Consider the following 57,671-nt stretch of genomic DNA (forward strand, 5'->3'; position numbering starts at 1 on the left):
ACCTGCTGAATTAGCTGAAGGTGAATTTACGGTTAACGCCAGCGTGACCGACGAAGCGGGCAACACAGCAACCACAGATACTGCCGGCGAGATTGATACTACCGCACCGTCGATCACTATCGACCCCATAGCGGCTGGTAACGACACCACGCCTACCCTTTCAGGTACTACCGATGCCGCCCCTGGCAGCACAGTTACGTTAACCATTACCGATAGCGCAGGCGTTACTCAAACCGTGACCGCCATTGTGCAGGCTGACGGCACTTACAGCGCTGACGTACCGGCTGAACTAGCTGAAGGCGAATTTACCGTTAACGCCACCGTGACTGATGAAGCAGGCAATACGGCCAATGCTGACGCTCAGGGTGCTATCGACGTGACGGCGCCAACCATCTCATTAAACGACCCAGGAATAAATGGCGATGCTACACCCACACTTTCGGGGTTAACGGATGCCGTGCCCGGAAGCACGATAACCCTTACCGTTACCGATAGTGCTGGCGTTACTCAAACCTTTACCACCACTGTGCTTGCCGATGGTACCTTTACCGTTGAAGTCCCAAATGCGGTGGCTGAGGGTACATACAGCGTAACTGCCGAGGTGACGGATGGTGCGGGTAACACAGCACAAGCAACAGCAAGCGGCGATTACGATTCTACAAGTCCTTCGACGACCGTAAATCAACCTGCGCCAACGAACGATACTACGCCAAACGTGTCTGGTGAAACCGATGCCCCTCCTGGCAGTGAAGTCGTCATTGTTGTTACAGATAGCGAGGGTAACGAACAAACAATCGTTACTACAGTGGGCGCTGACGGCACATTCAACGAAGATGTGCCAGCGGAACTTAGCGAAGGCGAGTACACGGTAGATGTTACTGTAACAACACCAGCAGGCAACAGTTCTACCACCACAGTGACTGGCGAAATTGACACCACGGCGCCGATAATCAACCTTGATCCTATTGGCTCAACCAATGATGACACGCCAGTGATAAATGGCGACACCGACGCAGAACCGGGTGCGATAGTCACGCTAGAAATCGTACATTCAGATGGCACTACGCAAACCATTACTGCAACAGTGCAAGAAGACGGTAGCTTCAGTGCTGAAGTGCCACAAGCACTCGCAAATGGCGACTTCACGGTAACCGCTACTGTGTCTGATGTGGCGGGCAATACCGCTTCAACGTCTATCGATGCCGTTATTAATACTCAAGGCCCTAATGTTGTCATTGAAACCGGCTCTCCTACCAACGGTAGTGAAGGCATAGGGGGATCGTCAGACGCCCCTAATTCAGAGGTTGTGGTTGTTATCACCGATAGCGACGGCAACAGCCAGACAATAACGGGGACAACAGATGAGAATGGCAACTTCAATGTTGCATTCCCTCCTGGCTCTGAAGAGGGCGAATACGAGATTGAAGTGACGGTGACAGACGAAAATGGCAATAGCTCTACCGCCACGGCCACTACTGTACTTGATACCACCCCGCCGATTGTGAACATCGACCCGCAAACGGATACTAACGACACAACACCTACTATATCAGGTAATACAGATTTACCAGCGGGCAGCGAGGTCGCTATTACCGTCACCGATAGTCAGGGTAATACGCAAACTGTTACCGCCGTTGTTGATGAAAATGGTAATTTCAGCGCCGATGTCGAAGAAGTGCTAGTAGAAGGCAACTATGAGGTTTCTGTCGAAGCAACTGATGCAGCGGGTAATACAACTACCGCTGTCGACAACAGTGGCAACATAGACACTACCGCACCAGCGCTTTCTCTAGACCCACAAACTGACGGCAGCGACACCACGCCAACAATTTCTGGCTCTACCGATTTACCACCTGGTTCAACAGTAACCATTGTAGTGACCGACAGTGCGGGCAACACGCAGACTATCGATGCCATCGTTGATGAAAACGGTGACTTTAGCGTCGACGTGCAAACGCCGCTTACTGAGGGTGAATATACCGTAGAGGCCAGTGCAACAGACGAGGCAGGCAATACAACGACTGTCACTGAAAATGGCGGCAACATTGATACGCAAGCCCCCACCATTTCACTAGAGCCACTTGGCACAGGTAACGACACGACACCTTCAATTAGCGGTTCTACGAACTTGGAAGCAGGCAGCACGGTTACACTTACCGTTACCGATAGTGCTGGAAACAGTCAAACCTTTACTGCCACAGTAGACGCGAATGGCGAATTTAGCGCAGACGTGCCTGCTGAACTCGCTGACGGCGACTACACTGTTGAAGCAACAGCCACCGATGCTGCGGGAAATAGTGCTTCAACGTCACAAACTGGCACAGTGGACAGCAATGCGCCAAGCTTAACCCTTGACCCACTGGGTGATGACAACGACACCACGCCTACTATCTCAGGTACTACCGATTTACCCGCTGGCAGCACTGTTACACTGTCTGTTACCGATGCGCTTGGCAATACGCAAACATTTACGGCAACGGTAGATGGTTCTGGTAATTTCAGTGCTGATGTGCCCAATCCATTAGCTGAAGGTGAATATAGCGTAACGGCTACAGCGACCGACGCCAACGGCAATACTGCAACGGCAACGGAAACTGGCGGTAATATCGATATTACATCGCCGCTGGTTAATCTAGATGCTCAAGGCAGTACTAATGATACTACGCCAACCATCTCAGGTAACACAGACCAGGCACCGGGTAGCAGTGTATCAATCACTGTTACAGACAGTGCAGGCAATACGCAAACCTTTGACGCTCTTGTCCAAAATGACGGTACTTTCTCTGTTGACGTGCCGGCAGAGCTTGCCGACGGCAACTTTACCGTTACCGCCACTGTCACTGACGATGCGGGTAATCAAGACTCTGCATCGACACAGGGCAATATTGATACCGCAGCACCAACGCTATCGCTTGACCCACAAGACATTGGCAACGACACCACACCACTTATTAGTGGCACGACAGATTTGCCACAAGGTAGCACGGTAACACTGGTCGTCACCGATAGCTTAGGTAATCAGCAAACTATTGAAGCCGTTGTTGATGAAAACGGAAACTTTAGCGCTGAAGTACCTAGCGCATTAGCAGAAGGTAACTACTCCGTTACAGCAACCGCTGTCGATGAAAATGGTAATACCGCTAGCGTGACAGAAAACGGCGGCATTGTAGATACAACCGCACCATCGCTATCTTTAAATCCAGTGGGTTCTGGTAACGATTCCACACCAACTTTATCGGGCAGCACCGATCTGCCTGAAGGAAGTGTTGTCTCGCTAACCGTCGTTGATAGCGCAGGTAACACGCAAACCATCAACACCTTAGTCGATGCTAACGGTAATTTCTCTGTCGACGTACCGCAAGAACTGGCTGACGGAGACTATACGGTTACCGCCACGGCAGAAGACGAAGCAGGCAATGACGTTACAGACAACGCAACGGGTAACATTAATACCAATGCACCCACGTTAGTGCTAGATGGGCAAGGCGAGACAAATGACAGCACGCCCGTTATTTCAGGTACCACCAGCTTACCTGAAGGAAGTACGGTTACCTTAACCGTAACGGATAGCGCAGGTAACACGCAAACGATTACCGCGACTGTAGGCACAGGCGGAACATTTAGTGCAGATGTTACCACTCCGCTCGCTGATGGAGCTTACACCGTAACCGCCAGCGCAACTGACGGCGATGGCAATACGACAACAGTAACCGACAATGGCGGCGTTGTAGATACCACCGCGCCTACACTTACCCTAGAAAACCCTGGCAGCACGGGTGACACCACACCTACGCTTTCAGGCACCACTGACCTTCCTGAAGGAAGCACGGTAACGCTTGTCGTTACAGATAGCGCTGGAAACACGCAAACTATCAATGCCTTGGTCGATGCAAATGGTAGCTTCAGTGTAGATGTGCCAAACGCACTAGCTGACGGCGACTTTACTGTGACTGCCACTGCAACCGACAGTGCAGGCAATACCGCGAATGCCAATACAACAGGTAATGTAGATAGCGAAGCGCCGCTGTTAACCCTTGATACACAAGGCGCTACCAGCGATGTTACCCCAACTATCACAGGTACTACCGACGTGGCACCTGGCACATTGGTTACCATTACTGTGGTAGATGCCAATGGTAACTCGCAAAGTTTCCAAGCAGCCGTGCAAGCAGAAGGCACATTCAGTGCCGATGTGCCTAGCGCTCTGGCTGAAGGCGACTTTACCGTTACGGCAACAGTAAGCGATGCACAAGGCAACACCGCGACGGCAAACGAAACAAATGGAAGTATTGATACACAAGCGCCTATTGTTACCGTTAACCCGTTAGATTCAGGTAATGACACTACGCCGGTTATTTCAGGTAATACAGATTTACCTGAAGGCTCTGTCGTTGTGATCACCGTAACTGACAGCAATGGTGACACGCAAACCATTAACGCATTGGTTGATGCTGACGGCAACTTTGCAACAGAGGTATTGTCTCCACTGCCTGAAGGAGATTACAGCGTCGAAGTTACTGCAACAGATGATGCAGGTAATTCAACAACCGCAACTGAGGACGGTGGCAATATTGACACCACCGCCCCTGTACTTACGCTAAATCCGCAGGGCACAGGCAACGATGAAACGCCTAACATATCGGGCAGCACTGATTTAGCACCGGGAAGCACGGTAACGTTAACCATCACAGATAGCGCAGGCAATACACAAACTTTTGACGCCATTGTGGACGCGAATGGTGACTTCAGCGCAGATGTTCCAAACGCTATACCGGATGGTAGCTACACGGTAACAGCAAGTGCCTCAGACGATGCAGGAAATACAACCACCACCTCTGATACCGGTACGTTAGATACCAGTGCCCCTGCGCTGACACTAGATGCGCAAGTTACGGTTAGCGATACTACACCAACCATTTCGGGTACGACTGATCTACCCGCGGGTTCAACCGTGACGCTTTTTATCACTGACAGTGCAGGCAACACCCAAACCTTTACTGCACTTGTTGATGCGAGCGGTAACTTTAGTGCTGATGTCCCCGCGCCTCTTGCCGAAGGTGATTACTCAGTAACCACTACCGCTACAGACAGCAACGGAAATAGTGCCTCTGTCACCGACAATAACGGGATCGTCGATACTGTCGCCCCCGTTATTTCACTAGATGCGCTGGGTTCAAATAACGATACTACGCCGACCATTTCAGGCACTACGGACTTAGTAGCAGGTGAGAGCGTAACGCTGTCGATCACCGATAACGCTGGCAATACGCAAACTGTGACCGCAACGGTTGACGCAAACGGCAACTTTACTGTTGATGTACCAACTGCACTGGCCGAGGGTGACTATACGGTTACCGCAACGGCCTCCGACGATGCTGGCAACAGTGCGTCAGCCAATGCAACAGGCACCATAGACACCACAGCGCCTACCCTAACCTTAGACCCTCAAGGGTTAGGCAACGACACAACGCCAACCATTTCGGGAAGTACAGATCTAGCCGAAGGTAGCGTGGTCTCCTTGGTTATCACAGATAGTGCAGGTAACATTCAAACGGTTACAGCAACAGTTGATGCTGCAGGAAACTTTACGGTTGATGTGCCCGGGGCCCTTGCTGAAGGCTCGTATAGTGTTGAAGCTACTGCCACTGATGAAGCAGGCAACAGCACGTCGGTTCTCGATAATTCAGGTGTTATCGACATCACGCCACCTGAGCTAAACCTTGACGAATTAACGCCAGAGAATAACACTACGCCAACTATTTCTGGCACCACAAACCTTCCAGCTGGCGCCATTGTCACACTAACGGTGGTCGACAGTGCGGGTAACACGCAAACCTTTGCCGCTACTGTACAAACCAACGGCAGTTTTGCAGCCAACGTACCTTCACCACTAGCTGAAGGTGACTATACGGTTACCGCAACCGCTCAAGACGCGGCTGGCAACCAAGGTTCTGATTCTGAAACGGGTGGCAGCGTAGATACCACAGCACCTGTTATCACTTTGGATCCGCTTGGTACAGGTAACGATAACACGCCTACCATTAGCGGAAATACCGACCTAGCCGCGGGAAGCACAGTAACTATCACAGTAACTGACAGTGTTGGCACTGTGCAGACGTTTACTGCAACTGTTGATGGTAATGGCGACTTCAGTGCAGATGTGCCTGATCCTATGGCAGACGGAAACTTCGACGTTACTGCAACGGCCACTGATGCTGCAGGCAATACTGCTACAGATACAGTGAGCGGCGACATAAACTCTGCCGCGCCTACCCTATCCCTCGACCCTCTTGGTTCGGGCAACGACACGACGCCGACCATTTCAGGTAATACCGACTTAGCGCAAGGTAGCACTGTAACGCTAACTGTGACTGACAGTGCTGGAAACACACAAACATTCAGTGCCGTAGTGCAAGGTGATGGAAGCTTTACGGCTGATGTTCCTGCAAGCTTACCTGAAGGTGACTATTCTGTTACTGCGACCGCCACAGACGGCGCTGGCAACAGTGCATCGGTAACCGAAAATGGCGGTAACATCGATACAACGAATCCATCTATAACTATCGATACACAAGGGCTTGGCAATGATGCAACGCCGTCTATCTCTGGCACCACAGACCTCAATGCTGGCGACACAGTTAGCATAAGCGTGACAGACAACGCTGGAAATACCCAAACATTCACTGCAACCGTTCAAAACGATGGTACTTACAGTGCTGATGTTCCTGCCGATTTAGCTGAAGGCAGTTTCAGTGTGACTGTCACTGCGACTGACGATGCGGGTAATTCAGCAACGGCAATAGATAATAACGGTGTCATAGACACAGCAGCCCCCACCATAACGTTAGACGCACAAGGCCCAACCAACGACGCTACACCGACTATATCGGGAACCAGCGACTTAGCTGCGGGCAACACTGTAAGCATTAGCGTGACTGATAGCCTGGGCAATACGCAAACTTTCACTACCATAGTTCAAGCGAACGGTAGCTTTAGCGCTGATGTGCCCCTTGACCTTGCAGAAGGCGATTACACCGTAGAAGTGACGGCGACTGATGATGCAGGTAATCAAAACACAGCGGTTGATAACAACGGTACAGTTGACACCACCCCACCTGTTATCAACTTAGATCCAGTGGCCAGCGGCAATGACGCAACGCCAATTTTGAGCGGTACTACCGACTTGCCAGAGGGAGCAACAATTACACTGGTTGTCACCGATGCAGGCGGTAATGTACAGAACCTTACCGCTACGGTAAACGCGGATGGCACTTTCTCAGTTGAAGTACCCAGCGCGCTTGTTGATGGCGATTACGATGTAACAGCCAGTGCGAGCGATGCTGCGGGCAATAGCACGACAGTGTCGGATAGCGGCAATATTAATGCAAGCGCTCCGGAAATTACCCTAGATGCCCTTGGCCAGACAAACGACGCTACCCCTCTTATTTCAGGTACAACTAACGCGCCAGTTGGTGCCACCGTCACTTTAACAGTGACAGATAGTGCTGGAGCAGTTCAAACCTTTACTACAACCGTACAAGGAGATGGCACCTTCAGCGCAAGCGTACCGTCAGACCTGGCCGAAGGTAGCTACACAGTTGTCGCAGAGGTGACTGACGGAGCCGGAAATACAGGCTCTGACTCCGAAACTGGCGGTGTGGTAGATACCACATCACCGGCTATTGATGTGGCAGATCCGGGTGTAGGCAATGATGCAACACCGACCATTAGCGGAACAACAGACCAGCCAGCCGGAAGCACGGTTTCAATTACCGTCACCGATAACGCTGGCAATATACAAACCTTATCAGCAACCGTACAAAGCGACGGCTCTTTTAGCGTAGACGTACCCACCACTTTGGCTGAGGGTAGCTACACAGTTCAGGCTACCGTTGTTGATGAAGCTGGCAATACAGCGTCCGATGCTGAAACCGGCCTAATAGACACAATTTCACCTGTTATTACGCTGGACGAGCCAGGTACAGTTAGCGACTCAACCCCAACCATAAGCGGTACTGTAGATTTACCGCAAGGTTCTACAGTGCAAATAACGGTTGTTGATAGTGCGGGCAATACACAGGTGTTCTCTGCATTGGTTGGCGCGGGCGGCGTATTCTCTGCCGATGTACCAGCGGCGATGGCTGAAGGAAACTTCACTGTTTCAGCAACCGCCACCGATGAAGCAAACAACAGTACAACCGATAACGAAGCAGGCGTAGTTGATACTCTAGTACCTACACTTACTATAGATGTTGCCGATACCACTAACGACGCGACGCCACTCATTACCGGTACAACCGATGAACCTGCGGGCGCTGTGGTCACTATTTTGGTAACGGATAGCGCTGGTGCGACCCAGACCTTAAGCGCAGTGGTACAGGCCGATGGTTCTTTCTCTATCTCCCCAGGTACGGATTTAGCTGAAGGCGACTTCACGGTAAGCGCTACCATCAGTGATGAGGCAGGTAATACAGCAACAGCCAGTGATGCTGGAAACATAGACATTACAGCACCATCACTAACATTAACGCCACTTGAGGAAGGCAATGACACAACGCCTACCCTATCTGGTAGCACAAACCTTGCGCAGGGTAGTGAAGTTACGCTTGTGGTAACTGACAGCGCCGGAAATGTTCAAACCCTCACAGCTACGGTTGATGTAAATGGAAACTTTACAGTGGATGTGCCTGCGCCTTTGGCAGAAGGTGCATACAGTGTTGAAGCCACGGCAAGTGATGAAGCGGGTAATAGCACTACCGTCGTAGACAATACAGGCGTTATTGATACGACAGCCCCTACTCTATCGTTAGATACACTAGCCCCAGACAGTGACACAACGCCTACAATATCAGGGAATACTGACCTGCCTGCAGGTGCTACGGTAACGATTACTGTGACGGATAATGCAGGTGTAAGCCAAACCTTCGATGCAACCGTTCAGGGAGACGGCAGTTTCTCGGTCGATGTGCCAAGCCCTATGGCTGAAGGAGGGTATACCGTTACCGCCGTGGCCCAGGACCCTGCAGGTAATGAGACAACTGCCACTGAAACAAACGGTAGCGTAGACACTACCGCGCCGACGATCAATTTAGATGCACAAGGCACAGGTAACGATACCACGCCAACGATCACGGGTAGCACCGATTTAAGCCCAGGTAGTTCAGTGACCATAACCGTCACCGACAGCGCGGGAGCAGAACAGACATTTACGGCTATTGTCGATAGCGTTGGTAATTTCAGCGCCGATGTGCCCAATGCAATGGCAGACGGAAACTTCGATGTTACTGCTACCGCCACTGATGCCGCTGGAAACTCGGCGTCTGATACTACCAGCGGCAATATCAATACAGCCGTGCCAAACCTAACCTTGGACGCGCTTGGTACAGGAAACGACACCACACCGACCATTTCCGGTACTACAGATATTGCGCCAGGCAGCACCGTATCCATCAGCGTTACCGATAGTGCAGGAAACACCCAAACATTTGACGCCATTGTTCAAGCTAATGGCACCTTCTCTGTAGATGTGCCAGCAGCCTTATCTGAAGGTAATTATTCGGTCACCGCAAGTGCAACAGATGGCGCGGGTAATACGGCAACCGCAAACGAAAATGGCGGTGTTATCGATACTACTGCGCCAGCTGCGCCTACTGTTGATGCAGGCAACGGTATCGAAATTACCGGCACAGCCGAAGCAGGCGCTGTCGTAAACGTAGACGTTGACGGTGATGGCACACCTGATTTCACAGTGATTGCTGATGGCGATGGTAACTGGTCAGTAACACCCACAACACCGCTAGCGGATGGCGTGGTTGTCACGGCAACCGCAACCGATGAAGCTGGCAATACGAGTAGCCCGGCTTCTGATACGGTAGACGCTGTTGCGCCAATCGTTGCCTTTGACGACCTAACGACTAATGACACCACGCCTGCACTTACCGGTTCGGTAGACGATCCAACCGCCATCGTGGTCGTTACCATTAACGGTACAGACTATACCGCTATAAACAATGGTGATGGCAGTTGGACACTGGCTGACGATATCGTTGCCGCGCTGGCTGAAGGTAGCTATACCGCTACGGTTACTGCTACTGATGCCGACGGTAACACTGGAACTAACTCTGGTACTGTGGTGATTGATATCACTGCTCCAGCAGCGCCTACCGTCGATGCAGGCAACGGCACTGAAATTACGGGTACTGCCGAAGCAGGCGCAACCGTAAATGTGGACGTAGATGGCGACGGCACGCCAGACTTCACCGTCATCGCTGATGGCGATGGAAATTGGTCAGTAACACCCACTACACCACTAGCCGATGGCGTGGTCGTTACGGCAACAGCGGTTGATGAAGCTGGCAATGTCAGTGCACCAGCGTCAGATACAGTAGATGCTGTTGCGCCAGTCGTTGCAATCAATGACTTAACCACTAATGACGCTACGCCAGAGCTAACCGGAACGGTTGACGATCCAAGTGCTATCGTAGTAGTGACCATTGATGGCGTGGACTACACCGCAACTAACAATGGCGATGGAAGTTGGACCCTGGCTGACGATGCAGTGGCTACACTTACAGATGGTAGCTATACCGCTACCGTTACTGCCACGGATGCCGATGGCAATGTGGGTTCAAATTCAGGAACCGTAGTGATTGATACTACACCACCTGCGGTACCTACTGTGGATGCGGGCAACGGCACTGAAATTACCGGTACCGCTGAAGCAGGCGCAACCGTAAATGTAGACGTGGATGGCGACGGCACGCCCGATTTCACCGTCATCGCTGATGGCGACGGTAATTGGAGCATTACGCCTGATACACCGCTTGCCGATGGCGTAATTGTGACCGTAACGGCAACTGACGCAGCGGGTAACATTAGCAACCCAGCCTCAGACACGGTTGACGCGGCTGCACCAGTAGTTGCCTTCAACGATTTAACAACAAACGATACAACGCCGGCACTTACTGGTTCGGTTGACGACCCAACAGCCACGGTGGTTGTTACCATCAATGGAGCCGACTATACCGCCACCAATAACGGTGATGGCACGTGGACACTGGCTGACGATGCGGTGGCGGCACTTGCTGAAGGTAGCTATACCGCAACGGTTACTGCAACCGACCCAGAAGGTAATGTGGGTACGAATACTGGTACAGTGGTCATTGATACCACAGCACCAGCAGCGCCTACCGTTGAAGCGGGCAACGGCACTGAAATTACCGGCACAGCCGAAGCGGGCGCAACGGTAAATGTGGATGTAGACGGAGACGGAGACGGCACGCCAGATTTCACCGTGATCGCTGATGGCGACGGCAATTGGAGCGTAACGCCAGATACACCATTAGCAGATGGAATTGTAGTAACGGCAACGGCTACTGATGAAGCGGGCAACACCAGTGGGCCGGCATCTGACACGGTAGACGCCGTGGCACCTGTTGTAACCATCAATGACGTGACGACAAACGATACTACGCCTGCACTAACGGGTACGGTTGATGATCCAACGGCTACTGTAGTAGTCACCATTGACGGCAACGACTATACCGCTACCAATAACGGTGACGGTACGTGGACGCTGGCCGATGACGTAGTCGCTACACTCGCTGAAGGTAGTTACCCAACATCTGTTACTGCAACTGACAATGCGGGTAATACCGATACCGACACTGGTACTGTAGTAATTGATACCACCGCGCCTACCGTTGCAATAAACGATCTTACTACCAATGACACCACGCCTGAGCTTACCGGTACGGTGAACGATCCGAATGCAGTTGTGGTGGTAACCATTGACGGCAATGATTACACCGCTACCAACAATGGTGATGGCACCTGGACGTTAGCTGATAACGTAGTCGCTACGCTTGCTGAAGGTAGCTATCCAACATCGGTAAGCGCGACTGACGCCGCAGGCAACACGGTAACCAATACCGGCACGGTGGTTATTGATACTACCGCGCCTACGGTTGCAATAAACGATCTAACCACCAATGACACCACGCCTGAGCTTACCGGTACGGTGAACGATCCCAATGCGGTTGTGGTGGTGACCATTGACGGTAATGATTACACCGCTACCAACAATGGTGATGGCACCTGGACATTGGCTGACAATGCAGTTGCTGCGCTAGCAGAAGGCAGTTACCCAACATCTGTTACTGCAACGGACCCCGCGGGGAATACTGTCACCAACACGGGTACAGTGGTTATTGATACCACGGCGCCTACGGTTGCAATAAACAATCTTACCACCAACGACACCACGCCTGAACTTACCGGTACGGTGAACGACCCCAATGCGGTTGTGGTGGTGACCATTGACGGAAACGATTACACCGCTACCAACAATGGTGACGGCACGTGGACGTTGGCTGACAACGCAGTTGCTACGCTAGCAGAAGGCAGCTACCCAACATCGGTAAGCGCTACAGACGCCGCAGGCAACACGGTAACCAATACCGGCACGGTGGTTATTGATACTACCGCGCCTACGGTTGCAATAAACGATCTAACCACCAACGACACCACGCCAGAGCTCACCGGTACGGTAAACGACCCCAATGCGGTTGTGGTGGTGACCATTGACGGCAACGATTACACCGCTACCAACAATGGTGATGGCACGTGGACGTTGGCTGATAACGTAGTCGCTACACTCGCTGAAGGCAGCTATCCAACATCGGTAAGCGCGACAGACGCCGCGGGCAATACGGTGACCAACACAGGTACAGTGGTTATTGATACCACCGCGCCTACCGTTGCAATAAACGATCTGACCACCAACGACACCACGCCTGAGCTTACCGGTACGGTGAACGACCCCAATGCGGTTGTGGTGGTGACCATTGACGGCAATGATTACACCGCTACCAACAATGGTGACGGCACGTGGACACTGGCTGACAATATCGTCGCACTGCTTGCTGAAGGCAATTACACGGCTGTGGTTACCGCCACAGATGCGGTAGGCAATGTTGCAACTGACACAGGTACCGTTGTTATCGACACCAGTATTGATGAAAACAATAACGGTCAGACAGTAACGTTCGACAGTATCTCAAACGACTCTGGGGTGGCTGGAGACTTTATTACTAGCGATAGCACGCTTATTTTCAATGGAACGGTTGATCTTGGTGACAATACTACCCTAACCGTTACCGTTGATGGCACATCCTATACCTTTGGCACTGACCCTGAACTTACCATTGATGGCAGCGGTAATTGGAGCCTTGATTTAACAGGCACAGCGCTACCAGCAGGTACCTACGCGGTGGTGGCAACAGTCACCGACGAAGCAGGTAACTCGGCGAGCACAGCAAGTCAGAATGTTGTCGTACAGGCTCTCGATGCGATAAACGACGGTAACACCGTTGATATGGGCGAACCTGTGGTTACTGTAAATCCACCGGAAACCACCAGCGACGTGCAGGTGATAGGCTTAGCAGAGTCTACAGGTGGCGTGGATGCGAGCGCCTCATTTACGGTATCGCCTGATAATGTGGGTGAAGTGCTCATAGAAGTAGAACAAGTTGCACTTGTTGCTGTTGCCGATGCCTACATAGTCGAGGTATACGACGAAAGTGGCCAGCTGGTCTATCAAGGAGTCAGCGCTGCCTCGCAACTTACGGACGTTGGCGGACTTGAAATATTCAATGTCTCAGGGGATGAAACCATCTCCTTCTCGCTAGCAGGTCTAGCTGCAGGCACTTATAGCGTGGTTGTTCGCAACGATGAAAACTTACTCGAAGACTTGTTAGACAACGACAACAGCAACGATATTGACCTTGATGAACTAGGCACAGCGGGTGTGGTCCTCGGGCCTGAAAACCAGGATGTCGTGCTTAATACGGTCGAAACAACGTTGAACGGCGGTATTCTAGGCATTCCGCTAGGCACTGTAGGCACACAAGTAAGAGGCATTTTAGAAACAGTTCTAGATACCACTACTGTAATCGGTGCAGGAGACCTCGTAGGAGCGCTCACGGGTCCACTCACAGATCTTGGATTGTTAGGTTTCTTAGACGATATCGCTGCTGTTCTTGCTGACGTGTTACTCAGTAATACGTTAACCGTTTTGCAAGACACTGATATCACCACCACATTGACGGAATACACCTACACAGGTGATTTAGTGGCGCAAGGTAACCTAATTGACGGTGATCTAAGTGGCGTGGGTGCGGATACCATTTTAGACGGCGCTCAAGTGACGCTAATTACTAACGCATCAGGCGACAGTGTTGTGGTTCCTGCCACAGGAACGGTTACTATCCAAGGTAACTATGGCGTGCTTGAAATTGCCGCAGATGGTACTTACACCTATACCGCCGATGGTGACCGCAGTGCTATTGGACAAGATGAAGTATTTAACTACACCTTGTCAGATGGTGAAACCTCTGATATTGCGGCGCTCACCATTACTATTTCGGGAAGTGACTTCCCGCCAGTTGTCGCACAAAACGACAGTAATGATATGGAGCTCGGTGCGCAAACTGCTATCGTTAATGCCCCTGTCACCGACAGTGATTTACAGGTCATTGGTTTAGCAGAAGGATCGCCTGCTGCGGGCTCTCCAACTGCAAGTACCACGCTTACGGTTGACCCTGGGTTCTTCGGTGAAATATTGGTTGAAGTTAGCCAAGAGGCTCTCGTTGCCGTTGCCGATGCCTACATTATTGAAATTGTGGATTCTAGTGGCAATGTAGTCGCTACAGCTATGACTCCTGATAACCCGTTAATTGGAGATGTCGCAGGCGTTAATCTTCTGGGGTTAACAGGTGACAATACGCTGGTTGCTAAATTCTCGGGACTACCCGCTGGAGACTATACGGTTGTTGTGCGCAATGACGAGAGCGCTTTAGAAACCTTGTTTGACCAAAACAGCGACGGCTCAATTACGTTGACGGAGTTAGGTAGCGGTGGCGTTGCTCTTGGTGAAGAGAATCAGGATGCAGTCTTAACTGCTGTAGAAGACGCATTGAACGGCACTAATGCCAGTGTTCTGAACAGTCTTGGACTAGGAACTATAGTACGGGCACTCATACTTGAACCTGCTCTTAGCACGGCTGATTCAATTGGCGCAGCGGATTTAGTTAGCAGAATCACTACGGGTCTTAACGAGTTAGGTCTAAGTTTGCTGGTCGACGTAGCGCTCGATGCAGTCGCCGAGGCACTACTTAGCAACACGCTCACCTTACTGCAACAAACTGATGTGACTTCAACGTTAACCGAGTATGCGTTTGCGGGCAGCATTACCACATCAGGTAATGTTATCGATGCCGCTAGCTCAGGCGACGTTAGTGACAGTATTGCCGAAGGAGGCGTTGTTACTCAAGTTACTCATACCAATGGAGAGTCAGTGACTGTATTGGGTACTGGTTTATCTGGCATAACCATTGAGGGTGACTATGGTAACTTAACTATTTTCGAAGACGGCAGCTACACCTATGTAGCCAACGGCGTTCGCGACGGCTTAGGCAATACAGATAGCTTTAGCTACACCATTTCAGATGGCGCCAATACGTCTACTGCAAACTTGAACTTCAATCTATCAGGGCAAGGCGTATCCGCAGACTCGGCACGTGCTGAATTGACCTACGACTTTGTTTCGGAAGCGGGCCCTAGTGACCTAGATGCACTTTCTCATGGCTATTTATTGGGGCTAGGGGGCAGCTTTAGCGATACCAGCAGTACATTTGCCGTTGCAACAAATACAACTCAAGATATTACGTTAAACGTTGATAACGGCAGCCTACTGTCACTGGTTTCAAGCCTTACTGTTACCGTAGAAAAGTTTGAAAACGGCGCGTGGGAAGCGTACAGGGTTTTCCCTAATGGCGAGTTGATTAGCTTATTAGGCATTGACGGCGATACCGTGCTTACCGTCAACGGATTAACTGAAGGTTTGTACCGTCTGTCGATGAGCGGTACAACTGGCGTTGGCGTAGCCGGAAGTATTAGTGTAGACCTGTCTTCTACCATCAACTATCTTGACCAGTTTGAAGTTAGCGGCGTACAAACCGCCACCGGCAATCTGTTCGAAAACGATATACTGTTTGGCCCAACATACGACGTAACCGTTTCTACTGATGGAACAACCTTCCAAGATGCGACTGGCGGCATTACGTTAGTGGGTGATTACGGTACGCTGCAAATTGATGAAACTGGCGCATACACTTATACCCCGGACAACACGCAAGCCGTGTTTGGTGGAACCTTAACGGATACTTTTACTTACCGTATCGAATATCCAGACGGCACTATCGAACAGGCAGAATTTAACGTGTTTGTAACGGCATCTGGTGAAGGTGTACCAGAAGTGGTAATGAGCAGTTCATCTGAGTCTGTAAGTGCATCAGATAGCAGCGGCACCGTGGTTACTGACGAGCCTACAGCACCTGACGTCATTGACCTAACAGGGCAAACGCTTCAAACAGTCGATCTAAACGCTGAAACTAGACTGATAACACCAGAGAACGAGCCTACTGCACCGCTTATGAGCGAGCCTTCAGCGATAACGGAGCCAGTAGAGAGTACACCAGATATCATTACGCTACCTGAAGACGAGGTGAGCACACTTGGTACCACTGTGGGCGATGGTTTTGGTGGAGGAGATACTATCGACCTGTCTGGCACTAAGCTTGATACGGTTGATATTGGCGGTCCTGTGCCCACCGCGCCGGACGAGGGTACAAGCCCGCTTTCGCCTGAGCTTTCTACACCAGAAAGTACAGCGCCAGAACCTATCACCTCCGGAACAGTACCAGAAGACACAATCACCCTCCCTGAAGAAGGCGATATTGTTACTACTGGGCCTGTTACTGAAGTGACTGTTGATGTTGTGGACATTGACCTTCCTCCGGAAGATTTGATTCTTCCCTCAACAGAGCCTACTTCGACTGACTCAGGTTCTGAGAGCATTTCAACGACGAGTTCAAGCGACTCAGCAGTTGACACAACTAAAGAAAGCGGAAGTGACGTGGGCGCGACATCTCCTACCGAATCAGAGGTACTGAAAACGGCGATTGATAAACTTCCACCTACGGATATTTAAAAATACGCTGACCATAGCCAAAGCCCTCGTATCTACGAGGGTTTTTTATATGCATTAGAAAACCAGGCCATGGACACATTACTTTCACGTCAATGACAGAGACATTCTTCTCATAGCGCTGCACCTTGTTGACAAAGGGTTTCGTATTTTCCCGAACTACGTATAATAAAACTCCCTACGCATTAGGTCCCCATAGTTTAATGGATAAAACAAGGCCCTCCTAAGGCTTAGATGTTGGTTCGATTCCAGCTGGGGACGCCATTAATTGCGCAACGTTTCTGCTTTTTAGTAAAGATGCTTATACACACCGTCGCCTGTAATATTGAAGAATTTATTATACTTTGGTTGTAATTTAGCCAATTTAAGTAATACTCTTCAAAACAGGAGAGCATTATGACTTTCGATTTCCCCCCACCTGATAACGCTGATAGTTGTGCCGAAACAGCTGAGCAGTGCCCATTTTCTGAAGAAGAGTGGGATGCTATTGAAGCTTTAGCGGAACCCGGTGCCATTTACTAAACGATGATTTTTAGAATTTAATCCCCACTTTATAATTACACTGCAATCGACGGTGCTGCTGTTCGTTGCGCCCGGTGATATATCGAGCGGTTATGCTCCATAGACCAACGGGGCAGAAATAGCGTATAAAAGATAGAGAAGTAGCTTATACGGGGATTAATATGAGCCAATTTGAAAACGACGATATCGATTCGTTTTTTGCAGAAATGCAAGATGTAAAACCAATCGCTTCAGATGATAAGGCTTTATTACACGATCCTGAAAAGGCGCTCGCTGAAAAACAAAAACGAGCGGCTAGGCAGTTAAGCGTCCGCGAAAAACTCGCTAATCCACTGAGCATGGAAGGTGTAAAGCCGGTACCCCCTGATGATTTCATACACTTCCAGCAGCCCGGTATTCAAGACGGCGTTTTTAAAAAACTTCGCCTTGGTAAATACCCTCTAGAGGCCAACGTAACACTTTCAGGGAAAACCTTAGAACAAAGCCGAGACCTGGTTTATAGCACCATTAAATCTAGTCACGAACGCGGGGTTCGTGCACTGCTCATAAAACATGGAACAGGTGAAAATAGCAAACCCTTTCCCGCTTTGAAAAAAAGTTATGTTAACCATTGGCTAAGAGAACTAGACGAAGTCATTGCTTACCATACGGCTCAACCGATGCACGGAGGCTTTGGTGCTACATATGTGCTTTTGAAAAAGCATCCGCAACAGAAACTAATTAACAGAGAAAAAAATAAGAAAGGATAAAATGAGAGGCAAGAACTCGTTGAGTCAGCTTTGCTTTTTTGGGCTTGTCTTTAGGTGTAGCTTTTAGGCTTTTCTCATGAAGCGCTATATGCTGAACGTTTTTATTGTCCCCTAATGATTAGCGCCCGTATCAAGCAACTTGATACGGGCGTTAGAATTTTTCTTTCAGACTACTTAACTGAAGACTGCACACTTAGCGTTGTTGGAGCTTCGGCAGACTTCGCAGATGTGCTAAAAACAGCAGTTACGAACATCAGCACTACAGCTACAGCCACTCCGGTTAAGCCAAACCCTTTAGAAGAACGATTCATCGGTCGTCTCTTATTATTTAAACCAGCTGGCGCATGCCTTTCACTGGTACAACCCTAACTCAACTCCTGTAACCTAATCGCATTCCTTGCTTGCACTACAATAGATCAGTGACAAACTGATGACAAGGGCAAAAATCAGATTTTTGACACTTTGCCAAAGCTTTGACACCTATTTATGGTATGAACGTTTATTAAACAGTATTTTTTCGAAAGATAAACAGGGGTTTCCCCCTGTTTTTATCGAACTAACAGTGCTTTGTTACCCAACAAATTTACGGGCATTTCTGAAGATACGCATCCACGCACCATCTTCTTGCCAATCGTCTGGACGCCACGAGTTTGCCACGGCTCTGAATACACGTTCAGGGTGCGGCATCATAATTGTGCTTCGCCCGTCCTGTGAAGTTAAGCCTGTGATCCCCTGCGGTGAACCATTCGGGTTTGCCGGATATTGCATGGTTGGCTTGCCGTAGTTGTCTACATAACGCATCGCCACCTGCGCGCCTACTTGTGACAGCGCGTTGTCATTGGCAAATTCAGCTTGACCTTCACCGTGCGACACTGCAATAGGCATACGCGAACCTGCCATGCCATCAAGCAGCACAGACTTAGACTCCATCACTTCGACCATTGCAACACGAGCTTCAAATCGCGCCGACTGATTGGTCACGAAATGTGGCCAATGCTCAGTACCTGGAATCAGTGATTTAAGGTTCGACAGCATCTGACAGCCGTTACACACACCTAAGCTGAACGTATCGTTACGGTTGAAGAAGCCTTCGAATTGATCGCGAGCCATGCTGTTAAACAATATAGATTTCGCCCAACCTTCACCTGCACCTAATACATCGCCGTAAGAGAAACCGCCACAAGCCGCAAGGCCCGCAAACTGTTCAAGAGTAATGCGACCCGCCAACACGTCACTCATGTGCATATCGATAGCATCAAAGCCTGCACGGGTAAATGCAGCCGCCATTTCTAGATGCGAGTTTACGCCCTGCTCTCTTAATATCGCCACTTTTGGCTTAACGCCTTTGGCAATATAGGGCGCTGCTACGTCTTCGTTTACATCATAAGACAACGCAGCATGCAAACCTGGGTCGGCAGCATCTTGCTTTGCCGCGTGTTCTTGTTCAGCACACTCAGGGTTATCACGCAGTTTCTGCATTTCAAACGTGGTTTGTGCCCATGTTGTACGCATTGATACGCGGCTATCTGCAAGTACAGCAACACCACCGCGACTAAACTCAATCATGTCGGTGCTATTAAGCGTACCGATATCGTGAGCCAATTCAGTTAAACCGAATTCAGTCAGTACTGCGTTAACGGCATCCATATCGCTTTCAAGCACTTGGATTACGCCACCTAGTTCTTCATTGAACAATACGGCAATGTCGTTTCCAACTAGGCTATCAAGGTTAATGCTTACACCTGTTTTACCAGCAAAGGCCATTTCAGCAACGGTGGTAAACAGGCCACCGTCTGAACGGTCGTGATAAGCACACACCAAGCCTTTTTCAATTAACGTCTGCATTGCGTCAAAGAAGGCTTTAAGGCGAGTTGCAGAGACCACATCTGCTGGGCTATCACCAAGCTGAGTATAGACTTGTGCCAGGCAGCTTGCGCCCAAGCGATTTTTCCCTTCGCCCAAGTCGAGTAGCAGCAAGCGGCTTGCGCCTTTGTCTGTACGTAGCTGAGGCGTTAGGGTTTTGCGAATATCTTTTACTGCGCCAAAGGCAGAGATAACGAGTGATAGCGGAGAAGTCACCGCTTTATCTTCACCGTTTTCATTCCATGCGGTTTTCATCGACATAGAGTCTTTACCCACAGGAATGGTTAGGCCTAGCTCTGGGCAAAGCTCCTCACCCACTGCTTTAACCGCTTCATAAAGACCCGCATCTTCACCTGGGTGTCCAGCTGCTGCCATCCAGTTTGCTGACAGTTTAATGCGCTTAATATCGCCGATGTTTGCTGCGGCAATATTGGTTAACGCTTCACCCACAGCAAGACGTGCAGACGCGCCGTGCGATAGTAACGCGACAGGCGTACGCTCACCCATCGACATCGCTTCACCGTGGTAGGTGTCAAACGCTGTTGCAGTAACCGCCACATCTGCCACTGGCACCTGCCATGGGCCTACCATTTGATCGCGACTTACAAGGCCGGTAACCGAACGGTCGCCAATGGTGATAAGGAAGGTTTTCTCTGCCACGGTAGGCAAAGATAAAATGCGATTTGCTGCATCACTTAAGGTAATGCCTGCCTCGTCTAGTGCTGGCGAGCTAACCTTGGTCGAGTTTACGTCGCGGTGCATTTTAGGCGGCTTGCCTAAAAGTACATCAAGAGGCATATCGATAGGTTTGTTGTCAAACTGGCTGTCGTTCAGGTTGAGGTGCTGCTCGGCAGTGGCTTCACCAACCACAGCAAACGGCGCGCGTTCGCGGGCACAAATTGCTTCGAACACTGGCATATTTTCAGGCGCGACAGATAAAACATAGCGCTCTTGGGATTCGTTACACCATAGCTCCAGAGGTGTCATACCTGGCTCATCTGACAATACTTTTCTAAGTTCAAAGTTACCGCCGCGGCCACCGTCATTAACCAGCTCAGGCAGTGCATTTGAAAGACCACCTGCGCCCACATCGTGGATAAACTGAATAGGGTTGTTATCCCCCAACTGCCAACATGCATCAATCACTTCCTGACAGCGACGCTCCATTTCAGGGTTGTCTCGCTGTACTGAAGCGAAGTCTAAATCTTCGTTTGACTGGCCAGATGCCATTGATGAGGCTGCACCGCCGCCAAGACCAATGTTCATTGCAGGGCCGCCAAGCACAATAAGCTTAGCGCCTACCGTAATTTCGCCTTTTTCAATATGCTCGCGACGAATATTACCTAAACCACCAGCTAACATAATAGGTTTGTGATAGCCGCGCACTTCAACACCGTTGAAGCTATTGACTTCTTGTTCAAAGGTACGGAAATAACCCAGTAGCGCAGGACGACCAAACTCGTTGTTAAACGCTGCGCCACCTAGTGGGCCTTCAAGCATAATATCAAGGGCGCTTACAATGCGCTGTGGCTTGCCGTATTCGAATTCCCACGGCTGTTCAGCACCAGGAATACGTAAGTTAGATACGGTAAAACCAACCAAACCCGCTTTAGGTTTTGAACCACGACCAGTAGCACCTTCATCACGGATTTCACCACCAGAGCCTGTTGCCGCACCTGGGAAAGGTGAAATTGCCGTTGGGTGATTATGGGTTTCTACCTTCATCAAAATATCAATGTTTTCATGATGGTATTCGTATTGGTGTGACTGCGGGTTCGGGAAGAAACGACCTGCTTGCCACCCTTCCATTACCGCTGCGTTGTCTTTGTAAGCTGAATACACGTGATCAGGTAACAACTCGTAGGTGTTTTTGATCATTTTAAACAGCGACTTCTCTTGGTCCTCGCCATCAATGGTCCAGCTAGCGTTAAAAATTTTGTGGCGACAGTGTTCAGAGTTTGCTTGCGCAAACATATAAAGTTCAACGTCAGTCGGGTTTCTGCCTAGCTTAGTAAAGCTATCAAACAGGTAGTCAATCTCATCATCAGCTAAAGCAAGGCCTAACGACACATTTGCATTAACTAGCGCGTCTTTGCCTTCGCCTAATACATCTACACTGGTAAAAGTATTGGCTTCGGTATGTGAAAAGAGTACCGCAGCTTCATCAGTATTGGTGAACACTGATTCGGTCATTCTGTCGTGTAAGAAACTAGCGATAAGCGCAAAATCATCTTCACTCACACCGTTTTCTGTTTCTATATAAAACGCACAACCACGTTCTATGCGGTTGATATTTTTTAGACTGCAGTTGTGAGCGATGTCGGTGGCTTTAGAAGACCAGGGAGAGATAGTGCCGGGGCGAGGAGTAATGAGGAAGAAGGTTCCAGAAGGGGTTTGTGCTTGCCTCGCGGGGCCGTAAGTGAGCAGCTTCTCGAGTATCTCTATTTGCTGCTTAGACAAGTCACCTTGGGAATCGACTAGGTGAACATATTCGCTATATAGGTTTTTAACCCTAACGCCGGATTGACCCAGCTTTGCAATCAGTTTAGTTTGGTTAAACTCTGATAGTGCAGGAGCGCCTCGAAGGACCAACATATTGATTTACCTGGTTTGTTAGAAACAACGACCACCAATGCGACGCGTTGCCTCTTGGATTGATGAGTATTTCGGCGCGGATTATAGAGTAATTATGCGCAGTAAGTAACCTCATAACGCGCTTACATGAACTTTTTTTTAAACTTAGATGGTTTAATGACAACAAGTAAAGGTCTATGCAGTCACAAGACTATAAAAAACGATTAAAACTACAATTAATAATCATATTATCTATTGCTGTTATGAGTTGTGGCGTTCCTTCTGTTCCCACTGCCCTTTCTTCATTGTTGGAACGAGAGTCGATCCGCGTCGGAACTGTTTATGGTGCAGGAACATTTTATAACGGCGCAGAGGGGCCGCAGGGTTTTGAATATGAACTGCTGGCAGGATTTGCCGATTACCTTGGCGTGACGCTCGACCTTTACCCCTTCTACAGCTATGAAGTCATGTTAGAACAGTTAGAAGAAGGTAATCTGGACATTGTCGCGACAGGCGATGCGGTAACGCCTTCACTTAAAAGTCGTTTTGCTTACGGTCCAGCCTATCAACACGTTCAACAAGAGCTCGTCTTCCAAGCAGGGACATCGAGACCTAGAGACTTATTAGAACTTGATGCCCCTATTGTTACTGTGGCAGGTAGCAGCCAAGCTCACTTACTGTCTAGTTTATTAGGCCAGGTAACCGACCAAGCAAGTGATAGTGAAAGCCCAATAATAAAAACCCAACTTGTTACCACCGAAGATTCTGACTCCGAAGAACTGTTACAACAAGTTGCCAATGGCGACATTGCTTATACGGTAGCAGACAGTAACCGTCTAGCCCTTCAACGCAGGCGATATCCTAACTTAGCCGTGGCAAAAACCCTTAATGAAGATATGCCGATGGCGTGGGCGCTCCCATTACATCAAGATGACTCCGTGAAAGCTGCGCTGATTGAATATTTTGGTACTGTACATCAGTCAGGCTGGTTTACGGTGTTAGAAGACAAGTACTTTGGCCATATTCGCCAGTTTGATTACGTCGACAGTCGTGCGTTTAATTATGCCGCCGAGACAGCACTTGCCCAATACAAACCCTTATTTCAACAGTATGCAGGTGAATTAGACTGGCGACTGCTTGCGGCCATGAGTTATCAAGAAAGTCACTGGGACAGTGACGCTATTTCAAGAACTGGCGTTCGCGGTCTAATGATGCTCACCATGGATACGGCAAGTGACTGGAACGTAGATGACAGAACCGATCCTGAACAAAGCATTCGCGGAGGCTCTCGTTATTTTGCCAGTTTGCTCAATCGCATACCTGCGCGAATTAGCGAGCCAGATAGAACCTGGATGGCTATGGCGTCGTATAATATCGGTATGGGCCATTTAGAAGACGCACGCATTCTTACCGAGCAACAAGGTGGCAATCCAGACCTTTGGGTAGATGTAAAGCGTCGCTTGCCACAGCTTAGGCAAAAGAAATATTACCGTACTACTCGCTATGGCTATGCAAGAGGCGATGAAGCGTTACAGTATGTGGAAAATATTCGTCGTTATTATGACAGCTTAGTATGGTTGGACGAACAAGGAAAAATTTGACGCAGTTCACCTTGCTTCTCTCTTGAAAACTGTCATTTCGATGTCATCTTTGTACTGTACCCTAAAAAGAAGTTAGTCAGACACTGACTTACTTTCTCAGTAATAATTATTTTCTCAACGATGACAAGCTCTAGAAGAGCTGCAGCTCTTAAATGACAACATCTCTCGAATAACGTGAGACTTGTTCAAATAAAGAGAGCTGCGCACGAAGGAAGAAAAGTGGTCACGAAAAACATAAAGTGGCCACAACGCGAGAAAGGAGAACAAATGAAAAAAAATCGATTTATGAAAAAAGGAATAAAATTGAAAAACAACAACAGACGCAGACTTATGCTCAAGCGTTGTCACCAAAAAGTACTTCAGCGCCGCAAGCTATTTGTTACCAGCGATATGTTCACTCAGTTAACCCGTACGCCTGGCTAAGCCACCTCTATGCCATCTGGTTCACAATGATTGACCATGTAACCGGTACATACCAAATGGGCGAAAACACTAATAAGCACAACTTCAGGCAACGCTATAAATTAGCTTGAAGCATCACCCTCTAGCAGTCTTTTCGCCTTTTTGGCAGCCTTTATTTCTTTCCTGCGCTTGCGAAAAAAATCTGACAATTTGTTAGCACATTCGTCAGCTAATACGCCAGATACAACCTCAAGTTGATGATTAAGCGCAGGATGTTGCAATAAGTTCATGACCGAGCCCGCAGCGCCTGTCTTCGCATCCTTTGCGCCAAACACCACCCGCTTTACCCGTGCATGTACCAGCATACCTGCGCACATAGAGCAGGGCTCTAATGTCACATACAACGTAGCATCAATAAGTCGGTAGTTTTGCACCGCAGCTGCTGCTTCTTTAACAGCGCGTAGCTCTGCATGCGCAGATGGGTCATTATCCGTTATCGGCGTATTGAAGCCTTCACCGATAAGCTCACCGTTTAATACTACGCAGGCGCCGACTGGCACCTCACCAATCGACTCAGCCTTATCGGCAAGCGTTAACGCATGCCTCACCCACATTATGTCTTCTTCTGTCGCGATGTCTTCCATTGCGATTTCAGTCAACGGCTCCTGCACAGCCTCTTTTTCTTGCGTTTGCTTGTTTGCAAGGTCGAAGTTTGGTGTTGGACGGTTGCTATTTTGGTCACTCATTCGTCAATTTTGCTACTTTACTTGGTGAAATTCATTAACATTTATTTTGTATTAGCTTAGGTAAACATTCTAACTTCTTAGAAAGTAATGACTTTTGTCACTTGGCAACCTACTTGCAATCTCTCATTATAACACTGCTAGTGTGATGGACTTAACAGGTTACATTTTTTACTAAAAAGTATGTTAGATAACCGCTATAGTACCTGAAGCGAAGCAGTAATTTTACCGATAAGTATTTAACTAAATACGGGGTGAATTAGGCAACAGGCCAAATTTTCACCTACACTGTTTTAAAGCCATTTGTGAGGGATACCACCGTGAATATGACCGCGATTGCAATAGTAGCCATTTGTGCCTGGGCCTTAGTTACCATTGTCGAAAGTGCAAAAGACAAAAGTAAGAAGAAACTTAGCAGCAAAGAAACCGATGCTTATAAAGCCGAAATTGCAGAGCTTAAGGAACGAGTTTCTGTGCTTGAGAAGATAGTGACAGACGAGCGCTACGACCTAAAAAAGCAATTTGCAGACTTAGAAAGCGACCGCGTAGCGTAAGCTTGAACTCACGTAATTCAACACACGTTCCATGGCAAGCGCGCTAGATTAAACAACGCTAAGTTTAACTGCGTGCTAGCTCCCTTCTAATAGTTTTCGCTCTGCTCGCTCCACACGCCGGGGTTTACCCGCAATCACTAGCACGTCATGGGCTTGCAAAATAGCGTCTTGGTCTGGGTCTTTAACTTCATTTCCATCCCGTCTTAGGCCCTTAATCGCTACTCGCATTCTCGAGAAATCGATATCTTTTATGGCTTTGCCAATACAGGAAGCGTGTTCGGACAACACCACAGCATGGATAAACTCTAACTTGTCTTCTGTGCCATAGGTGATCTCTGTTGTTTCTCCCGGGTAAAAGCCGTGCATATGATCGTAGCGACCTTTTCTCTCAGCTCGCACCCGCTTTAAAATACGAGACATTGGCACGCCGGCGTAATGCAGCACCTGCGATACCAACATCAAGCTCCCCTCTTGCAGCTCTGGCACGACTTGATTGGCACCCGCGCTGTATAGGCTTTCAAGCTGGTAGTCTCGTTTGGTACGCACCATAACATCTATAGTGCTCGTAATGCTTCGGGTCTGCGTTATCACCTGCTTGGCCTTATCGACTTGATCAAACGTAACAAGCACAAGCTTGGCACCTTCTACATTGGCAGTAATCAATATATCTTTTTGACTCGCATCACCGAAGATGACGGGCTCTCCCGCGTTTCGACTCTCGTGTACTCTGACAGGATCCATATCTATGGCAACAAAATGAATGCCTTCCATTTTCAGCATGCGAGCTACCGACTGTCCAACGCGGCCAAACCCACAAATAATGACGTGGTTGGTTAACGGCTCTGCATTACCAAAGCTCACATTGTCATCGAACGAGATATCCTTGTTAACAATACGCCTTGCTATGGTGACGCTGTTATTCATAAGCCACGGGGTTAACGCCATACTGATTACACCCATGCACACAATCAGCGATGACTGCTCTGACGTTAACACGCCGTGTGTCGTAGCAAGCGCAGCAATTACAAAACTAAACTCGCCAATCTGACAAAGTTTAACCCCAGCAGACCAGCCATCTATTGCATCGGTTTTAACTAATAGAGATGCGCCTCTTACTAAAATGACTTTAACTATCATCAAAGCAAAAACGCCAAAAACAATCTCAAACAGGCTGTTCCACAGTACAGTGAGTTCTAACTGCATACCCACGGTAACAAAAAATAACCCCATTAAAATATCTCGAAACGGACGAATGTCGGCTTCAAGTTGATACTTGTATTGGCTTTCCCCCAACATCATACCCGCCAAGAAAGCGCCTAGCGCCATGGATAGCCCGAAGTAGTAAGTTAGCCCTCCTGCCAATAGGGCAATCAATATAGTGGTCAGAACAAACAGCTCGTCAGTCCTTGTTCTTGCTACCTCTCTAAACACCCAAGGTAGTAACCACTTACCCACTGACATTAGAAACGCAATGACAAACACACCTTTAAGCAACGCCTCGCCTAAAGCTAGCGCAATACTTACTTCACCAGTCTGGGCTAAAAGAGGAATAGCAATTAGGAACGGAACCACCGCTAAGTCTTGAAAGAGTAAGATACTCACCGCTAATTGTGTACGCCTGTTATTAAGAATGCCCATTTCGGTAGCTTGCTTAATTACAATAGCGGTTGAGCTTAACGCCAGCGTACCACCAATAATGATGGACGCACTCATTGGAATGCCGAGAAACAGAGGAACACAGGTAAACACTGCCGTGGTAAACACCATTTGCCCTAATCCTACACCGAATACTAAAGAGCGCATTGCCAACAATTTAGGTAACGAGAACTCAAGACCAAGTGAAAAGAGCAAAAACACTATGCCCACTTCAGCGAGCAGGTGCATTTCTTCTGGGTGGGCAAATACAGATAATAGTTGTGGACCCGCGAGTACGCCGGCAAACAGATAAGCAAGAATAGGAGGGAGATGAATGCGTTTAAATAATGCGACCGCACATACCGAAATGAACATCAATATCACGATATTTAAAAAGCTCGTCCCCACACTACCTCCTAAAGCTACATAAACTTCCATTTGTAAAACAAGCGCGATAAATCAGGCGATTTTACGCTTTAAACTAAAGACTAGTGCCTGAAACACTTTGTTGGCATCTAGTTTGCAAAATCCCCTGTGTAAATGCAGATCCGGCAAGTTTTGCCGCTGTGATCGCCATAAATTCCGCGAAAATGCAGATGTGGCCACAGAAACGTCAGGGCTTTGACACTTGTTTCTTTGCATATCAACGCATTTTGTATAGGGGCACTACTGTGGATTTTTCAACGTCAGTCTACGATAGCACACAACATAACAATTTTTACCCTGCTGAGAGCACAGGTAAATCACTCTCTTTTAGTGAATTATCAGGCTTTATCACGCAGCTACTTTCTACTCTTGAACTACAAGAGCTAGGTGGCGTGTATTTTCAGCAGCTAAACACGTTGTTACCTATTGTCGGGTTTAGCTTGTCTGACTTTGACTCGCGTTGGGTGTACGGTAATGCAAAGATATCGTCAACACTCATTGATTTACCACTACAAGGTGCCAATGCCGTTAATGGCGATCAAGCTCATGTCTATTACTACATTAGTTCACCCTTGTCGTTATCGCAACGGGAGAGTCTATTCCAACTGCATGATTTATTTGGAAAACAAGTAAAGCACGCTCTTTCATTGATGCGTGTGCAACAGATGGCGACTAAAGATGTGTTAACTGGCTTAGGTAACCGAGCGGGCTTTGAGCAGTCAATGACAAGACAACTTGGCTGGGCGCAAAGACACGATGATCCTTTCGCACTTTTGGTGATCGACTTAGACAACTTTAAGTATGTGAACGATAATTTTGGTCATGGCGAAGGTGACAAAGTACTTGTCCATGTTGCATCACATTTATCTAACGTCCTGCGAGACGAAGACGAAGCATTTCGCTATGGCGGCGATGAGTTTTGTTGTTTGCTAGACTGTCAGTCGCAACAGCAGCTAGCTTGTGCAGCCCAGCGTATTCAAATGAGTATCAATAGCTCTAGCTACTTATCTCGCTTAGGCGTATCAACCAGCCTTGGCGGCGCGATTTATCGCGACGGCGATACGATGAGTAGCCTATTTGACCGTGCTGACAACGCCCTGTATCGCGTGAAAAATTCTGGAAAAAATAGCTATCACGCAGCGTAACGTCGCGATTCGAATTTATCAGGATGGCGGCAAAGCAATGCCGCTTTTGCACATTATTGCCATGGATACCATAAGCAAGAGTATCTAGCCCTTTCAAAAAACGGCACTTTTAGTGCTACATAGATTCAGTCGAGACTAAAGGTTATTTCTATATCTGGCGCTTTGGGCTGCAGATAAACACAACGTCCTTCAACAATCAGTGCGACAGGCTCGTCGTTAATCAAGATTGCCGGCACGCCGTTTCGCTCCCATCTTGGCACGCGCCATACCTTAAACCATTCTTTCAGCAACTTAGATACGTTCGCATTTTCTGGCTTTACTTTAAGGTAGCGAGCATTGGTTTGCAGAGAAACGGTATCTTCTTCTCGCGCCTTTGGTACTGCAATTCGAATATGACCTCTAAGCCAAGGAAGCGCGATATTTTGGTTTGGCACTAATTTTAAGTTTTGCGGTACTTCATGAGTAGCGTTCACCACCCAATAAAGGTCTTGGTCAAACCGTATGACCCTGCCCCATTTAAAGTTCACTTCAGGGGTTGCATCATGCTTTGCTTTTAACATAGCAAGCACTTGGTCTGTCTGCGCTTTTGAGGGCGACAGCTCGCCTTGAGCTCGAAACCACGCGCGAATGACCATAGCCTGCCAAGGTAAAGACAATGCAGTGAGTTGTTGCCCGTCGAGCCTGAGATCTGTGCGTTTACAATCTTCAAAACATTTTTGGGCAGAATCGCTGACTAGTGCACTTTGCTCAGCACAAAGCTCGGCGCTGCGCCCCACGGTTTTGGTTAACTTGGGCCATCTGGCCAGCAAGTGAGGTATAATTTCGTTCCTTAAGAAGTTCCTATCAAAGCTATTTTGCTGATTAGATTCATCCTCAACCCACTGCAACATTTCCTCTTCGGCATAAGCCACAATCTCGGCTTTCTCTAGTGCTAGCATAGGGCGCATTATCAAGGTGTCACCTCGGTACTGAACTTCTCCCATACCCGCTAAGCCCTGAGGACCAGCACCGCGTTTAAGCTGAAGCAATACGGTTTCAAGCTGATCTTCGGCATGTTGTCCCAATAACAGTACACCGCCTATTTGGTCACACACTTCTAACAATGCGTTGTATCGAACCTTACGCGCTTCTGCTTCCAGGCTTTTTCTCGACCCCGTATCAACATCAACTCGATACAAATGAAATGCTACGTCTTCAAGACGACACTGTAATTCGCAGTGCTTTGCCCACTGTTCGGCATTATCACTTAAACCGTGATGTACATGTACAGCATAAATTGGGCTATCAAACTGCTCCCTATACGCAATAACGGCTTGGAGCAGAACTGTCGAATCCACACCACCGCTGTAAGCAACGACGAGTGGCGTTTGAAGTGGTAGCTCTACATCAGTGAGAGATGTCGCTATGCGGTTGACGATATGTTCGATTGTTGGGGATTGTAGAGGGGTCACAGACCGGTAATACCTTATTCTTTCAACGCTATATTTTACTGAGGTTTAACTTTGTATTTGGCTAAGCACTGGCTTTCTAATAACACACTTTCTAATAACACAAGGGGGTTGGTTACCTTTGGTAAACAACCCCCTTGTTCGTATACGACATTACATGACCGACATGAATTAAGCCGCCGCTCGCTAGTTTTTATAGCAAGCGTTTAAACTGATAGAACGCAGCTGTACATAACGGCTAAATGCACCTTTCATGCTAGTTTTCTCAATGAACTTAGCAATAACCGAACGACATCAAACGCTGGTAACGCTCTTCCATCAATTTAGTCTTATCTAGCTCTTTAAGCTGGTTAAGCTGGTTAAGCTGCTGCTTAATGACCGCCTTCAAATTAGCCGCCATGCCATTATGATCGCGATGCGCACCACCTAAAGGCTCTTCAACAATGCTGTTAATCAGGCCTAGCTCTTTAATTTGTGGCGCACTTACGCCCATCGCTTCAGCAGCGAGTGGGGCTTTTTCTGCGCTTTTCCACAAAATAGACGCACAACCTTCTGGTGAAATAACCGAGTACGTAGAATATTGAAGCATATTAACGCGATCGCCAACACCAATCGCGAGTGCACCACCTGAACCACCTTCACCGATTACGGTACACACGATTGGAACAGTAAGCTCAGCCATTTCGAATAAATTTTTCGCGATTGCTTCACTTTGGCCGCGCTCTTCAGCACCAACACCTGGATACGCTCCGGGCGTATCGATAAAAGTGATGATAGGCATGTTAAAGCGCTCAGCCATCTTCATAAGACGCAGGGCTTTACGATAACCTTCTGGTTTAGGCATACCGAAGTTACGCTTAATTTTTTCGTTGGTGTCACGCCCTTTCTGATGACCAATAATCATCACCGGCTGATCATCTAGCATTGCTGGGCCACCAACAATCGCTTTATCGTCAGCAAATGCGCGATCACCAGCAAGCTCGTCGAATTCTGTAAAAATACGAGGAATGTAATCTAACGTGTATGGACGCATTGGGTGACGTGCAAGTTGAGAAACTTGCCATGCGCCAAGATCAGAAAAGATCTTTTTAGTCAGCTCTGCGCTTTTACCGCGAAGCTTATTGATTTCTTCTTCAATACCAACGTCAAACTCGCCACCTTGATTCACCAACCTAAGCTCTTCAATTTTTGCTTCTAGTTCGGCTATTGGCTGTTCAAAGTCCAAAAACTGTATACTCATTTCATGTCCTATTCGTACTACGCTCGTCTATGCAAACGCGAGATGTCCAATCTATCGAACTCTTACCCTTAATGGTAGAGAATTGAAACGGCTTTGTCTCCCAAACATTGTTTGAGATCGTGCAAAAGTTGGTCTTCAGGGGTAACGTACCATCTTGCACCACACGCTAAGATTACTTCAGCGTCTGGATGGGTTACCGCTAACTGAACAGGACAACTTCCGCCGTTAAATGCCTGCAGGATAGATTGCATCTGACTCATTTTCTTCGGTTCAAGCAGCTGGGTATCAATATTAAGTGCCAGCGCTCTCGCGTTTTTCTCTCGTGCCTGAACAATGTCCATTACATCACGGGCGGTGATTGTATTGCCCCCAGAGAAATCATCAAAGCTGACCTGTCCCTTTATTAGCAATATTCTGTCAGTTTCTAACACACTTTCGAACTGCTCGTACATATCGGGGAAGAAACGTACGTCTATTCTGGCACTCTTATCATCCAGTGTCACTATGGCCCAGCGACGACCCCGCTTGTTCGTCATAACACGCACACCAAGCACCAATCCTACTGCGCTGGCCATTTGGTCTTTGTTGGTTGGTTTTAAATCAACTAATCGACCGTCGGTGTAGTAACGCAGTTCTTCCGCGTACTGATTGATGGGGTGGCCGGTTAAGTACAAGCCTAGCGTGTCTTTTTCACCTTCTAGCCATACTTTTTCAGGCCACTCAGGGACATCGGCAAACGCTTGCTTCACGTCTTCTGGCTCGGTAGTCAGTAGGCCAAACATGTCTGACTGACCAAAAGACTCGGCTTTTGCATGCTGTCCAGCGGCGGCAAGGGCTTCGGGTAAACTCGCCATAAGGCTAGCGCGATGGGGACCTAAGTTGTCCATTGCCCCCGCTAATACTAGCTTTTCTAGCACTCGCTTGTTTACCCGTTTAATGTCTATCTTGGCGCAGAAATCAAAAAGATCTTTAAATGCCCCTTGGGTCTCCCGCGCTTCAATAATAGCCTCAATCGGGCCTTCACCTACCCCTTTAATCGCACCGATACCGTAAACAATGCGACCTTCGCTATCGACGGTAAATTTGTATTTACCCGCATTTAAATCTGGCGGCAGTATTTCGATACCCATGCGCTCACATTCATCGACAAGCGTCACGATTTTATCAGTGTTATCCATATCTGCCGACATTACCGCAGCCATGAATTCTGCAGGATAATGCACTTTCAGCCACAAAGTTTGGTAAGACACCAAGGCATAAGCAGCAGAGTGAGATTTGTTAAAACCGTAACCCGCGAACTTTTCTACCAAGTCGAAGATTTTCATAGCAAGGTCCGGGTCAATATTATTGCCCTTGGCACCTTCGGCGAACGTGCCGCGCTGCTTGGCCATTTCTTCAGGCTTTTTCTTACCCATAGCACGACGAAGCAAGTCAGCGCCGCCCAGCGAGTAGCCCGCCATTTCCTGGGCTATCTGCATTACCTGTTCCTGATACAAGATAATGCCATAGGTAGGCTCTAGAATTTCTTTCAAGCACTCGTGCTGATATTCAGCATCGGGGTAGGAAATTTCTTCACGGCCGTGCTTACGGTCAATAAAGTTATCTACCATGCCTGATTGCAGCGGGCCCGGACGGAAAAGGGCCACCAGTGCGATAATATCTTCGAAGCAGTCAGGTTTAAGGCGCTTAATTAGTTCTTTCATACCGCGAGATTCCAGCTGGAATACCGCAGTTGTCTCGGCGTTTTGTAGGGTTCTGAAACTCTTAGGATCTTCAAGCGGAATAGCGCTGATATCGACATCAACGTTCTTCCCTTCTTTGATCATATCAATTGCCCACTGAATAATAGTCAGCGTACGAAGACCTAAGAAGTCGAATTTTACCAAGCCCGCCGTTTCAACGTCGTTTTTGTCGAACTGGGTTACGGGGTTTTTACCTTCGTCATCACAATACAAAGGCGAGAAATCAGTAATTGTGGTTGGCGCAATAACAACACCACCGGCGTGTTTACCAGCGTTTCTGGTAACCCCTTCAAGTATTCGCGCCATATCGATAAGGTCTTTCACTTCCTCATCGCTTTCATACGCTTCTGGTAGCTGTGGCTCTGCTTTAAACGCCTTCTCTAGCGTCATACCTGGATCGGGTGGAATCAGCTTTGAGATTCTGTCTACAAAGCCGTATGGGTGACCAAGCACGCGGCCTACGTCGCGCACTACCGCTTTTGCCGCCATAGTACCAAACGTAATGATCTGCGATACCGCCTGACGCCCATAAAGCTCAGCAACGTGGTCGATTACCTCGTCTCGTCTATCCATACAGAAGTCGACGTCGAAGTCGGGCATGGATACACGCTCTGGGTTCAAGAAACGTTCGAATAGCAAGTCGAATTCAAGCGGGTCTAGGTCGGTAATTTTTAGGGCATAAGCCACCAGTGAACCCGCACCAGAACCCCGCCCTGGCCCTACCGGAATTCCGTTATCCTTACTCCACTGAATGAACTCCATTACAATAAGGAAGTAGCCTGGGAAACCCATTTGGTTGATAACTTCAAGCTCAATGCGAAGTCGGTCATCGTACTCTGGACGTTTCGCTTTGCGCACTTCTTCATCGGGAAATAGAAATTCTAGACGTTCTTCCAACCCCTCTTCAGACACCTTAACCAAGAAGTCTTCGGTGGTCATGCCGCCGGTTGGAAATTGCGGCAAGAAGTACTCGTTTAACCGTACGGTAACGTTACAGCGCTTGGCAATTTCAACCGTATTTTCTATGGCTTCAGGAATGTCGCTAAATAACTCAACCATTTCCTCAGCAGTGCGCAGATATTGCTGGTCGCTGTATCGTTTAGGGCGGCGGTTATCATCAAGCGTGTAGCCATCATGAATACATACACGAATTTCGTGAGCATCAAAGCCTTCACGATCAATAAAGCACACTTCATTGGTGGCAACCACGGGTAAGCCGCGCTGCTCAGCAAGCTCCACGGCAAGGTGCAAGTAATCTTCCTCACCTTGTCTACCGGTTCTAATAAGCTCTAAATAAAAGCGGTCGGGAAAATGAGTTTGATAAAACTCAAGGGCACTATCGAGAATTTTGGCGTTGTTTTTCATTAAACCCACACCAACATCACCATGCTGTGCACCCGATAACGCAATCACACCTTCACTGTGCTCTGCCAACCATTCTTGATCAATGACCGCTCGGTGTGAGAGGTGCCCACGAAGGTAGGCCTTGGAGATAAGAATTGTAATGTTCTTATATCCCTCATTGTTCATTGCAATAAGGGTTAGTCTGAAAGGTTCATCGCCAAAGACTTCATTGGTAACCCAAAAATCGGTACCGATGATGGGTTTGATACCTAAGTTATGTGCTTCTGAATAAAATTTTACCAAGCCACACATATTCATTTGGTCGGTGATCGCCACGGCAGGCATGCCAAGCGCGGCCACTTTACCTAGAATAGGTTTAACCTTATTCAGGCCGTCCATCATCGAAAAGTCGCTGTGAACACGTAAATGAATAAATGGCGATGACATGATTTTATTTCTCTTCGATTAGCGCTTTTACAGGTTTAAAACTTTTTCGATAGCAATCTAAGATGCCATATTCAGCGATGGCTTCAAAGTGTGCTTTTGTGGGGTAACCTTTGTGCCCGGCAAAGTTATATTGCGGGTAGGCCTCATGAAGCGAAATCATATCGTTGTCTCGCTCTACTTTGGCAATAATGGAAGCCGCTGAAATTTCTGCGTGCAGGCTATCGCCTTTCACTACCGCTTCAGACTCAAAATTCCACGCAGGAACCCGGTTACCGTCTACGCGCACAAAGTCAGGCCTTACTGGCAGGCCTTCCACTGCGCGGATCATGGCGAGCATGGTAGCGTGCAGTATATTAAGCTTATCTATTTCTTCAGGGCTAGCTCTACCTATATTCCAGTAGAGTGCTTTTTCACGAATTTCTTGGGCAAGCGCTACGCGCTTTTTTTCACTCAGTTTTTTAGAGTCCGTTAGCCCTTCAATGGGATTTTCAGGGTCGAGAATGACCGCGGCGGTGACCACATCACCGACTAACGGGCCACGACCTACTTCATCAACGCCGGCAATTAACTTATGCAAACAATTCCTCCACGACAGCTTTTGCTGCTGTTTTATCAGCGTTGCATTTTAGCGTATGGTGGAGGTCGGTGAAACGGGAAATAAGGGCTGAATTATCACTTTCGAAGAAGTTGAGTAGCTGATTGCTCATATTCTCTGCATTTACTTCTTCTTGTAGTAATTCAGGAATAATAGCTTCATTAGCCAATAGATTTGGCAACGTGAAGAAAGGCGCTTTATACAAACGCTGCATAATTTTATACGTGAGTGGTGCAAGTAAATAAGCGGCCACCATGGGGCGCTTGCATAACATGGCCTCTAAGGTAGCCGTGCCTGAAGCAAGCAAGATAACATCGCTAGCTATCATCGCATCTCGCGATGTGCCTTGCGTTACCTGAATGGGTAAACGTTCCTCTGCATTATTGGCTTCCAGCAAGAGTGCTTTTATTTGTGCAAGACGATGTTCGTTAGCAGCAGGGATAAGAAATTGAATGTCGCTGCGTTTAGCATGAATAGCTTCTATGGTCTCCAGAAATACTGGAAGTAGCGTTTCTACTTCGCCTCTGCGTGAGCCGGGAAGTACAGCCAATACGGAAGCATTACTATCTACACCTAATTCTTGGCGCGCCGCATTTTGGTCGGGCTCAATTGCTATAGCGTCAGCCATTGTGTGTCCCACAAAGGTATAGGGAACATGGTATTTATCGTAAACCTGCTGCTCGAAAGGAAATAAACCCAACACACGATTAGTCGCTTTCGCTATTTTATGGATGCGCTTTTCACGCCACGCCCACACAGTAGGACTCACATAGTGCATGGTTTTGATACCGCGTGCTTTAAGCGCTTTTTCTACTCTCAGATTAAAATCAGGCGCATCAATACCCACAAAAATATCTGGCGGATTTTGCTCGAAGTGAGCAAGAAGCTGCTTTTTAACTTTCAAGATGGCAGGTAGATGGGAGAGAACTTCAACAAGTCCCATAACCGACAAGGTTTCCATATCGAACAGACTATGAAAACCCGCGTTTATCATATTTGGACCGCCAATACCTTCGATAACCGCATCAGGGTATTGGCGTTTTAACTCTGCAACCATTCCGGCGGCAAGCACGTCACCAGAGGGCTCTCCGGCAACCATGCCGATACGGATAGGCCTAGACATAATTAGCGAATAATGCCTCGCTCAGAGTCTTGTAAGAACTTCACCATAAGGGCCACACCAGGGAACTCCTGTGCGGGTTCGGCAAGTTTTTCGATGGCTTCGTCTACGGTATTGCCTTCACGGTATATTGCTTTGTAAGCGCGTTTAATGGCCATAACTTCTTCTTTGCTGAAGCCACGACGCTTAAGTCCTTCAGAATTAATACCCTGAGGAATATTTTTCTGGCCGCTGACCATAACAAAGGGAGGCACGTCGCGCAGAATAATGCCGCCAGCCCCCAAAAACGAATGAGCTCCAATCTTACAGAACTGGTGAATACCTGCGGCACCGCCAACAATGACGTGGTCGTCCATGTGAACATGGCCAGCAATCGCAACACTGTTTGCAATAATAATGTCGTTGCCAAGAACACAATCATGGGCAACATGAGAGTTGGCCATAAATAAACAGCGAGAACCAATTATAGTAATGCTATTGTCTTGAACTGTACCTCTGTGGACGGTGACTCCTTCTCTAAACTCGTTATCATCGCCAATAACCAGTTCGGTAGGTTCACCTGCATACTTTTTATCTTGGCAGTCTTCGCCGATTGAAGAAAACTGATAAAACTTATTGTTTTTACCGATACGCGTTGGGCCGCGTACCACCACATGTGATTTCAGAATACAGCCATCACCTATGGTGACGTTGTCGTCTACCACACAAAATGGACCAATAGTGACATTCTCACCAATCGTTGCACTTTCTGAAATTACCGCAGTTGGATGGATCACGTTAAGCTATCTCTCTCATCGCACACATAAACTCTGCAACACAAGCGATATCGCCATCAACGCTTGCAGTGCCTTTAAATTTCCAAATCCCTCTGCGCTCTTTAACTAGAGCAACATCAAACTCAAGCCTGTCACCTGGAACAACAGGACGCTTAAAGCGTGCGTTATCAATCCCTGCATACAAGTATAACTTATCATTGTTACCCATTGTCTTAAATCCTAAAACACCGGCAGCTTGTGCCATAGCTTCAAGAATTAATACCCCTGGGAAAATTGGCTGTTCAGGGAAGTGCCCCATGAAACACGGCTCATTGATAGTGATATTCTTATAAGCCTTTACAGACTCACCCAGAACATAGTCTGTTACACGATCAACAAGTAGGAATGGATACCGATGAGGTAACAGTTCCAATATTTCCTGAATTTCGATGGTATTAAGTGAATTGGCCAAAAACTTTCTCCTGTATACAAGCATGACCTACAACTATTTTATACCAATACAGATGATTGATTGGCATTCTGGTCAAACTCGCCGTAAAAACTAAAAACGGCGGCAACCATACGCTGTTAAGCGCAAAAAACAAATCAGACCAACACCTTTGGGGAGTTGGTCTGATAAATTTTACAACTGACTAGTGCAGTTATTAGTTAGTTTTGCTTACTTGCTGAAGAACTTGCTCAGATAAGTCGTGCTCTTCTTTTGCAAACGCAACCGCACCAGCGTTAAGCACTAGGTCATAACCTTGCTTTGCTGCAACAGAGTCAATAGCTTGCTTGATTAGTCCAAGAAGCTTGTTGCGCTCTTCGTTGCTGCGACGTTGAATGTTTTGCTGCAAAGGTTGACCTTTCTTAGCTAGCTCTTCACGTACTGACAAGATTTTTTGTTCTAGTTCTTTCTTCTCTGCATCGCTCATTGTCGCTGCGTCGCGCTGAAGACGTTCTGCGTAAAACTGACCATCACGCTGCAGTTGATTCACTTCTTCAAGCTGATCTTTAAATTCAGCCTGAATAGCGTTTTGAATTTCAGCCGCTTGAGGCATCGCTTGGAAAATACCTTGCACATCGACAACTGCAACTTTCTGCTCAGCCATTACAGATGTACTAACTAAAGCGCTACCCAACATTGCTCCTGCAACGATATGTTTAACCAACTGTTTCAAAGGGAACTCCTTTTGTGAATCTTATTATAGAGCGCGCCTAAAAACGCGCTCGCTTTAATGTCTTAGAAAGTTTGACCAATGTTGAAAGTGAAGAATCTCGCATCGTCACCATCACGTTGCTGTATCGCTTTCGAGAAGCTGAATACCATCGGTCCCATTGGTGATACCCATTGGACCGATATACCTGCCGAGCTACGATACAGGCTCCAATCAGAATAGTCCAATAGCTCACCGCGTTGTGTAGATGCTATGTCAAACTGACGGTAATAGTCATAGTCGAACTCAGTATCCCACACGTTACCCACATCCACAAACAAACTTGTACGAACTGAGTTATCCATTTCTTCTTCAACAAATGGCGTAGGAACAATAAGCTCGATACCGCCAAGTGCCATCGCGTTACCACCTAGGCTTCGCGTCGACCAAGACAGCTGCGCATCAGCTGGATCGCCCGGAAACACTTCGCCATCAGGTCCAACTATAGTGCCCGTATTGCCTAAGAATACACCGCGAGGACCTACCGTGTTATTCTCGAATCCTCGTAGTGAGTCAGAACCACCTGCCGTAAAGTTCTCTGTAAACGGTAATATTTGCTCATTGCCGTTAATATCACCGTAACCATTCCCGTAGCCAAGACGTACGCGCGCTAGGAAAGACCAGCGCTGGTTACGAGATAATGGGAAGTACCACTTACCGTCAAATACTGTCTTGAAGTAGTTAACGTCTGAGTTAGGCGTGGTAATACTGAATGACGCACGCTGAGACGAACCCGCCGTTGGGAACAAACCACGGTTAAGCGTACTTCTGCTCCAGCTTACGCTTGCCAAGAAGCTATCATATTTAATAGCCGCATCAGGATCTTCACCGTTAGTAAACTGATTATAGAACTGCTCAGTTTGCTCGTAGTAACCACGGTTGAATAGCTCTACGTTGCTGTAGGTCAAACCGAAGTTAATACGATTAAACTCGTTAATCGGATAACCAATGTTCGCACCAATAGACCAGCGCTTAGAGTTGTACTGAATAACGTTAAAGTCAGAACCGTCGAACTCACTATAGCCCAAGCTTCCGCCCAAACTAATACCGTCAATGGTAAAATAAGGGTCGTTGTAAGTGATTTGCGCACTGCGCTGATATGAAACCGTGCTTAGGTTAAGACCTACACGTTTACCTGTACCCAAGAAGTTATCTTGCTGGATACCCGCCTGTAGGCTTAGCTTCGTTCTGTCACCATAGCCGATACCAGCATTAAACGAGCCCGATGGCTGTTCTTTTACGTTAAAATTAACGTCTACTTTATCTTCTGAACCCGGGATACGTACCGTTTCAAATTCAACCTCTTCCATATAAGTAAGTCGAGAAAGCTGGTTCTTTGAAGACTCAAGTAAGTTATTCGACAGCCACGTACCTTCCATCTGGCTGACATTTTGACGCAGAACGCTATCGGCTGTTACTACGTTGCCGTTAAATTTAATGCGGTTGACGTAGATACGTTTGCCTGGGTCAACGGACAGCGTGAGCTTAACCGTTTTGTCTTCGTCATTAATTTCAGGAACCGTAGTTACTGTTGGGTAAGCGTACCCAAAGCGACCAAGATACTTACTGATAAATTCTTCTGTATACGTTACTTCTGCTTGGTTATACAATTCACCCGTAGTAAGCGGAAGCACGCGTTCAATATACTCTTCGTGCCCGAGTACATCGCCTACCAGCTCAACTTCAGAGATAGTGTATTGCTCACCTTCTGTTACGTTCATGGCGATATAGATACCTGACTTTTCAGGTGTCATTGAAACTTGTGTAGAGTCAACGTTAAAGCGAAGGTAACCACGGTTTAAGTAATGGTTACGCAGCGTTTCCATATCCCCTTGCAGCGTTTGCTGCTGGTAGCGAGTTTCCGACAGGAAATCCCACCAAGGCGTATCGTATTGCAGCTCGAAAGCCTCCATCAGCTCTTCGTCTGAGAAGATTTCGTTACCTACAATATTGATTTGTTCAATTTCAGCCGCGTCGCCCTCTTCGAAAAGTAATTTCAAGTCAACACGGTTACGCGGTAGCGGCGTTATAATAGCCGTCACGTCAGCATTATATTTACCTATGCTGTAAAAGAAGTCTTTCAGGCCATTCTCGATAGAGGTTAGTACGGTCTTATCGAGCGGCTCACCAATACGAACGCCGTTTCCGTCTAAGCTTTCCTGAAGTTGCTCATCTTTAATATCATCGTTGCCTTCAAAGATGATATTACTAATGGTAGGACGCTCAGCGACACGCACGACAAGCGTATTGCCATCACGGAGAATTTCAACATTTTCAAAGTGAGTTGAAGAGTACAACGAGCGAATAAGCTGCGTTACCCTGAATGTATTAAGCTCGTCGCCAACTTGAACGGGCAAGTAGGTTAAGGCTGCACCAAGTGCAACTCGTTGCAAACCTTCTACGCGAATGTCTTCAACGACAAATTCACTGTCTTGCGCCGCAGCATTGGCAAAGCTAGCACTGGAAAGAATGGCTCCGGCTGCTACTAACTGTTTTAACTTCATCTATTTTTCTTTTCCTGGCCGCGTTTTGTATTAGCTGTTTTGTACTTCCTGATTTGTATCAGGTTATGCGAGCGATATCGTTAAAAATTGCGATACCCATGATCATAAACAGAAGCACGCCACCTATTCTGTAACCCCATTCCTGAACCGCTTCAGGCACAGGTTTGCCTGTGATCCACTCCACGATAAAAAACATGAGGTGACCACCGTCAAGCATGGGCAAGGGTAATAAATTTATTATGCCTAAATTTACGCTTATTAAGGCAAGAAAACTCAAAAAGTACGCAAGTCCATACCCAGCACTTGTTCCCGCACCTTGAGCAATTGAGATAGGCCCACTCAAATTCTTCACTGACACGTCGCCCGTGATGAGCTTACCTATCATTTCGACACTGAGTGTCATAAGACGCCATGTTTTATCTAGCGCCTTCCCAATAGCCTCTATAATGCCATATTGATGCGTAAACACATACCCTTCTGGCCAAGGCTCAAATGTTGGGCTTACACCGAGATATCCACTTTGCCCTTGTGGTGTATCGCGGCGCGCTATCGTGGCATCTAACGTCAGTTGTTGTCCATCCCTTTGTATATCAAGCGAGATATTCTCGCCGGGACTTTCAACAATAACGTCAACTAATCGCTCCCACGATGACAACTTAGCGCCATTTAATGCAAGAAGCTCATCACCGGGTTTTAAACCCGCTTGCTGAGCCGCGCTTCCTTCACCTACAAACCCAACGGTTAACGTTGCATCTGGACGATAAGGGGTTAACCCTAAGCTGCTTAAAGGAGACTCGCTATCTGGGTCAAAGTTCCAAGAACCCAGTGTAAAAGTCAGTTCTTTTTCAACATTTGACGAATTTTTAACCGTAACATTGGCTTTTTCGGCGCCAATGTTTGAGACTATTTCCAGGTTTACCGCTTCCCAATCAGGCGTATTCCTGTCGCCAACTTTAATAATTTCATCACCAGGTTGCACACCAGCGATAGCTGCGATGCTTTCTGGCTCAACCTGTTTAACTACTGGCTTAACCGTTTCCAGCCCCACCAGATACATCAACCACAGTGCGAAAAACGCAAAAATAAAGTTAACGCCAGGTCCAGCAGCAATAACCGCCATGCGCTGCAAAACGGGTTTATTGTTAAACGCTTTGTCTTCTAACTCAGGCGGTACGTCATCAATGCGTCCATCGAGCATGCGCACGTATCCACCTAATGGGATCATAGCGATGACATATTCTGTGCCTGATTTACTTGTTTTACGCCATATAGGCTTTCCAAAACCAATTGAGAAGCGCTCTACCTGCACACCGCATTTACGAGCCACATAAAAGTGCCCCCACTCATGTACAGCAACCAAAATACCTAAGGCTACAATGAATGCACCAAGGCTCCATAAAAATGCTAGCACTGGAATTTACCTCGAATAATCTCGTTAGCTTTTGCTCTTGCAAGGCTGTCTTGCTCTAGTATTTGCTGAATAGAATTCACCGACACATTGGGCATAGCATTAAGCGTGGCGTCATTTACTTTAGCAATATCGCAAAACTGAATTTTGCCTTCTAGAAAGGCGTCGACAGCCACTTCGTTTGACGCGTTCACTCGTGTTGTTGCACATTGCCCTTCTTTACACGCATCAATAGCCAGCTTCAAATTCGGATAACGCTCAAAACAAGGGGTTTGGAAACTGAAATTGCCAATGTCAGAAAAGTCGAGCGGCGTCACGCCAGCTTCGATTCGCTCAGGATGCGCCAAACCATAAGCAATAGGGGTACGCATATCAGGATTGCCCATTTGTGCGATCACCGAGCCATCAACATATTGCACCATAGAATGAATAATACTTTGCGGGTGAATAACCACATCAATATCATCTGCGCCAGCACCGAACAGCCAACAGGCTTCAATAAACTCCAGCCCCTTGTTCATCATAGTTGCAGAATCGATTGTAATTTTTCTGCCCATCGACCAGTTAGGGTGTGTACTGGCTTCATCGATTGTAATTGACGAGAAGCTATCAAGCGGTCTTTCTCTAAACGGACCACCAGAACCCGTTAAGAGAATTTTACGAATGCCGGATGCGGCAAAGTTACCGTATTCATAATCGTGCGGTAGGCACTGGAATATGGCGTTGTGTTCGCTGTCAATAGGAAGAATTTCAGCGCCGCTTTGGTTCGCAGCCTCGATAAATAAAGCACCAGACATGACTAACGCTTCTTTATTGGCAAGCAAAACCCTTTTACCCGCCTTTACTGCTGCCAGTGTGGGTAAAAGCCCTGCTGCACCCACAATGGCTGCCATTACAGCATCAACTTCAGGCGCGCTGGATACTTCTTCCAGCGCCTTTGCACCAGAGAGAATTTCTGCATCCACACCGTACTGGGATGCTAACTCACAGGCTAGTTTGTAGTTAGCGTCATCAGCAATTACCACATAGCGCGGCGCGCATTTCTGGGCCTGCTCCATAAGCAATTCAAGCTGTGAGTTGCCAGTAATAGCAAATACGCGATATTTGTCTGGGTGGCGGTTTATTACGTCGAGTGTATTACAACCAATGGAGCCTGTGGCCCCTAACACTGTTACTGTTTGCATTACGCCATCCAGGTTACATAGCAGAACGCAAAAACAGGGAATGCCGCGGTTAAGCTGTCGATTCTATCGAGTACACCACCGTGTCCAGGGAGAATTTTGCCGCTGTCTTTAATGCCCGCACAACGCTTAAGCATACTTTCGTTTAAATCGCCAAGGGCGGAAACAGCCACCGTAATACCGCCAATAGCAAGGTGAAGCCAAATACGCGAAGGCTCTACCTGATAGTGAAGGGCCGCAAAAGCGATAATAGCGAATGAAGCTGCAATACCGCCTAACAAGCCTTCTAAACTTTTACCTGGCGATACGTTAGGGCGTAACTTGTGGCGTCCGAATTTTACGCCAACAAAGAATGCACCAATATCTGCAGCCCAAACAATCCCCAGCACATAAAAGATGAGTGAAGCGCCGTAGAAAGGATCAACATCGTGCAAGCTCGTGCGAAGTGCAACAACCGCTACCCATGTAGGTATAAGCGTAAGTGCCCCAAATAGGGTTCTAACGCTGCGACTGTCTTTCCAGAACTTGGAATATTTGGGATAGGCTAGCACCATAAATAAAGACGCTATCCACCATAATACGGCAACCGTTAATATGGCACGGTATAAACCATGTAATTGGCCTTGATACCAAATCGTGCTGGCATCAACAATAAGAGACAAGGCTATACATATGGCAAAGGCACCTGCCATATAAATGAGCTTTTTAGGACGTTCACATACGCCCGACATATTCGCCCATTCATAAGCGCCGATGCCGACAACACCAGCAATGGCTATTTCAAACCAAAAAATAGGAAGAAAAAGAATAGCGTAAAGCGCCAGTGGCGCGAGGATTAATGCAGTTATTATTCGTTGTTTTAGCATAATTTGCCCTTGGCTATCGTTACCAGGGCAAGCCTGATAATTGCCTGTATGGTGTTAACCATCGGCTGTGACTACCTGTTCACCGGTTAAACCGAAGCGACGTTGGCGAACGTTAAAATCGTCTACGGCCAATTGAAACACGTCTTCGTTGAAGTCGGGCCATAGTACGTCGGTAAAGTACAACTCTGCATAGGCACATTGCCACAGCAAGAAGTTACTAATACGGTGTTCGCCACCTGTGCGAATAAGAAGGTCTAACTCAGGAAGGTTAGCTGTTGAAATGTGCGCATTCAGTGCGTCTTCACAGATGCTTTCCACATCAAGTTCGCCGCTTTTCACTTGCGTAGCAAGCTGCTTAGCCGCGTTTACAATGTCCCATCTCCCACCGTAATTTGCGGCGATATTCAAGACCAAATCTTTGTTGTCTTTGGTCATGTCTTCAGCTTTGCGAATTTTTTCGACAAGCTTGGCATCAAACGCCTCAACATCACCAATAACCTGTAGACGTACACCATTTTTGTGTAGTCTTTTTGCTTCGCTATTGAGGACAAGATTGAACAGCTCCATTAAGACACTGACTTCTTCCTCAGGACGTTTCCAGTTCTCACTTGAAAACGCGAATAGCGTAAGTGATTCAATATCGTTTTGACGTGCAAAGCGCACAACAGAACGAACAGACTCTACCCCGGCTTTATGACCAAAGGTACGAATTTTCCCTTTCTTTTGCGCCCATCGACCATTGCCATCCATAATGATTGCAACATGCTTCGGGCCAGCAGATTCTGCTGGCACCTCTGCTTTTGTCGATTTGGCTGCGCTTAAACGCTTTCCAATCATAATACTTACTTATACTTCCATTAGTTCTTTTTCTTTGTCAGCAAGCATGCTGTCAACTTTCTTAATGAAATCGTTAGTAATAGATTGAATGTTCTCTTCAGCAGCGCGGCTCTCATCTTCACTGATTTCTTTTTCTTTAAGAAGATCTTTGATGTCACCGTTCGCGTCACGACGGATGTTACGGATAGCGACACGACCACCTTCCGCTTCATTGCGAACAACGCGGATAAGGTCTTTACGACGCTCTTCAGTAAGAGGAGGAAGTGGAATACGAATTGAACCACCTGCACTCATTGGGTTTAAACCCAAATCAGACTGCATAATGGCTTTTTCTACCGCTTGAATGGCGCTTTTATCAAACACAGTTAACGCTAGAGTACGACTGTCTTCTGCAACGACGTTAGCCACTTGCTTTAGCGGCGTGTCTACGCCGTAATAAGGTACCATGATGCCATCTAGAAGGCTTGGATGCGCACGACCTGTGCGGATTTTGCTGAATTGGCCCTTAAGAGAAACTAGGCTTTTTTCCATGCGCTCTTGCGCATCTAATTCAATTTCATCAATCACGATTTGTATCCTATTGTTCTTAATTAATCGTTGTCAGCGTGGCGAATAACAGTACCTTCTTTTTCGCCCATCACAACACGCTTCAGGCAACCTGGCTTATTCATGTTGAATACGCGAATTGGCAAGCTGTGATCGCGCGCCAAAGTAAACGCTGACAAGTCCATCACTTTAAGTTCTTTTTCTAGTACTTCTTGATAAGTCAGTTCTTCGTAAAGCGTTGCTTCTGGATTTTTCACCGGATCATCGCTGTAAACACCATCAACTTTTGTCGCTTTCAATACCGCATCGGCTTCAATTTCGATACCGCGTAAACAAGCCGCTGAGTCTGTGGTGAAGAAAGGGTTGCCTGTACCGGCAGAGAAGATAACAACACGGCCTGACTTAAGAAGGCTAATGGCTTCTGCCCAGTTGTAGGCATCGCAAACACCGTTTAGCGGTATTGCTGACATCATTCGCGCATTTACAAATGCACGATGAAGCGCATCGCGCATGGCTAAGCCATTCATTACGGTAGCCAGCATTCCCATGTGATCGCCAACAACGCGGTTCATTCCCGCTTTTGCTAAGCCTTCGCCACGGAACAAGTTACCACCACCGATAACAAGACCAACTTGAACACCAAGTTCAACCAGCTCTTTAATTTCTTGTGCCATTCTATCTAGCACTTTAGGGTCTATGCCAAAGCCTTCTGCCCCCATTAGGGCTTCACCACTAAGCTTTAACAAAATGCGTCGGTATGCTGATTTTGGTGTGATACTCATAGTTTGAATTGTCCTCGTAAACCCGTTTTGTCCTATGTCTTTCGACAAGCCACTGTTGTAAAAAACATAGGACAAAGCGCTTTCGTTTGTCAGGCAGGCGCGTACTTAATCTCGCCTAGCTTCACACTTACGCATTGCAATGGCAACACTAAAGACGTTCAGCTATAAAAAAGCACCTCCTAAGAGGTGCTTTGTAGTTTATCTAACTATTGCTTAATGCAAAAGATAAACACTCAATTATTTCTTAGCAGCAGCCATTTGAGCAGCTACTTCAGCAGCGAAGTCTTCAGTCTTCTTCTCGATACCTTCACCAACTTCGAAACGTACGAAGTTGATTACGTCTGCGCTGTTGTTCTTAAGAAGCTCAGCAACAGAGATTGAAGGATCTTTAACGAAAGGCTGACCAGTCAAGCTCACTTCGCCAGTGAACTTCTTCATGCGGCCTGCAACCATTTTCTCAGCGATATCAGCTGGCTTACCAGACTGGATAGCGATTTCAATTTGGATTTCTTTCTCTTTCTCAACAACTTCTGCTGGAACGTTTTCAGGCTTAACGAACTGCGGGCTTGCAGCTGCAACGTGCATTGCAACGTCTTTCGCTAGCTCTTCGTCACCGCCAGTAAGGATAGAGATAACACCAATACGGCCGCCGTGTACATACGCGCCTAGTGTATCGCCTTCAACGTTGATAACGCGACGAGGAGAGATGTTTTCGCCGATTTTAGCAACAAGTGCGTCACGAACTTCGCTTACTTTAGAACCGTTAAGTTCTGCATCGTTAAGCGCATCGATGTCGTTGATGTTGTTAGCAGCAGCTACCTCTAGTAGCTCGTTACCAAACTTAAGGAAACCTTCGTCACGTGCTACGAAGTCAGTTTCACAGTTAAGTTCAAGCATAGTCGCACGACCTGCTTCAACCTTAGTAAGGATTACACCTTCAGCTGCGATACGGCCTGCTTTTTTAGCCGCTTTCGCTTGGCCTGATTTACGCATGTTTTCAATGGCTAACTCAATGTCACCATCCGTTTCAACCAGGGCTTTTTTACAATCCAGCATACCTGCGCCAGTACGTTCGCGCAGTTCTTTAACTAGTGCTGCAGTCACTGCCATTTTTCAATTCCTCAGCATTAAATATAAATTCGTTAGGTAAAAGGGGCGATGTCGCCCCTCTCAATACGTTTCGTATTGTAGTACTGCCATATTATTAAGATATGACAGTAAGCAATCAGAATTACTCTGCTGCTTCTACGAAGTCGTCTTGCTCAGCTTGTACTTCAAGGTTGCTTTCGCGACCTGAGTTGATAGCGTTTGCAGCAGCATCCAAGTAAAGTTGGATAGCGCGGATAGCATCGTCGTTACCAGGGATGATGTAATCAACACCGTCTGGGTTAGAGTTAGTATCAACAACACCAACAACAGGAATACCTAGGTTACGAGCTTCTGTTACAGCAATGTGCTCGTGATCTGCGTCGATAACAAAGATCGCGTCTGGAAGACCGCCCATGTCTTTGATACCGCCAAGGCTGTTTTCAAGCTTGTCCATTTCGCGCTGAAGCATAAGTGCTTCTTTCTTAGTTAGCTTCTCAAACGTACCGTCTTGGCTTTGCTGCTCAAGATCTTTAAGACGCTTGATTGACTGACGTACTGTTTTCCAGTTAGTCAGCATACCACCTAACCAACGCTTGTTTACGTAGTACTGGTCGCACTTAAGAGCAGCATCTTTAACTGCTTCGCCAGCTGCGCGCTTAGTACCAACGAAAAGGATTTTACCTTTCTTAGACGCAACACCTGAAAGGTAGTTAAGTGCGTTGTTGAAAAGTGGAACCGTTTTTTCAAGGTTGATGATATGAACTTTGTTACGAGCGCCGAAGATGAAAGGCTTCATCTTTGGGTTCCAGTAACGAGTTTGGTGACCGAAATGCACACCTGCTTTCAGCATGTCACGCATAGAAACATTAGCCATTTTATTTTCCTCTTGGGGTTAGGCCTCCATATACCCCTTGTATCGATTCAGGCCAACCTAAATTGAACTGAACACCCCGATACGAAGTGTCGGTATATGTGTGTTTTAATAAAATAAATTTACCCTCTAAAACGGTGCCAAATGCACGTGGCAAAATGAGCTTTCCGTCAGGGCGCGCGCTTTATACCACAATCCCATCTAAGCCTCAAGTTTTGAGGGTAAAAAGCGACAAACTGAAGTATTTAGGTAAAAGAAAGTATAGAACCCTTAATGAGCTCGCTTTCCACCTCAGCCCTTACCAGATAAAATCCCGAAATATCAAAACCTTACTAAGATTGACCTGAATAGTGTTATAATGCGTAAGTAATCAAAATTCTTCATCAAACTAGTTTCAAACGATTTGAGAGGCGCTGTGACAGCTATTATCAAAACCCCAGAAGAAATCGAAAAAATGCGCGTAGCCGGTAAATTGGCAGCCGAAGTGCTTACTATGATAGGGCCTTACGTAAAGAAAGGCGTTACCACAGATGAGCTAAATACTATTTGCCACAACTACATTGTAAATGAGCAAAAAGCGGTACCTGCGCCTCTAAACTACGGCCACCCGCCTTTTCCAAAGTCTATTTGTACGTCGGTAAACCACTGTATTTGTCACGGAATCCCTTCTGACAAGAAACTGAAAGACGGCGACATCATTAATATCGACGTGACAGTTATTAAAGACGGCTATCATGGCGATACGTCAAAAATGTTCGTGGTGGGTAAGCCTTCTATTCTTGCAGAACGCCTGGTTCGCGTTACCCAAGAATGCTTATACAAAGCTATTGAGCAAGTGAAACCGGGCATGCGCCTTGGCGATATCGGTCATATTTGTCAAACCCACGCTGAAGCGCATAACTATTCAATAGTTCGTGAATACTGCGGCCACGGTATTGGCGCTAGTTTCCACGAAGAACCACAAATTGTTCACTATGGTAAGCCAGGTACGGGTGATGTGTTAGAGCCGGGCATGTGCTTTACCATCGAGCCTATGGTCAACGCAGGCAAGCGCTACTCAAAAGTGCTGCCAGACCAATGGACGGTGGTAACTAAAGACAGAAGTTTAAGCGCTCAATGGGAGCACACCCTATTGGTCACTGAAACCGGCGTTGAGATTCTTACGCTTCGCGAAGAAGAAACCTTGGAACGCGTCATTTCTCACGGATAAGTCGACTTCGACAATATTGATAACGTTTCAAATAATCGCGTTAAAAATATCATTTCAGAAGATTGAGTCTATCGAATTATGCAAAGCGGCCGTTGAATTCGCGGCTGCTTTTTTATTGGCTCGTTAGCTCAAATTCCAACTATCAAAATTCGGCATCGTGTGCCCACTCCCCTCATATTTACTGCGCTACACACCTATAACAAAAAACCATAAATATTCACAATTCAACCTAACTTATGCATTAATTTGCTACTGCGAACTACTAGCAATTCATGCTATTGTTCTTAGCGTCTAAAAAGAAGTCTATTTCAAAGGTGTATTTTGACGCTGCAATCACTGATAAAGAATATCGACACAATTAGCTCTGTTGACGAAATTCCCGCCATTAAATCGTGCGTGGAAGCCAGTTATGCCTGGATAACGGAGTCCTTCGACGCTACGCCGGTTAATCAACTCGTTACCGGTCGTGCACAGTTCGTTGATGCGTTGCTTTGTCATCTTTGGCAACTTTATGGTTTAGATACCGTCGACGAATTATCGCTTTGCGCCGTTGGTGGTTACGGCCGTGGTCATCTGCAACCTCATTCAGACATCGATTTACTCATAGTTAGTAAAAAGAAGCTTAAGCCCGATGTGCAAGAAAAAATTGGCATGTTCATCACCCTTTTATGGGATATCAAATTAGATGTTGGCCAGTCAGTTCGCACTATCAAAGAAACGGTCAAGCTAGCAAAAGACGATATTACGATTGCGACCAATTTAGTGGAAAGCCGATTACTTTGCGGCAGTGAAGCCACCTTTGATAAATTGTGGGATGAAGTTAACGGTCGAAACTCATGGTCGAGCAAAGCGTTTTTCTCAGCCAAGTACGACGAGCAGAAAAAACGCCACGCCAAATTCAACGGTACCGCTTATAACCTTGAACCTAACATCAAAGAAAACCCCGGGTGTTTGCGTGATATTCAATCTATTGGCTGGGTCGCCAAAAAGCATTTTAAAGAATATGACGGCTGGAATTTAGTAGGCCACGGCTACTTTACAGAACAAGAGCACAGTGAATTAATTGCTTGTCGCATGCACCTTTGGAAAATGCGTTGTGCACTGCACCTGGTTGCAGGCAGAAGCGAAAACCGACTGCTGTTTGATTACCAACCTGACGTTGCAAAAATGATGGGGTATGGTGAAGAAGGTAAATCGTCTGTCGAAAAAATGATGCGGGACTTTTTCCGCACCGTGGCGCGGGTGTCTGAACTGAATCAAATGCTGCTTCAGCGCTTCAAGTACGACATGCTGAACCAAAGCGTTCAGAAAAGCGTGATCATAAACGAAGATTTCGAGCTGCTCGATAATATGATATCGCCACGACACGAAACCGTGTTCTCCTCTCCCGAAGCAATCTTGGACTTTCTGCATTTGGTGGCCAACACGCCAGAAGTACAAGGCCTCAGTACGATTTGCATACGTCAGCTGCGCAACGCTCACCGCGCTTTTGAAGCAGAATACTATGTTGAGCGCCCGCTGTGCCGCGAAAAATTCATGCGCTTAATGAAACAGCCTGAGTTCTTTGATTTTGCATGGGACATCATGCATCAATACGGCATTTTACAAGCTTATCTTCCTGAATGGGATGCCATTGTAGGTATGATGCAATTTGACTTATTCCATGCCTACACGGTTGACGAGCACACGCATCGACTAGTGAAGCATGTAAATTATTTTTTCTCGAAAGAAAACAAAGATTTTCCGCGCTGCGGCAGAATCTGCAAAAACCTCGACAAACCTGAAATACTTTACATCGCTGCTATTTTCCACGATATCGCCAAAGGTAGAAATGGCGATCATTCCACATTAGGCGCCCAAGATGTAGCAAAGTTCTGTCAGCAACACGATGTTCCCAGCGACGATGCTGAAATGATTGCATGGCTTGTAGAAAACCACCTACTGATGTCAGTGGTAGCCCAACGCCGTGATATTTATGACCCTGACGTTATAAGCGAGTTTGCTGGCGCGGTAAGAAGCCACAATCACCTTAATTTGCTTTATACGCTCACCCTTGCCGATATTCGTGCCACCAATGACAATCTTTGGAACGACTGGAAAGCATCTTTACTTCGCGAATTATATTTAATGACGCAAAAGGCATTGGATAATGGACTACAGTGTCAAGTAACATTGAACGAGCGAGTAACTACTCACAAACACCAAGCAAGGCAAATTTTGCAAGAGCGCGCTATTGAGCCTGTTGCTATTGATGCATTGTGGGCCCGCCTGGACGACGATTACTTTGTTCGCTTTAAGCCTACTCAAATCGCGTGGCATACTGATGAAATTATTAAAGCTCAGAATGAATGGCTTACACCAGAGCACGATGGTCTGTTAGTAAAAGCAAATGATAACAGTGCGAAAGGTGGCACTGAGGTGTTTGTTTACGGCAAAGATAGAAAAGCATTGTTTGCGCAAGTCGCGTCAGTGCTGGACAGTCGCAACTGTTCAATTCACGACGCCCACGTTACCGTAACTAGAGACGGCTATGTGTTCGATAGCATGCTTATTCTTGAAAATGACGGCAGTCGTATAAGCTCAGAGTCTCGCATTGCGTCCATTGAAAATGCTATTTCAGCCCAACTTGAAAAGCCGGGGCGTTCGCACGAAAATAAGCGTAAATTGCCTCGGCAAATGAAACAACTTGACGTGCCTACTAAGGTACGCTTTTTCAATATCAACGATGAAGCCACGCTTATTGAGTTAGAAGCCCTAGACGCTCCGGGCATTTTAGCTAAAATTGGTCACGCATTCGTTGATACTAATATGACGCTTAAGCTTGCGAAAATTGCCACCATTGGTGAGCGAGCCGAAGATATTTTTATCGTCAGCAATGAGGCTGGCAAAGCATTAACCCAAGAACAACAGGTGAACCTTAAAAAGCGTATCCTGTTCAAACTCGACCAACTTGAAGATATCACAATACCATGAATGAATTGAAAGCCATCATTGAAGACGCCTTCGAAAATCGCGATAGCATTAGCCCTTCATCTGCACCTGATGAAGTAAGAGATGCAGTAGCACAAGCTATTGACCTTTTAAACACAGGTAAAGCGCGCGTTGCAGAAAAAATTGCTGGCGAATGGGTAGTACATCAATGGCTTAAAAAAGCTGTTCTACTTTTCTTCCGTCTTCACAACAACGATGTGATTGAAGGCGCCGAAAGTAAGTTTTATGACAAAGTACCGCTTAAGTATACAAACTATACTGCTGAACAGTTTGCGGCTGACGGCGCGCGTATTGTTCCACCAGCAGCGGTACGTACGGGTACATTCGTAGGCAAGAACGCGGTTGTTATGCCTTCTTACGTAAACATTGGTGCGTTTGTTGACGAAGGTACTATGGTTGATACATGGGCGACAGTAGGCTCGTGTGCGCAAATTGGTAAGAATGTTCACCTTTCAGGTGGCGTGGGTATTGGCGGCGTATTAGAACCACTTCAGGCTAACCCCACCATTATTGAAGATAACTGCTTTATCGGCGCGCGTTCTGAAATCGTAGAAGGCGTGATTGTTGAAGAAGGTTCTGTTATCTCAATGGGCGTTTACATCGGTCAGAGCACTCGTATTTATGACCGCGAAACCGGTGAAGTTCACTATGGCCGTGTACCAGCAGGTTCAGTAGTCGTGGCGGGTAACCTGCCAAGCGCAGACGGTAAATACAGCCTTTACGCCGCTATCATCGTGAAGAAAGTAGATGCGAAGACCCGCGCGAAAGTAGGTATCAACGCGCTACTTCGCGGCGTAGAATAAGCAGTATTTCTGGCTTATCGCTAACGGCTCGGGTTAATTTCAATTAGCCGAGCCACATGCTGAAAGACTCACAAATTAAAAGAGGCGCTTATGCGCCTCTTTCTTTTCGTAATCACGACACTTCTAAGACTTAAGCCAACAGCTTATCTTTAATGGTGTTAACCCACTCTACTACGTCTTTTTCGGGCTCTAGGGTTTCAATCGCGTCAACCTCTAACATATCGGCAACTGCAATACCTTGTAGCTCGGTCAGTAACGCTTGAAACTGTTTACCTGCACCACAGAAACTATCGCCATAGCTGCTATCGCCTAGCGCTGCTACCGCGAATGGCTTGCCGGTTAGCATAGGCGATTCGTCTTTCAGATCTGAAAACACAAACTCAAGGTTCGGTGGTACATCGCCCTGCCCTGTTGTAGAGGTAATGATCAAAAGTGCGTCAGCATCAGTAAAATCTGCAACCGACGGGTCGCTTTCTAGTGAGCAATCCACGCCCTGTTCAGCTAAGTTCTCTTCCACCTGCTCAGCTACGTGTTGCGCATTGCCGTAAACTGTACCCGCAATAATTTTCAATGTTGCCATTTTTACCTCTTAAACCAATGATCGTCGCCTTTGTCGACAGGCGGAAATTCTTACTATTTTATCAACCTAAACGCAAAACGGCGCTAATTTTTCGAGCCATAGTCGCATTTCACTGTGCATCTGTGAATTAATCGTTACCCACTTTCCAGTGATAGGATGAGAAAAGCCCATTTGAGTACAACTTAAGGCCAAATTGTTAAAATTAAAGTGCTGCTTGGCGAATTTGTTTTGTTTACCGTCCCCGTGGGTCGTGTCGCCGATAATGGGGTGACGAATATGAACCATGTGCCGACGAAGCTGATGTTTACGACCGGTACTAGGAGAAAGCTTAACTACCGAATATCGTGCACTTTGGTATTTACCCACAGGCTCAGGCACTTCGAATTTTGCCACTGACTGATACATCGTTGATGCTGGTTGTGGCGGCTGCTGCGGGCGCTTATGCTTGTCGGCTATTTTGTCGTAGCGGTATTTTAGGGCGTAATCGATATACCCTGTGTGATGCACAAAACCGCGAACTATAGCGTGATACGTTTTTACTACCTGCTTGTCCATCATCTGCTGTCCAAGCTTTGCTGCAATTTCTGAGCTAAAGCTAAACACCAGCACACCTGAGGTGGGTCGGTCTAAACGATGAGCAGGATAGACGTGCTGGCCTATTTGGTCTCTAAGTGTTTGTACTGCGAACACCGTTTCATGTCTATCAATCGGGCTTCTGTGTACTAGTAGGCCAGGCGGCTTCTCAATCGCGATGATATGTTCATCTTGGTACAGCACAGGTAAATGAAGAGCGTTAACACTGTCTTCCTCACCAACGCTAGTCTTTCCTATTATTTGCTCATCTGAATGCACAGTTAATTGGCCTTTTAAATCGTTCTGCATAGTGCGTTGTGTTTGCTCACCCAATGTCTCCATTGGCAATATTATCAATAACTTGAAGCTGGGACAGAGTGCGCTGATGCGCCGATGACAGATATATTTCTGCTGCAGGCGTAATTTGCATGGGTGGTAAAGGCATTTCCTGTTTCAACAAAATGCGCATTTTGGGAATAAAAATAAAAGCCAACCAACTCTCAAACGCTAAACAGTCGACCGCAAAAGGAACTGAGCTTTCCGTGGCATTTTTTAGGTCTTGTTCCGCAGGCTCTTCATTTGGCCAAATACCATCCTGATACATGTCTGTTTCTAATTGTATCAATGCTTTACTTAATGCTATGTGATGAGTGCTATTCGTTTTAATCACATCCTCTCCGCAACTCAAAAACGCTTCTATTTCGAAGCGCGCAGTATATCAGGGGCTAAAGGTCAACATAAGTCCACGTGTCTTATCGTTGAATTTCTTCTGCTGTGGTACCATTACCCGTCTTTGTCGGCGGTATCTCATCGACGTGCCCCTTTGAATAGATGTGACAGCCTGGCAAATTTTGATTAAAGCAGTATTTTGGAACGAGTTATGAGCGCTAACGGTATTAATTCTATCAGCGAGTTTTTGTTACATGCAGGCACTGAATATCAGGTTTTTGATTTAGGTCGTCGCCTTGAACCCACCGATAGTCAAACCTTTCTAGAAATAGAAAACGGCAGTGCTTACGCGCCCTACCCTCGTCAGCAGCATGCGTGGTTCGGCATCGTCTTTTGGAATAAAAATGCCTCCACGCAACACTATATTTGGTTTGTGAAACTGCCGCTTGATGAGCAAGGCTTAGTGGTTGCCGCAGCAAGAAATCATTTTCTAGAGATTATTGTTGATGCACTAGGTCAGTCTGTTGCTGAAGATACTGAAAACGCGCAAACTCTGCCTGATAATCCTTATTCGTTTGTTCCCAATCAATCGCAGCTCGCTCAATTTAACGCACTAGTTAAACGCACCCTAAACCAACCTTTAAGTGAAGAGGCGCAGAAAGTTGAGGCCTACATTCAAGCCCCACAACTGGTTGACTGGCAGCAGATATCCATGCAAAGCGTGGCCGACTTTGTACAAAGTCTAAGCCATCACCCCAAACAAGATGTATTAGCGCAGGCAATTAAAACCAACACCTCACTTTACTCGGACGTTTTCCTTAACACTTTAATGGAAATGAGCGAAAGCGTTTCTCTGCCTGAAAATTTATTAGCGGCGTATTTAATTGAGATAGATAAAAGTGACGACATCAATTTAGCGGCGCTGAGAGGCACGTCAGAAGGTAGTTTCCACCCGACCATCAACAACAAACTACTCGAATTATTAAAAAGCGAAAAGTCGCAGAGACTTGATATTTTAAGCGTTATTGCAGCACGCCATTTCGAGCAAATGGAACCACTACTGCTTAGTGCCTTTTTAGAACAGGCGGCAAACGTTGATGAAAAAGAGGGTCATAAGGGCGCCTTATTCGCAGGGTTCTTTTCGGATTTAGTGCAAATCCCGAAGTTACGCAGACAAGTGCTAACCCTATTGCATTCAAACGCGAACTCACAGATTCTCTCCAACGCATTTCAACAATTGTTTGCACAAGCGAGAAAGTAAATGACGTTACTCGAGTTGGTGGTGTGGCTAGTTATTGGATTTACTGGCTATCAGTTTTGGCGCATTAGAGCCATTTCCGAGCAAACAAATACGTATCTAAAGCAATACTGCGATAAACATGATTTGCAGTTGTTGAGTGTGGCGAGAGCTAAAACACGATTTTCATTCAAATATGGAAAGCCTGACTGGCACAGTGTATTCAACTTTGAGTTCTCGAGTAATGGTGAGGACCGATATACTGGGGAAGTTGAATTGATAGGTGTAAGGGTTATGCGAACAGAGGTGCCGCCGCATAGGGTTTAAGCTTCTATGTCAAAAAGCGTGAGCGGCT

Annotated in this window: 36 protein-coding genes and 1 tRNA gene; 13 read left to right on the forward strand and 24 right to left on the reverse strand. The window is 47.2% G+C overall.

Annotation, left to right across the window (positions count from 1 at the left end; all coding sequences use genetic code 11):
* The 4 genes from ACFI6L_RS12225 to smrA all read left to right on the forward strand — a co-directional run.
* On the forward strand, positions 1-17,050 hold a 17,050-nt coding region (locus tag ACFI6L_RS12225; protein WP_462574105.1), incomplete at its 5' end, for a BapA/Bap/LapF family large adhesin.
* 186 nt (positions 17,051-17,236) lie between these two features.
* A tRNA-Arg gene (locus ACFI6L_RS12230) sits at positions 17,237-17,311 on the forward strand.
* 132 nt (positions 17,312-17,443) lie between these two features.
* Complete coding sequence (locus ACFI6L_RS12235; protein ID WP_014948577.1) at positions 17,444-17,569, forward strand: hypothetical protein; 126 nt, start codon at positions 17,444-17,446, stop codon at positions 17,567-17,569.
* 161 nt (positions 17,570-17,730) lie between these two features.
* On the forward strand, positions 17,731-18,318 hold the full coding sequence (gene smrA, locus ACFI6L_RS12240) for a DNA endonuclease SmrA (RefSeq protein ID WP_014948576.1): 588 nt from the start codon (positions 17,731-17,733) through the stop codon (positions 18,316-18,318).
* Between the two features lie 170 nt (positions 18,319-18,488).
* On the opposite strand, the gene ACFI6L_RS12245 is transcribed toward smrA, so the two are convergent.
* The gene (locus tag ACFI6L_RS12245) at positions 18,489-18,629 is read right to left on the reverse strand and encodes a hypothetical protein (protein ID WP_162889815.1); all 141 of its coding nucleotides are present in this window, start codon (positions 18,627-18,629) and stop codon (positions 18,489-18,491) included.
* Between the two features lie 259 nt (positions 18,630-18,888).
* The gene (gene purL / locus ACFI6L_RS12250; RefSeq protein ID WP_239299923.1) at positions 18,889-22,776 is read right to left on the reverse strand and encodes a phosphoribosylformylglycinamidine synthase; all 3,888 of its coding nucleotides are present in this window, start codon (positions 22,774-22,776) and stop codon (positions 18,889-18,891) included.
* Positions 22,777-22,952: 176 nt separating this feature from the next.
* Between purL and mltF the strand changes: the two genes are divergently transcribed.
* Both mltF and ACFI6L_RS12260 read left to right on the forward strand, forming a co-directional pair.
* Complete coding sequence (gene mltF, locus ACFI6L_RS12255; RefSeq protein ID WP_069943872.1) at positions 22,953-24,356, forward strand: membrane-bound lytic murein transglycosylase MltF; 1,404 nt, start codon at positions 22,953-22,955, stop codon at positions 24,354-24,356.
* Between the two features lie 267 nt (positions 24,357-24,623).
* On the forward strand, positions 24,624-24,779 hold the full coding sequence (locus tag ACFI6L_RS12260; RefSeq protein ID WP_014975860.1) for a hypothetical protein: 156 nt from the start codon (positions 24,624-24,626) through the stop codon (positions 24,777-24,779).
* Positions 24,780-24,880: 101 nt separating this feature from the next.
* On the opposite strand, the gene tadA is transcribed toward ACFI6L_RS12260, so the two are convergent.
* Positions 24,881-25,504, reverse strand: coding sequence for a tRNA adenosine(34) deaminase TadA (gene tadA, locus ACFI6L_RS12265; protein ID WP_371342030.1), 624 nt, complete (start codon positions 25,502-25,504; stop codon positions 24,881-24,883).
* Between the two features lie 323 nt (positions 25,505-25,827).
* Between tadA and ACFI6L_RS12270 the strand changes: the two genes are divergently transcribed.
* Positions 25,828-26,055 (forward strand): hypothetical protein, encoded by a 228-nt coding sequence (locus ACFI6L_RS12270; RefSeq protein ID WP_014975858.1) that lies wholly within the window; start codon positions 25,828-25,830, stop codon positions 26,053-26,055.
* A gap of 75 nt (positions 26,056-26,130) precedes the next feature.
* On the opposite strand, the gene ACFI6L_RS12275 is transcribed toward ACFI6L_RS12270, so the two are convergent.
* Positions 26,131-28,098, reverse strand: coding sequence for a cation:proton antiporter domain-containing protein (locus tag ACFI6L_RS12275; protein WP_462574106.1), 1,968 nt, complete (start codon positions 28,096-28,098; stop codon positions 26,131-26,133).
* A gap of 263 nt (positions 28,099-28,361) precedes the next feature.
* Here ACFI6L_RS12275 and ACFI6L_RS12280 point away from each other — a divergent pair, with 263 nt between their 5' ends.
* Positions 28,362-29,261 (forward strand): GGDEF domain-containing protein, encoded by a 900-nt coding sequence (locus ACFI6L_RS12280; RefSeq protein WP_014975856.1) that lies wholly within the window; start codon positions 28,362-28,364, stop codon positions 29,259-29,261.
* 125 nt (positions 29,262-29,386) lie between these two features.
* Here the strand turns inward: ACFI6L_RS12280 and tilS are convergent, their stop codons facing one another.
* The 17 genes from tilS to rpsB all read right to left on the reverse strand — a co-directional run bounded on the left by tilS (position 29,387) and on the right by rpsB (position 49,256).
* On the reverse strand, positions 29,387-30,712 hold the full coding sequence (tilS, locus tag ACFI6L_RS12285) for a tRNA lysidine(34) synthetase TilS (RefSeq protein WP_462574107.1): 1,326 nt from the start codon (positions 30,710-30,712) through the stop codon (positions 29,387-29,389).
* 271 nt (positions 30,713-30,983) lie between these two features.
* Entirely contained in the window at positions 30,984-31,949 is a 966-nt protein-coding gene (gene accA, locus ACFI6L_RS12290) for an acetyl-CoA carboxylase carboxyl transferase subunit alpha (RefSeq protein ID WP_462574108.1), read from the reverse strand.
* 68 nt (positions 31,950-32,017) lie between these two features.
* Positions 32,018-35,482, reverse strand: coding sequence for a DNA polymerase III subunit alpha (gene dnaE / locus ACFI6L_RS12295; protein ID WP_462574109.1), 3,465 nt, complete (start codon positions 35,480-35,482; stop codon positions 32,018-32,020).
* 4 nt (positions 35,483-35,486) lie between these two features.
* Positions 35,487-36,059 (reverse strand): ribonuclease HII, encoded by a 573-nt coding sequence (gene rnhB, locus ACFI6L_RS12300; RefSeq protein WP_462574110.1) that lies wholly within the window; start codon positions 36,057-36,059, stop codon positions 35,487-35,489.
* Positions 36,052-37,200, reverse strand: coding sequence for a lipid-A-disaccharide synthase (gene lpxB, locus ACFI6L_RS12305; protein WP_014978555.1), 1,149 nt, complete (start codon positions 37,198-37,200; stop codon positions 36,052-36,054). Before lpxB ends, rnhB begins: the two co-directional genes overlap by 8 nt.
* Before the next feature lie 2 nt (positions 37,201-37,202).
* Positions 37,203-37,973 carry an acyl-ACP--UDP-N-acetylglucosamine O-acyltransferase gene (lpxA, locus tag ACFI6L_RS12310; RefSeq protein WP_462574111.1) on the reverse strand — a complete coding sequence of 257 codons (771 nt, stop codon included), beginning with the start codon at positions 37,971-37,973 and terminating at the stop codon, positions 37,203-37,205.
* A gap of 1 nt (position 37,974) precedes the next feature.
* On the reverse strand, positions 37,975-38,424 hold the full coding sequence (gene fabZ, locus ACFI6L_RS12315) for a 3-hydroxyacyl-ACP dehydratase FabZ (RefSeq protein ID WP_014948562.1): 450 nt from the start codon (positions 38,422-38,424) through the stop codon (positions 37,975-37,977).
* A 193-nt stretch (positions 38,425-38,617) separates the two neighbouring features.
* Positions 38,618-39,133, reverse strand: coding sequence for an OmpH family outer membrane protein (locus tag ACFI6L_RS12320; protein ID WP_014948561.1), 516 nt, complete (start codon positions 39,131-39,133; stop codon positions 38,618-38,620).
* A 62-nt stretch (positions 39,134-39,195) separates the two neighbouring features.
* Positions 39,196-41,673 carry an outer membrane protein assembly factor BamA gene (gene bamA / locus ACFI6L_RS12325; RefSeq protein WP_014975852.1) on the reverse strand — a complete coding sequence of 826 codons (2,478 nt, stop codon included), beginning with the start codon at positions 41,671-41,673 and terminating at the stop codon, positions 39,196-39,198.
* 58 nt (positions 41,674-41,731) lie between these two features.
* Positions 41,732-43,084 carry a sigma E protease regulator RseP gene (gene rseP, locus ACFI6L_RS12330; RefSeq protein WP_014948559.1) on the reverse strand — a complete coding sequence of 451 codons (1,353 nt, stop codon included), beginning with the start codon at positions 43,082-43,084 and terminating at the stop codon, positions 41,732-41,734.
* Entirely contained in the window at positions 43,078-44,265 is a 1,188-nt protein-coding gene (gene ispC / locus ACFI6L_RS12335) for a 1-deoxy-D-xylulose-5-phosphate reductoisomerase (RefSeq protein ID WP_101563645.1), read from the reverse strand. The genes rseP and ispC overlap by 7 nt, the downstream gene beginning before the upstream one ends.
* Entirely contained in the window at positions 44,265-45,128 is an 864-nt protein-coding gene (locus tag ACFI6L_RS12340) for a phosphatidate cytidylyltransferase (RefSeq protein ID WP_014948557.1), read from the reverse strand. The genes ispC and ACFI6L_RS12340 overlap by 1 nt, the downstream gene beginning before the upstream one ends.
* 54 nt (positions 45,129-45,182) lie before the next feature.
* Positions 45,183-45,965, reverse strand: coding sequence for a polyprenyl diphosphate synthase (gene uppS, locus ACFI6L_RS12345; RefSeq protein ID WP_080986374.1), 783 nt, complete (start codon positions 45,963-45,965; stop codon positions 45,183-45,185).
* Positions 45,966-45,974: 9 nt separating this feature from the next.
* On the reverse strand, positions 45,975-46,532 hold the full coding sequence (frr, locus tag ACFI6L_RS12350) for a ribosome recycling factor (protein WP_014948555.1): 558 nt from the start codon (positions 46,530-46,532) through the stop codon (positions 45,975-45,977).
* Positions 46,533-46,555: 23 nt separating this feature from the next.
* Positions 46,556-47,293, reverse strand: a complete 738-nt coding sequence (pyrH, locus tag ACFI6L_RS12355) for a UMP kinase (protein ID WP_014948554.1) — start codon at positions 47,291-47,293, stop codon at positions 46,556-46,558.
* Between the two features lie 237 nt (positions 47,294-47,530).
* Positions 47,531-48,403 carry a translation elongation factor Ts gene (gene tsf, locus ACFI6L_RS12360; RefSeq protein ID WP_014978551.1) on the reverse strand — a complete coding sequence of 291 codons (873 nt, stop codon included), beginning with the start codon at positions 48,401-48,403 and terminating at the stop codon, positions 47,531-47,533.
* Positions 48,404-48,524: 121 nt separating this feature from the next.
* The gene (rpsB, locus tag ACFI6L_RS12365) at positions 48,525-49,256 is read right to left on the reverse strand and encodes a 30S ribosomal protein S2 (protein WP_014948552.1); all 732 of its coding nucleotides are present in this window, start codon (positions 49,254-49,256) and stop codon (positions 48,525-48,527) included.
* Positions 49,257-49,668: 412 nt separating this feature from the next.
* Here rpsB and map point away from each other — a divergent pair, with 412 nt between their 5' ends.
* The 3 genes from map to dapD all read left to right on the forward strand — a co-directional run bounded on the left by map (position 49,669) and on the right by dapD (position 54,257).
* Positions 49,669-50,463: a type I methionyl aminopeptidase gene (gene map, locus ACFI6L_RS12370; RefSeq protein WP_342339375.1), complete on the forward strand. Its 795-nt coding sequence runs from the start codon at positions 49,669-49,671 to the stop codon at positions 50,461-50,463.
* Between the two features lie 321 nt (positions 50,464-50,784).
* A complete protein-coding gene (gene glnD / locus ACFI6L_RS12375; protein ID WP_462574112.1) occupies positions 50,785-53,436 on the forward strand; it encodes a [protein-PII] uridylyltransferase in 2,652 nt (883 codons plus the stop codon).
* The gene (gene dapD / locus ACFI6L_RS12380) at positions 53,433-54,257 is read left to right on the forward strand and encodes a 2,3,4,5-tetrahydropyridine-2,6-dicarboxylate N-succinyltransferase (RefSeq protein WP_014948549.1); all 825 of its coding nucleotides are present in this window, start codon (positions 53,433-53,435) and stop codon (positions 54,255-54,257) included. Before glnD ends, dapD begins: the two co-directional genes overlap by 4 nt.
* Before the next feature lie 130 nt (positions 54,258-54,387).
* Here the strand turns inward: dapD and ACFI6L_RS12385 are convergent, their stop codons facing one another.
* The 3 genes from ACFI6L_RS12385 to ACFI6L_RS12395 all read right to left on the reverse strand — a co-directional run bounded on the left by ACFI6L_RS12385 (position 54,388) and on the right by ACFI6L_RS12395 (position 56,080).
* Positions 54,388-54,837, reverse strand: a complete 450-nt coding sequence (locus ACFI6L_RS12385; RefSeq protein WP_462574113.1) for a flavodoxin domain-containing protein — start codon at positions 54,835-54,837, stop codon at positions 54,388-54,390.
* Between the two features lie 66 nt (positions 54,838-54,903).
* Positions 54,904-55,743 (reverse strand): tRNA pseudouridine(65) synthase TruC, encoded by an 840-nt coding sequence (gene truC, locus ACFI6L_RS12390; RefSeq protein ID WP_462574114.1) that lies wholly within the window; start codon positions 55,741-55,743, stop codon positions 54,904-54,906.
* Positions 55,736-56,080, reverse strand: coding sequence for a YqcC family protein (locus ACFI6L_RS12395; protein WP_249922587.1), 345 nt, complete (start codon positions 56,078-56,080; stop codon positions 55,736-55,738). The genes truC and ACFI6L_RS12395 overlap by 8 nt, the downstream gene beginning before the upstream one ends.
* 210 nt (positions 56,081-56,290) lie before the next feature.
* On the opposite strand from ACFI6L_RS12395, the gene ACFI6L_RS12400 reads away from it, so the two are divergent.
* Together ACFI6L_RS12400 and ACFI6L_RS12405 are read left to right on the forward strand one after the other, a co-directional pair.
* On the forward strand, positions 56,291-57,340 hold the full coding sequence (locus ACFI6L_RS12400) for a DUF3549 family protein (RefSeq protein ID WP_462574115.1): 1,050 nt from the start codon (positions 56,291-56,293) through the stop codon (positions 57,338-57,340).
* Positions 57,341-57,643 carry a DUF3301 domain-containing protein gene (locus tag ACFI6L_RS12405; RefSeq protein WP_252119883.1) on the forward strand — a complete coding sequence of 101 codons (303 nt, stop codon included), beginning with the start codon at positions 57,341-57,343 and terminating at the stop codon, positions 57,641-57,643.
* The last annotated feature ends 28 nt before the right edge of the window (positions 57,644-57,671 follow it).

This window comes from Alteromonas sp. G4i35 (assembly GCF_054960375.1).

Bases quoted from the DNA above. Each gene is read 5' to 3' on its own strand.
- dapD (WP_014948549.1), top strand. From the start codon at position 53,433: ATGAATGAATTGAAAGCCATCATTGAAGACGCCTTCGAAAATCGCGAT.
- pyrH (WP_014948554.1), bottom strand. From the start codon at position 47,293: ATGAGTATCACACCAAAATCAGCATACCGACGCATTTTGTTAAAGCTT.
- dnaE (WP_462574109.1), bottom strand. From the start codon at position 35,482: ATGTCATCGCCATTTATTCATTTACGTGTTCACAGCGACTTTTCGATG.
- ACFI6L_RS12235 (WP_014948577.1), top strand. From the start codon at position 17,444: ATGACTTTCGATTTCCCCCCACCTGATAACGCTGATAGTTGTGCCGAA.
- tsf (WP_014978551.1), bottom strand. From the start codon at position 48,403: ATGGCAGTGACTGCAGCACTAGTTAAAGAACTGCGCGAACGTACTGGC.
- mltF (WP_069943872.1), top strand. From the start codon at position 22,953: ATGCAGTCACAAGACTATAAAAAACGATTAAAACTACAATTAATAATC.
- uppS (WP_080986374.1), bottom strand. From the start codon at position 45,965: ATGATTGGAAAGCGTTTAAGCGCAGCCAAATCGACAAAAGCAGAGGTG.
- accA (WP_462574108.1), bottom strand. From the start codon at position 31,949: ATGAGTATACAGTTTTTGGACTTTGAACAGCCAATAGCCGAACTAGAA.
- lpxB (WP_014978555.1), bottom strand. From the start codon at position 37,200: ATGTCTAGGCCTATCCGTATCGGCATGGTTGCCGGAGAGCCCTCTGGT.
- smrA (WP_014948576.1), top strand. From the start codon at position 17,731: ATGAGCCAATTTGAAAACGACGATATCGATTCGTTTTTTGCAGAAATG.
- rpsB (WP_014948552.1), bottom strand. From the start codon at position 49,256: ATGGCTAATGTTTCTATGCGTGACATGCTGAAAGCAGGTGTGCATTTC.
- bamA (WP_014975852.1), bottom strand. From the start codon at position 41,673: ATGAAGTTAAAACAGTTAGTAGCAGCCGGAGCCATTCTTTCCAGTGCT.
- ACFI6L_RS12260 (WP_014975860.1), top strand. From the start codon at position 24,624: ATGAAAAAAAATCGATTTATGAAAAAAGGAATAAAATTGAAAAACAAC.
- ispC (WP_101563645.1), bottom strand. From the start codon at position 44,265: ATGCAAACAGTAACAGTGTTAGGGGCCACAGGCTCCATTGGTTGTAAT.
- ACFI6L_RS12270 (WP_014975858.1), top strand. From the start codon at position 25,828: ATGACCGCGATTGCAATAGTAGCCATTTGTGCCTGGGCCTTAGTTACC.
- ACFI6L_RS12340 (WP_014948557.1), bottom strand. From the start codon at position 45,128: ATGCTAAAACAACGAATAATAACTGCATTAATCCTCGCGCCACTGGCG.
- ACFI6L_RS12405 (WP_252119883.1), top strand. From the start codon at position 57,341: ATGACGTTACTCGAGTTGGTGGTGTGGCTAGTTATTGGATTTACTGGC.
- ACFI6L_RS12385 (WP_462574113.1), bottom strand. From the start codon at position 54,837: ATGGCAACATTGAAAATTATTGCGGGTACAGTTTACGGCAATGCGCAA.
- tadA (WP_371342030.1), bottom strand. From the start codon at position 25,504: ATGAGTGACCAAAATAGCAACCGTCCAACACCAAACTTCGACCTTGCA.
- ACFI6L_RS12245 (WP_162889815.1), bottom strand. From the start codon at position 18,629: ATGAATCGTTCTTCTAAAGGGTTTGGCTTAACCGGAGTGGCTGTAGCT.
- purL (WP_239299923.1), bottom strand. From the start codon at position 22,776: ATGTTGGTCCTTCGAGGCGCTCCTGCACTATCAGAGTTTAACCAAACT.
- ACFI6L_RS12400 (WP_462574115.1), top strand. From the start codon at position 56,291: ATGAGCGCTAACGGTATTAATTCTATCAGCGAGTTTTTGTTACATGCA.